The organism is Arthrobacter sp. TmT3-37 (genome assembly GCF_054510835.1).
On record NZ_JBTNDU010000002.1, the window covers coordinates 1 to 56,183 of the forward strand.

Consider the following 56,183-nt stretch of genomic DNA (forward strand, 5'->3'; position numbering starts at 1 on the left):
GGTGTGGGACACTCCCCCGAAGGAGGGGAAAAGAAAAAGGTACGTCCGTTGGGTTCGCCGCTTCTGCGTTCTGCTCCTGGAACGGGTCCTGGTCGCTATTTCCCGGAGCTGTACTGGTCCTCGGAGTCCGCTCCCTCGGCCGGATCCTCGGGGTGCACCCGGATGTCCTCCGGGTTCGCGTCCGTGTCGCCCTCGGCGGGGGCCTCGTTGTGGATGCGGTCGTCGTCGCTGGGATTCTCTGACATGCACTCGTCCTTTCGGTTCCAGGGAAGGTAAGTCCCCTTACTGTCAGTCTACGGATCGGGCGCCGCGAGCATAACCCCGGTACCCGGCACGTGACGCGGCGTCGTCAGCATGCTTACGATCGGGTGGTGCACGAAGAGAAGGGCAGCGCCCTCCGACCCCAGGACCGACCGAGGGCCATCGCCTGCTCGGCCCTGGCCGGCCTGCTCGCACTGGGTCTGGGCCTCGGCGCCCACCTGGTGTCCGGCGGCGCCATGCCGAGCGCGGCGATCCTCTGCGGGCTTGCAGCGCTCGCCGTGCTCGTCGCCGCCATCGCAGCGCAGGCGCGGCTGCCCGGATGGGCGGTGCTGCTGCTGCTCGGCGTGACCCAGCAACTCCTGCACTGGCTCCTCGGCGGGCTCGCGGGCGCCGTGGACACCTCGGGGGTACCCGCGCCCGGGCAGGGCCCGCACCACGACGGGAACGCGCCGGTAGGGGTGGAAGGCGCACCGGGGCACTCGCCCGAGGTCATGCTGATGCTCCATGCGCACCTCGCGGCCGCGCTGCTGGTGGGCTGGGCCGTGGCCCGATACCCGCGCAGGGCGGAGTCCGTGGCGCGCCGGCGACGGCAGGGATCCGCTACGGAAGAAGGCGCCCCCGTCGCCTGACGGGAGCGCCTTCCGGCGGTGCTGGTGGTCAGTTGGCGTCGGCGGAACCGTCGTAGAACGGGTAGTCCGTGTAACCCTCGGCGCCGGTGGAGTAGAACGTCGCGGGATCCGGTTCGTTCTCCGGCAGGTTCTCCTGCCAGCGGCGAGCGAGATCGGGGTTCGCGATGGCGGGACGGCCGACGACGACCGCGTCCCCCACCCCGTCCTCGAGGATGGCGATGGCCTCCTCGCGGTTGGTGATGACGCCGAAGCCGCTGTTGATCAGGACGGGGCCACCGAAACGCGAGCGGAGGTCCTGGATGAGAGCACCCGTGGGCTCGGCGTGCAGGACGCTGAGGTAGGCGAGTCCGAGCGGCGCGAGGGCGTCGACGAGTGCCCCGTAGGTCGCATGGACATCGGCGGCCTCGGTCTCGAGGGCGTCCTGGATGTTGTGGGCGGGCGAGATCCGCAGGCCCACCTTCTCCGCGCCGACCTCCGCCGCGACGGCGGTGACGAGTTCGATCACGAACTGTGCCCGCTTCTCGGCGGACCCGCCGTAGGCGTCCTCGCGCCGGTTCGACTCGGGGGAGAGGAACTCGTGCAGCAGGTAGCCGTTGGCTCCGTGCAGTTCGACGCCGTCGAACCCGGCGACGTCGATCGCCTTCCGTGAGGCCGTGACGAATTCCCCGATGATGCCCGGGAGTTCCTCGGTGGTGAGTGCATGCGGCACGGGGTAGGGCTGCTTCCCCGTGCTGGTCCGGGTCGTCCCCTCGATGGCGATGGCGCTCGGAGCCACGACCTCGTAGCCGCCGTTCGTGTCGGGGTGCGTCACGCGCCCCGCGTGCATCACCTGTGCCACGATGCGGCCGCCGTCGGCGTGCACCGCGTCCGTCACGCGCTTCCAGCCGGCGAGCTGCTCGGCCCCGACCAGGCCGGGCTGACCGGGGAAGCCCTGCCCGGCATGGCTGGGGTAGGTCCCCTCACTGACGATGAGTCCGAGGGACGCGCGCTGCCGGTAGTGCTCCACGACGAGGTCGCCGGGGATGCCGGCGTTCCCCGAACGGACGCGCGTGAGCGGCGCCATCACCACGCGGTTGGGGAGTTCCAGCGTGCCGAGCGTGAGGGGGGAGAACAGTTTCATGTGTTCCTACTTTCCGGTTCGGGATCCTACTGTTCGGTAACCCGGGACTCCCGGGGGCTATTCCGTCTGTGGTCGGCGTCACCACCCGGCGGACGGGCGATGGCGCAGACCCGGCGACGGTGCCACACTGTGCGTGGTCCCGCGGCACGGCGGGGCGTGGACGGGCGGTGGTGCATGAGCGGGATCCGGATGGGTACGTCGTCGGGGCGCTGGGTCCTGTCCGCCACCGTCCTGGGTTCCGGGATTGTCGGGATCGACGCGACCGTCGTCAATGTGGCACTGCCGACCATCGGGCGGGACCTCGGTACGGATTTCGCGGCCCTGCAGTGGATCGTCACGGGCTACACCCTGACGCTCGCCTCCTTCATCCTGCTCGGCGGCTCGCTGGGTGACCGATTCGGGCGGCGGCGCGTCTTCCTCGTCGGTGTCGCCTGGTTCGCCGCCGCGTCGCTGCTGTGCGGGCTCGCTCCGGATGCCGGCCTGCTCGTCGCGGCGCGGGCGCTCCAGGGGATCGGCGGTGCCCTGCTGACGCCGGGCAGCCTCGCCATCCTCCAGGCGACGTTCTCGGGGGAGGACCGCGCGAGGGCCATCGGTGCCTGGTCCGGGCTGGGCGGTGTCGCCACCGCCATCGGGCCCTTCCTCGGGGGCTGGCTGGTGGAGGCCGTCTCGTGGCGGTGGGTCTTCCTCATCAATGTCCCGGTCGCCGTCGTCGTCGCCTGGATCACCCTGAAGCACGTCCCGGAGTCGCACGACACCGACGTCGAAGGGCGGCTCGACGTCGCGGGCGCGGTCCTCGGAGCGACCGCGCTCGCCGGGACCACCTATGCGCTGATCGAGGCGCCCGCGCAGGGCATGGGCGCGCCCGCCGTCCTCGGGGCAGGCGTCGTCGGGCTGGCCGCGGCCGGGGCCTTCCTCCTGGTCGAAGCACGCATCAGCCATCCGATGCTTCCGCCGGCCATCTTCGGGAACCGGCAGTTCAGCGCCGCCAACGCCGTGACGTTCCTGATCTATGCGGTGTTCGGCGGCGTCTTCTTCCTGCTCGTCGTCCATCTCCAGGTCGTGGCGGGTTTCAGTCCCCTCGCATCCGGTACGGCGATGCTCCCCATCACGGCGCTCATGCTCGTGCTGTCCCCGCGCGCGGGAGCCTTGGGGGCGCGGATCGGTCCGAGGATCCCGATGGCGCTCGGGCCGCTCATCTGCGCCGGATCGCTCCTCCTCATGCTGCGGATCGGCCCGCAGGCGTCCTACGTCGCCGACGTGCTGCCACCGGTGATCGTGCTCGGTCTCGGGCTGTCGCTGCTTGTCGCGCCCCTGACGTCGACGGCCCTGTCCGCCGTCCCGGAACGCCAGGCGGGGCTGGCCTCCGGTGTCAACAATGCGGTGGCCCGCGCTGCGGGGCTCCTCGCGATCGCCGTCCTGCCGTCCGCTGCGGGCCTGACCGGGGACGCCTACAACGATCCCGAGGCCTTCTCCGCCGGGTTCGGCACAGCATGCGCCATCGGTGCCGTGGTGCTCGTGCTCGGTGGCGTCCTGGCGGCGGTCACCATCAGGAATCCGGCCGTGCCGGAGGCCGACCACCCCTCACACTGTGCGGTCGACGGCACACCGGCCGCTCCGGGCGCCCTGCACCAGGCGTACGACGGGAAGGGCGGCCGGACCCGGACATGACGAAGCCCCGGGTGGCAGCCCGGGGCCCATCAGGAGGCGCTACTTGACGTCCTGCTCGTCCATGGCGCTCAGGGGCGAGCCGCCCCGGTTCGCGGGGTCGTCGCTCGCGTCGACGTCGTCGTCCTCCATCATGCCGAAGTCGACGTCCGCCGCTGCCTCGCCGAGCATGGGCTCCTCGGGCGGATACTGCTCCTCACCGTGCTCGTACCGGGCCTCGGCCGTCTCCTCGCGGAGCGTCTGGTCGCTGAGGTAGCCCTCCTCACCGATCGCGGAGACGCCGTTCTCGTCGAAGTCGTTCTCGTCGTCGCCGCTCTCGGTCGTGCCGGGCTCGTCCTGCAGGAGGGGGTCCTCCTGCCAGCGGTCGGGGTTGTTCTCCGCCGCACCCTCGTAGTCGTCCGGCTGTCCCTCGAGGACCGGGTCGAAGGCCTCGGGAGCGAGCGAATCGTTCGGCGTCTCGGGCTCCTCGCCCACGATGGTCAGTTCCTCATCGGGAAGGTTCTCGGTCATCTTCTCTGCCTTTCGTCGGTGCTGCGCATCCTTCGATCATCAGCCTACTGATTATCCGGTCCGGGCGACAGTCGGCTCCGCCGCCCGGACCCGATGCGGTGTCCCGCTAGACTCCGTCGCGCCAGCTGTGCCGGGGTTCGAAGCCCAGAACGCGGCGGGCCTTGTCGATCGACAGCAGCGTCCCGTGACCGCCGACCTCCCGCAGCACCTCGACGCCGGGGAACACCTCCGCCGCCAGATCGGCGCTCGTCCTGTCCATGACGGTGTCCGCGGCAGCGATGATGAAGCGGTCGAAGCCCGGCGCCGCGTGCTCCAGCGCCCTCAGCACCGCCTGGGCGCCGTCGCGGCCGTCGATGTACCCCCACAGGTTCCACTTGCGGGCCGTGGGGTCCGCGTCGAAGGACGGGAATTCGGCATAGTCCTCCGGGTCCATCACGTTCGAGAACCGGAGGGCCGTGATGCTCAGGTGCGGGTCCCAGCGGGCCAGCTCCGTGGCCAGTTGCTCCTCGAGGTGCTTGACCAGCGAATAGGTGCTCTCCGGCCGCGCCGGATACTCCTCGTCCACGGGGAGATACGGGGGAGGCGTGTCGAAGGGCAGCCCGAGCACGGTCTCACTGGACGCGTAGACGATCCGCTTGATGCCGGCCCGTCGGCACGCCTGGAAGACGTTGTACGTGGCGGTCATGTTGTTGTGGAACGTCTCGGCGTCCGCCTGAAGCCCCGGCGCCGGGATGGCCCCGAGGTGCACGACGGCGTCGAATCCGGAGTGCCGGTCCTCCACCCCGAGGAGCGCGTCGACCACCTGCCCGTAGTCCCGCAGGTCGATCCGCAGGAACCCGGGGCCGTGCTCGCCGTGCTGGTCCAGTTCCAGGACGCTGTGGCCCGCGTCGCGGAGGCCCCGCACCACGCTCCGGCCGAGCTTGCCGCTCGAGCCGGTGACCGCGACGTTCAGCGACGTCGTCGTCTCCGCCATCAGACCGGCCGGGTCTCGGGGGAGACGGTCTTGGCGACGTCGGTCTCCGCGAGGCCGCCGATCGCGTCGTCGATCGCTTTCAGGACGTCGTCCTCGAGCTTCACCCCGGCGGCGACGGCGTTCGATTCCACCTGCTCCGGGCGGGACGCCCCGATGATCGCCGAGGCCACGTTCGGATTCTGCAGCACCCACGCGATCGCGAGCTGCGCCATCGTGAGGCCCACGCCGTCGGCGATGGGTGCGAGCTTCTGCACGCCGGTCAGGACGTCGTCGCTCATCCAGCGCTTGATCATGTCGGCGCCGCCCTTGTCGTCCGAGGCGCGGGTGCCCTGCTCGGGCTGCTGGCCGGGCTTGTACTTGCCCGTCAGTACGCCCTGGGCCACGGGGGACCAGACGATCTGCGAGAGCCCCAGTTCCTCCGACGTGGGGACGACCTCGCCCTCGATGACCCGCCAGAGCATGGAGTACTGCGGCTGGTTGGAGATCAGCTGGAAGCCGAGCTCCTTCGCGAGGGCGGAACCGTCGCGGATCTGCTGGGCCGTCCACTCGCTGACGCCGATGTAGAGGGCCTTGCCCTGCCGGACGATGTCGGCGAACGCCTGCATCGTCTCCTCGAGGGGCGTCTCGTGGTCGTAGCGATGTGCCTGGTAGAGGTCCACGTAGTCGGTCTGCAGGCGCTGGAGCGAGCCGTCGATCGACTCCATGATGTGCTTGCGCGACAGTCCGACGTCGTTGTGCCCCTTGGGGCCCGTGGGCCCCCAGACCTTCGTGAAGATCTCGAGCGACTGGCGCCGCTCACCCTTCAAGGCTTCGCCGAGGACGGTCTCGGCGGCCGTGTTCGCGTACACGTCCGCCGTGTCGAAGGTGGTGATGCCGACGTCGAGTGCTGCCCGCACGCACTGCGTCGCGACGTCGTTCTCGATCTGCGAGCCGTGCGTGAGCCAGTTGCCGTAGGTGATTTCCGAGATCTTGAAGCCGCTGTTTCCGAGGTATCTGAAGTCCATATCGCGATGCTAGCCGGGCCGGGCGCTCCAGCGATAGGTCACCCAGGCAACGATCAAGGGGCTGGCGCTGCTGCTTTGGAGGGGATTCCGGCCCTGCCGTAGACTCGATCATCATGACCATTCGCTTCGCAACGCCCGACGAGATCGCCCGGTGGAACAGCATCATCAGCGAGAATCCGGACGGCGGGAACGTGATGCAGGGGCGGGAATTCGCCGAGCAGAAGCGAGCGACCGGATGGGCACCGGTGTACCTGGTGGCCGACGGCGTCGCGCTCACCGTGCTGCAGAAGACCGTCCTTCCCCTCGGCCGCTACTGGTACGTACCGAAGGGACCCGGGACCGGGGATGCTGCCGCGCTCGTCGCACTGCTCCCGGGGCTGAGGACCTTCGCCGCCGGCAAGGGGGTCTTCGGTGTCAAGGTCGACCCCGAGCTCCCCTCCGACCCCGCCGTGGCAGGGGCGCTCGAGGCCGCGGGGCTGGTCCGGGTCGCCGATGTCCAGCCCAACGTGTCGACGGTGGTCCTCGACATCTCGGGGGACCTGGAGGCCATCGAGGCGTCGTTCGGTTCGAAGACCCGCTACAACATCCGCGCGGCCCGCAAGGCCGGCGTCGAGACCCGCGTGGTGGAGGTCGACGACGAGAACTGCACGATCTTCTACCGGCTCCTCGCCGAGACGGCCGAGGGCAGTTTCTCCATCCGCAGCGAGGAGTACTACACCGGTTTCTGGCAGCGCCACGCACGCGCGCAGGCAGGAGCCTTCCTGTTCGCGTTCGTCGACGGCGAGGTGGTGTCGGCCGACTTCATCATGGTCCTCGGCGCCAAGGCCAGCCGCAAGGACGCCGCGAGCACCCGCAAGCGCACGGTCCGCGGTGCCAGCGCCCTCCTCGAGGTGGCCGCCATCGAATGGCTCAAGGCCCGGGGTGTCACGGAGTACGACCTCTGTGGAGCACCGCCGTCCAGCGAGGCGAAGAACAAGGACCACGAGCACTACGGCATCGGCATGTTCAAGACGGGGTTCAACCCGGCGATCACGGACTTCGTGGGGACGTTCGACCTGCCCGTGAAGCCACTGCAGCACAGGGCCTGGCTGAGGATCGGGGAGCGGGCCGCCCTGAAGGTCCACCGGATGCGACACCACGAAAGCTGGTACTGAGGATGGCGCCCTTCACGGCACGCGCAGCCACCGCCGACGAGGTGGCGCGCTGGGACGAGCTCGTCCCGGCCAACCCGCTCGGCGGTAACGTGCTCCAGTCCGGTCCCTTCAGCCGTGTGAAGGTGCGCCAGGGCTGGCAGCCTATCCACCTCGCCGTCGAATCGCAGGACTACACGAGCTACGTGATCGCCTACCAGCGCAGCATCCCCGTGCTCGGCGCGCTGTGGTACCTCATCAAGGGCCCCGACACGGCCCGTCCGGAGGATGTCCCCCCGTTCGTCGACGCCGTCGTCGCCCACGCGAGGCGCCGGCCGGGGCGGGTCTTCGCCGTGAAGATCGAGCCCGACTTCCCCGACACCGAGGAATTGCGCGCCCTCTTCGCCGGAGCGGGGCTCGTGAAGACCTTCAACATCCAGGCCAACGACAGCACGGCGATCCTCGACCTCACACCGGACGAGAACCAGCTCCTGAGGAACCTCTCCTCCCGGGGCCGCAACGCCGTCCGCCGTGCCATCCGCGACGGCGTCCGTGCCCAGCCCGTCGAGGCCGGCGAGGACACCTACCGGACCATGTACGCCCTCATGGGACAGGCTCAGCAGGGCCGGCTGTCCGCCGTTCCACGCCCCTACGAGTACTACCGGGGGTTCTGGCAGGAGTTCGTGGACGCCGGGATGGGCCGCTTCTACTTCGTGTACGAGGACGGCAAGCCGTCGGTGGGCGCCTTCGTGATCCTCTACGGCCGGAAGGCCACGTACAAGGACGGCGGCTCGCTGCCCAAGCGCAACCAGTACGGCGATTCGCACCTCGTCCAGTGGGAGGCGATCCTCGACATGAAGCGGCTCGGAGCCCGCGAATACGATTTCTGCGGCACTCCGCCGGCCGATCGGCTGAAGGACAAGGACCATCCGCAGTACGGCCTCGGGATGTTCAAGACGAGCTTCACGAAGACTGTGACGGACTTCGCAGGATGCTACGACGCCGTCGTCCGCCCCCGCACGTATCGTGTGTGGCATGCGGTGGGCGAGCGCGTGGCACGGCAGATCCATTGGCGCCGTCACCGGCAGCCCTTCTACTAGGCCTTCCCAGGCCACCGACCGTCCCGAGGGACGATTGTGAGGTTCCCCCCATGACTGACGGCTCGCGCGACGACCCCTGCGAGGGGTCATCGCCCGCCACCAACCCGTCGCCGGTCGCCGAGGCTCTCCCCGTCATCCGGCGGCCCTTCGACCCGAGCGACGACGAGAAGAACAAGCTCGCCGCCGGCAGGGGCAGTGGCAGGAAGCCGCCGAGGGGCGGCCCCACGCCGTCCAGGCGCCCCGCGGAACCGAGGCCCCAACGCCAGGGCCGCCAGCGGCAGCAGGTCACGAGGCCCGCGGACGCGCTGCCCACGACACCGCAGAGCGTGCCGCCGTCGGTCCGGTCCAATGCCGCCGCCCGGAGCATGCTCCGACGCTTGGTGCAGGGCGAGGCCCCGCCCACGCAGGCGATGAGCATCGTCGAGCGCCTGGCCGGCAGTCCCTACGCGAATCCGATGATCCAGGCGGGCGGCCCCGACGCCAGTGCCCGCAAGGCCCTCGACTTCGCGCTCAACCTGGCCGAGACCATGTTCCGCTACGGGGCGGGTGCCCTGGAGGTCGAGACGAGCATCATCGCGGTCACCGCGGCTTTCGGCCTCGACTCCATCGAGGTGGACATCACCAACCAGTCGGTGGTCATCAACTACTCGGCGCGGGACCAGACGCCGACGACGGTCCTGCGGGTGGTCCGCTCCTGGACGAACAACTACGCGGGCCTCACGGCCATCCACCGTCTCGTGTCCGACATCGCCGACGGTGGCGTCTCCCGGACGGAGGCCGCCCACCGACTCGACGAGATCACGCACCGGCCCAAGCCGTTCCCACGCTGGATGGTGACGGCGGCCTTCGGTATCTTCTCGGCGGCGATCGTGGCCTTCGTCGGCGGGACCCTGCTCGGATCGCTGATCGGCTTCATCAGCTGCATCCTCGTGGACCTGGTCAGCCGCAAGCTCGGCGAATGGCGCGTCCCGGAGTTCTTCGCCGTGGCAACCTCCGCCGCGCTGGTGACCCTGATCGCGATGCTGTTCTGGTGGCTCGAGGTGCCGATCGCCCCGGCGCTCGTGGTGGTGGGCGGGATCCTCCTGCTGCTGCCCACGGGCAGGCTCGTCTCCGCGACGCAGGACGCGATCAACGGCTTCCCGGTCACGGCCGCGGGCCGGTTCCTCTCGGCGATCCTCGTCTTCGCCGCGCTGGTGGCGGGCATCGCCGTCGCCCTCGTGGCGGGCACCGCGCTCGGCATCCCCGAGCTCGAGGTCCTCGACTCGTCGGGCAGCCAGTACCCGTGGCCCGTGGTCGCGGTGCTCACCTTCATCGCGGTGGCCATGATCTGCATCGCCGAGCAGACCGACGTGAAGCTCGTGATACCGACGTCGCTCGTCGCCGTCGCGGGGTATCTCCTGATGATCAGCGCGATGACCGCCGGCGTGGGCTACCGCCTCGCACCGGCCCTCGCCGCCATCCTGATCGGGGCCCTCTCCCGCGTCGTCGCGCTCCGCCTGGGCGCCCCGCAGCTCGTCGTCGCCGTACCCGCCGTCCTCTTCCTGTACCCGGGGCTGACCATCTTCCGCTCCATGTACATGCTGACCATCGACTCCGAGGTGGTATCCGACGGCGCCCTCGGACTCTTCAACGCGCTGACCGTCGTGCTGGCGATCGCCGCGGGTGTCGTCCTCGGCGACAACCTGGCCAGGCCCTTCACCCGCAAGCTCAGCTCGAACGAGCGCCAGCGGAACCGGCGGCGCTAGCCGTCCACTCCCGGTGTGGGCGCATCCCGATCCGACCCGCCGCTGGCCGCGGTCCGGGACCACTCGATCGGCGCGGCGCCCTGCTGGGCGAGGAGCTCGTTGACGCGGCTGAACGGCCGTGAGCCGAAGAACCCCCGGGACGCCGACAGCGGGCTGGGGTGCGCGGACTCCACCGTGGGCGTCGGCCCGAGCAGCGGCTTCAGGCGGAGCGCGTCCTTGCCCCAGAGGATGGCCACGAGCGGATCGCCGCGGGCCACGAGCGCCCGTATCGCCGCGTCCGTCACGTGCTCCCAGCCGAGCCCCCGGTGCGAGGCGGTCTCGCCGGCACGCACCGTCAGCACCCGGTTGAGGAGCAGGACGCCCTGCTCGGCCCACCCCGACAGGTCACCGGTCGCAGGCGGAGCGGTGCCGGTGTCCGAGGCCAGTTCACGGTAGATGTTCGCGAGGCTGCGGGGGATGGGACGCGTCGCGGGATCGACGGCGAAGCTCAGGCCCACGGCGTGGCCGACGGTCGGGTACGGGTCCTGCCCGACGATGACGACGCGCACGCTGTCCAGCGGCGTGGAGAACGCCCGGAGGATGGAGGGCGCATCGGGCAGCACGCGCAGCCCGCGGTCGAGGTCCGCCGCAAGGGCTTCGGCCAGCCGGTGGAGGACCGGTTCGACGGGCGCGAGCGCTGACGCCCAATCGGCCGGCACGAGGTCCGCGATGCCGGCGGGCGCCGCGAACGGGAAGACCGATGCGTTCGGCGACGGTCCTGGGTTACCGGAGCCCGCCGCGCGGGACGGCCCCGCATCGGAAGGAGCGTCGGGCAGGTCGAAGAGCGCGTCGTCGTCGTGCGTCATGGACCCATTCTCGCCCGGCTCTCCGGGACGCACTCCCCGAATGACACACGTGTAATTCCCTACTACCATGGAAAGACAGTCGTGCGAGGGAACGGAAGGTGGTAGTGGACATGGCGGAGCCGATGCGGCAGCCGGACGACTCCCCCTCCGGGCAGGAGGCCAGGCTGGCCCTGGGGGACCGCGAGCAGCGCATGCTGGCGCTCGAGCGCGAGTGGTGGAAGTACTCCGGCGCGAAGGAGCAGGCCATCCGCGACCTGTTCAACCTGTCCGCCACGCACTACTACCAGGCGCTCAACGCCCTGATCGACACGGAGGCCGCGCTCGCGCACGACCCCATGCTCGTGAAGCGGTTGCGTCGACTGCGGTCCACTCGCCAGAAGGCACGGTCCGCGCGCCGCCTCGGCGCGGACATCTAGTACTGCCCGCGACACTCGACGAGCGAAGGACCCTCCTCTTCCATGACTGACCACCCGCGGGACGAGTTCGACGCCGTCCCCGAGGCTTCCGCGCGCCAGGGTGTCCACCGGGAGAGGTTGGTGCCGGCCCGCTCGAGCGGGCTGGCCCTCAAGATCACCGTGGGGGTCCTGGCGCTGCTGATCGGTCTCGGCGCTTATTTCATCCTTCCCCGGCTCGGCTTCCCGGGGGGATCGGACGCGGCGTCGGGTCCGGCGCCGGCCACGAGCGGGGCTGCCGACGCAACGGCGGCGCCGACGGGGAGCGCCTCGGACGATCCCGAGGACGGGGCGACGGACGAACCGGACGCGGGCGCGTCCCCGGATGCGGAAGCGACCGACGGGACCAACCGGGCGCAGACGGTGAACGTGCTCAACGCCACGGGGGCTCCGGGACTCGCTTCCGTGGCGGCAGGGAGGCTCGCCGCCGAGGGCTGGACCTCGGCGATCCCGGGGAACTGGGCGGGAGCCCCGGTCGACTCCTCGGTGGTCTTCTACAACGGTGAGGCCCAACGGTCCGACGCCGAGGCGGTGGCCGCGGACCTCGGGATCACCGACCTGGTCGACACCCCGTCGGTCTCGCCCGACATCTCCGTGGTCCTCGGACCCGAATTCCAGTGATCCGCTGCAGGGCCGGAGCCATCAGTCCTTGAGGGGGATACCCTGCGCGTCCCGCCGGAACTGCCCGGATCCGACGAGGATCAGGATGCCCTCGACGAGGCCCCAGATGCCCGCCGCGATGGCGCTCAGCCCGAAGGTGAAGACCGCCCCGACGGTCGACATGAGGACCAGGACGACGCCGATCGTCGTGTAGCCGAGATAGAACCTGTGGACGCCGAGCGACCCGAGCAGGATCCCCAGGACCCCGGCGATCACCCGTGACTTCTGCGGACCGTACGGCTGTCCGTAGGGTCCCTGGCCGTAGCCGCCCTGCAGGTAGCCGCCCTGCGCGTAGGGCCCCTGGGACGGACCGTGCCCGTCGTAGCCACCGGAAGTGTAAGGGTCCTGTCCCGGGCCTGGCCCGCCGTAGCCGCTGGAAGGAGGGCCCGCCTGGGGGTACGGCGCCTGGGCGTACGGGTCCTGCGCGTACTGGTTCGGACCGGAGGGCCCTTGCGCATACGTTCCCGGCTGGTAGGGGTCCTGGCCGGACGGCCGCTGCGGGAAGGGTGCCTGCCCCTCCGGGAACGGCTGCGCGTCGTCGCGCACCCGGTGGGGCGCCGGATCAGGGCCGAGGGGGCCGCCGCCGTCGAGGTTCGGGATGCCGCGCTCGTCGGGCTTCCCGGAGTCAGGACCGCTTGCTGGCGTGGACACTGTGCCTCCCGTTGGTTGGTGTGCGCCCAATCTATGCCCTCGGCGGAATCCGCGCTACGGCGTGCGGCGGCACCGTGCTCCTGCCGTCCTGCAAGGGGGTGCGGAGGGCTCGGACAGGTTGCACTCGCACGGTGGGAGTGCTAATTATTGAGTTAGCACTCGCGCGCGCAGACTGCTAAGACTGCGCGTGGTGGGTGAAGCAGGCAAACCTCTGTGGTGGGGGTGGGGCTTCGAGCGTGAAAGAGATCGTTCAGGCGCTGCCCGGCCGTCGCGGGCACCACACGCAGGCAAGCATTCATGTGCTGAAATGCAACCGTCCCGAAAGGACCTAAGCCGTTATGGCCAAGATCATTTCTTTTGATGAAGAGGCCCGCCGCGGCCTCGAGCGGGGTCTGAACATCCTCGCTGACGCCGTCAAGGTGACGCTCGGCCCCCGTGGCCGCAACGTCGTGCTCGAGAAGAAGTGGGGCGCCCCCACCATCACGAACGACGGCGTGTCCATCGCCAAGGAGATCGAGCTCGACGACCCGTTCGAGAAGATCGGCGCCGAACTCGTCAAGGAGGTCGCCAAGAAGACGGACGACGTCGCAGGCGACGGAACCACCACCGCCACCGTGCTCGCCCAGGCCCTCGTCAAGGAAGGCCTGCGCAACGTCGCGGCCGGCGCCGACCCCCTGAGCCTCAAGCGCGGCATCGAGAAGGCCGTCAAGGCCGTCACCGACGAGCTGCTCGCCTCCGCGAAGGAGATCGAGACCAAGGAGCAGATCGCTGCCACGGCCTCCATCTCCGCCGGGGACAAGCAGATCGGTGACCTGATCGCCGAGGCCCTCGACAAGGTGGGCAAGGAAGGCGTCATCACCGTCGAGGAGTCGAACACCTTCGGCCTCGAACTGGAACTCACCGAGGGTATGCGCTTCGACAAGGGCTACATCTCGGGCTACTTCGTCACCGACGCCGAGCGCCAGGAGACGGTCCTCGAGGATCCCTACATCCTGATCGTCAACTCGAAGATCAGCAACGTGAAGGACCTCGTCGCCGTCCTCGAGAAGGTCATGCAGTCCGGCAAGCCGCTGCTGATCATCGCCGAGGACATCGAAGGCGAAGCCCTCGCGACCCTCGTGGTCAACAAGATCCGCGGCACCTTCAAGTCCGTGGCCGTCAAGGCCCCCGGCTTCGGTGACCGCCGCAAGGCCCAGCTCGCCGACATCGCCATCCTCACCGGTGGCCAGGTCATCGCCGAGGAGGTCGGCCTCAAGCTCGAGACCGCCACCCTCGACCTGCTGGGTACCGCCCGCAAGGTCGTCGTGACCAAGGACGAGACCACGATCGTCGAGGGAGCCGGCGACGCCGACGCCATCGCCGGTCGCGTGGCCCAGATCCGCGCCGAGATCGAGAACTCCGATTCCGACTACGACCGCGAGAAGCTGCAGGAGCGCCTGGCCAAGCTGGCCGGTGGCGTTGCAGTCATCAAGGCCGGTGCCGCCACGGAGGTCGAGCTCAAGGAGCGCAAGCACCGCATCGAGGACGCCGTCCGCAACGCGAAGGCAGCCGTCGAGGAAGGCATCGTCGCCGGTGGTGGCGTGGCCCTCATCCAGGCCGGAGCCAAGGCGTTCGCCAACCTGGAACTCTCGGGTGACGAGGCGACGGGCGCGAACATCGTCCGCGTCGCGATCGACGCACCGCTCAAGCAGATCGCCTTCAATGCCGGCCTCGAGCCCGGCGTCGTCGTCGACAAGGTCCGCGGACTGCCCGCCGGCCACGGCCTGAACGCTGCTACCGGCGTGTACGAGGACCTCCTCGCCGCAGGTGTCAACGACCCCGTGAAGGTCACGCGCTCGGCCCTGCAGAACGCAGCGTCGATCGCCGGCCTGTTCCTCACCACCGAGGCCGTCGTGGCCGACAAGCCGGAGAAGGCAGCTCCTGCCGGCGGCGGCGACGACATGGGTGGCATGGGCGGCATGGGCGGCTTCTAGCCCCCGCCGGCGCTCCACCGCGCACGCCCGAACGAGAAGGGTGGCACTCCCGAGGGGGGTGCCACCCTTTCGTCGTCCGAGGCACGGACGGATGCCCCGGACAGCCGTGGTGGCCCGGCGCAGGCGGCGAGGCGTCAGCCCAGGAACATGCGGGCGTTGTCCTGCTCGGCATCGGCGTACTGCCGGGTCGCGAGGGAGAGCGCCGCGTTGATGCCGGCCAGGGATTCCTCGACCTGCTGCTGGGTCGCACGCCACTGCAGGACGAGCTGCTGGAAATTGCTGGCCGCCTGGCCTGTCCAGATCCCCTCGAGATCGCGCAGCCCCGCCTGCATCGAGTTCACCTCCGCCTGCAGCCTCGAGATGGTGCCCTGCACCTGGCTGCTCTTCGCCGCCAGGCCGTCGGTGTCCACGTTGAAGAAAGGCATGGTGTGCTCCCGTGTGCTCGCGTTCCGTTGACGATCCGACGCTAGGGCACGGTACGGGGTGGTCAGCCGGCGTCGCCGCTCTTGTGGACAACCGGCCTGGTCGAGGGGGCCCGTGGAGGGATGATGCCGTTCGAGTAGGCGTGTTCCTGGCCGGACCCCGGGGAGTCCTCCTCGGGCGCTGCGTCCTCCGACCCGTCGTCCGCCGGGAGGTGCGGGAGCCGGATGGACAGGGTGGCACCACCGCCGGGCGTCTCCTCCAGCCGGACGGTGCCGTCGTGCTGCGCGACGAGCGCGGCGACGATGGCGAGGCCGAGCCCCGTGCCGCCGGTCTCCCGGTGCCGGGAGCTGTCCGCCCGGTAGAAACGCTCGAAGACCTTGGCGGCGTCCTCCTCGGAGATGCCGGGCCCGTGGTCGCGCACCTCCAGGACGGAGTCACTGTGCCCGTGCAGGACCGGCGCGACGCCGACGGCGAGCTCGATCGGGGATCCCTCCGGCGTGTAGCGGAGCGCGTTGGTCATCAGGTTGGCGACCACCTGGCGCAGGCGTGCCTCGTCACCCCTCGAGGGCGCGGAGCGTGGCGCCCCGCCGTCGAGCCCGATCACCGTGACTGACCGGTCGGGGGCGGTCGCCCGTGCGTCGAAGGCGGCATCGTGCGCGAGCACCATGAGGTCCACGGGTCTCACCTCGAGGGGGCGCTGCTCGTCGATCCGGGCGAGCGTGAGGAGATCCTCGACGAGCTGGCCCATGCGGATGGCCTCGCTCTCGATCCGGCCCATCGCCGCGGCCACGTCCTCGTCCTTCTGGAGTGCTCCGTGCCGATAGAGCTCCGAGTAGCCACGGATGGTCACGAGCGGCGTGCGGAGCTCATGGGAGGCGTCCGCCACGAAACGGCGCATCTTCGTCTCCGACGCGGTCCTCGCCGCGAAGGCGCGCTCGATGTGCGCGAGCATGGCGTTGAGCGATCGCGACAGCCGGCCGATCTCGGTGGCGGGACGTTCGACGGCGACGCGGCGGGAGAGGTCGCCGGCTGCGATGGCGGCGGCGGTCCGCTCGACCCTGGCCAGCGGTGCGAACTGCCGGGTGACCGTGACGAAGGCGATGAGGGACGCGAGGGCGGTGGTCACCAGTCCCGACGTGAAGATGATCTCGGTCGATTCCTGCAGGGATTCGTTGACCGTGTTGAGCCGTGAGGCGATGGCCAGGTAGCCCTCGCCGTTGGTGAACGGGAAGACGCGGACACGCCACCCCTGGCTCGCCGGGTCCGTCCCCGGCACGTCGAGGCCCGATCCTTCGAGGTCCGCGATCCGCTCGGGCGTGAGGTCCCCGAGGTCGGGCACGTCCGCCGCGTCGGAGGACTGGTTCTCGGCGAGGATGGTGGAGTCCCGGTCGAGGATCGCCGCGTAGTACCGCAGGACGGTCCCGTCATCGGCGGGTACCTCGGAATAGATGGTCTCCGAGACGACCTTCGCGTTGGCCAGGATGTCGGCGTCGACCCGGTCCACGAGTCCTTCGCGCAGGAGGGACACGGTCGCCAGGCCCGTGATGCCCACCGTGACGATCATGAGGAGCATGATGATCGCGACGAGCTGCGAGCGGAGGGACGCCGCACTCCAACGCTTGACCAAGGGGGCGGCGCTACCGCTTGTCGGCGGTCCGGAGCAGGTAGCCCACGCCGCGCTTGGTCTGGATCAGGGCCACGGCATCCGGGTTCCTGTCGATCTTGCGGCGCAGGTACGAGATGTAGGACTCGACGATGGACGCGTCCCCGTTGAAGTCGTACTCCCACACGTGGTCGAGGATCTGTGCCTTCGACAGGACGCGGTTCGGGTTCATCATGAGGTAGCGCAGCAGCTTGAACTCGGTGGGGGAGAGGTCGATGACCTCGCCGCCGCGCCGGACCTCGTGCGCGTCGTCGTCGAGCTCGAGGTCGTCGACGCGGATCACGGCGTCGTCGTCCTCGAGCGGGTGGGTGCGTCGCAGGACGGCGCGGATGCGCGCGACCACCTCGTCGAGGCTGAACGGTTTGGTGACGTAGTCGTCCCCGCCGACCGTCAGGCCGGTGACCTTGTCATCCGTGTCGTCCCGCGCCGTCAGGAAGACGACGGGGAAGTGCCGGCCGGCGGCGCGCAGCCGGCGGGTGACGGTGAATCCGTCCATGTCGGGGAGCATGACGTCCAGGACGGCGAGATCCGGGTTGTGCGTCTCGGCCGCCGCGAGGGCGTCGCGTCCGTTGCCGGCGGCGACGACGTCGAAGCCGGCGAACCGCAACGATGTCGACAGGAGTTCGCGGATGTTCGGTTCGTCGTCGACGACCAGCAGTTTCGCTTCGGGGCCCGTTTTCTTCACGGCACCAGTATCCGCGCGTTGTCTGTGAGTTGTCTGTGCCGTTCCGGTGAGAACGCTCGTCAGTCTCTGGGCTCCTTGTCCCCGATCGAGGAGGCGTCGAGGATCCGGTACGCGTAGCCCTGCTCCGCCAGGAAGCGCTGCCTCTTGGCCGCGAAGTCCTGGTCCAGGGTGTCCCGCGCGACGACCGTGTAGAAACGCGCAGCGCGGCCGTCGGTCTTCGGCCGGAGCAACCGGCCCAGGCGCTGGGCCTCCTCCTGCCGTGAACCGAAGGACCCGGAGACCTGGATCGCCACGGAGGCCTCCGGCAGGTCGATCGAGAAGTTCGCGACCTTCGAGACCACGAGCACGTGGATCTCGCCCGCACGGAAGGCGTCGAACAGGCGCTGGCGTTCCTTCACGGAGGTCTCCCCCTTGATCACGGGGGCGTCGAGCCTCGCCGCGAGGTCGTCGAGCTGATCGATGTACTGGCCGATCACCAGAAGCTGCTCGCCCCTGTGCCCGGCGACCAGCTTCTCCACCACGTCCGACTTCGTGTCGGACGTCGCACACAGCCGGTACTTGTCGGCGTCGTCGGCCATGGCGTAGGCGACCCGCTCGTCCCGCGGCAGGTCCACGCGGACCTCCACGCAGTCGGCCGGGGCGATGTAGCCCTGTGCCTCGATGTCCTTCCACGGGGCGTCGTACCGCTTCGGTCCGATGAGCGAGAACACCTCGCCCTCCCGGCCGTCCTCACGGACGAGGGTGGCCGTGAGGCCGAGCCGGCGGCGCGCCTGGAGGTCGGCCGTCATCTTGAAGATCGGCGCGGGGAGCAGATGGACCTCGTCGTACACGATGAGGCCCCAGTCGTTCGCGTCGAGCAGTTCGAGGTGCGGGTACAGCCCACCGCGCCTGGTGGTGAGGACCTGATAGGTCGCGATCGTCACCGGACGCACCTCCTTGACGGCGCCGGAGTACTCGCCGATCTCCTCCTCCGTCAGGGACGTGCGCTTGAGCAGCTCGTCCTTCCACTGCCGGGCGGAGACCGTATTGGTCACGAGGATCAGCGTGGTGGTCTGGCTCGTGGCCATGGCCGCAGCGCCCACGAGGGTCTTCCCTGCGCCGCAGGGCAGGACGACGACTCCCGAGCCGCCCGACCAGAAGTTCTCGACGGCGAGCTGCTGGTAGGGCCGCAGGGTCCAGCCGTCCTCGTCGAGCACGATCGGGTGCGGTGTCCCGTCGACGTAGCCCGCGAAGTCCTCGGCGGGCCAGCCGAGCTTGAGCAGCAGCTGCTTGAGCTGTCCCCGCTGCGACGAGTGGACGACGACGGTCTCGCCGTCGATCCTCGGTCCGAGCAGGGGTTGGATCTTCTTGGCGTGCAGGACCTCCTCGAGCACCGGGTAGTCGGTGGTCCGCAGGACGAGGCCGTGCTGCGGGTCCTTCTCGAGGCGGAGCCGTCCGTAGCGCGACATCGTGTCCTCGATGTCGATCAGGAGGGCGTGCGGCACCGGGAAGCGCGAGTACTTCAGCAGCGTGTCGAGGACCCGTTCGGCGTCGAGCCCGGCCGCGCGCGCGTTCCAGAGCCCGAGGGGCGTCAGCCGGTAGCTGTGCACGTGCTCCGGCGCCCGCTCGAGCTCGGCGAAGGCGGCGATGGCATGGCGCGCCTCGGTGGCCTGCTCGTGGTCGACCTCGAGCAGGATGGTCTTGTCACTCTGGACGATCAGCGGCCCGTCAACCATCTGCGGGACTCCCTTCGAGGATTTCCACGTCCATCACGCGATGCACGGACACGACTTTCTCCACCTGGTGCTCGGGGTCGAACACCCGCAGGCGGCCTCCCGATACCGAGAGGGGAACAAGGACCTGGCGCACATGATTCCCCTCGCTGTCCGCGGTGCCGAGGCGGATCCTGCTCCGGGACCGGATGGCTGCGCGGAGGGTCTCGAGTCCCAGGAGGGTCTCGCTGTCGGTACCGGTGGCGACATCGGCAGGGCCCGGGCGCGCGGAGCGCAGGACGGCGAGCTGGGCGTCGAGCTCCTCCTCCGCGACCGACCACGGATTGAGCCGTGACCTCAGCTGGTCCGGCGGGACGCGCGCGGGCGCCGCCGGTCCGGCGGGAGGCGTCCTGCCCGCGGCGGCCACGGCGTCCGACGCCGGCGAGAAGCCGAGGTCCCGCAGGAGCGCGGCCAGTTCGTGGGGGGAAGCGGGGGAGACCAGGACGGTCGGCGCCACCTGGACGACGCCGAGCACGGCGGCCCGCGGATCGGCCAGCACCGTCGCGACCACGGCGTCGTCGTCCGTGCTCACGTAGCTGCCGGCCCGTCCGACCCGGAGGCTGCCGTACCGCGACGCGGTGTCCTCGACGAGGTAGGAGAGCGCCTGCGGGATCTCGGTGGCGGAGTGCTCGTGTAGAAAGGCGAGGATCGAGGAGGCGTCCTCGCCGGAGTCGAGGGCGGAACGGATCGACTCCGCGGAGAAGCGGTAGGTGGTGGCCGGCCCCTGTCCCTCGGGGGTGGACATGCGCAGGAGCCCGCGCGCCACTTCGGGCTGCAGGTAGCCGGGAGCGACGGCGGTGAGGTCCGCCTGCAGGACGACGCGGGACACCGGATCGGGCAGGGCCTCGCGGATGACCCGGCCGGCGTCCTCGAAGCGGCCGGCAGCGACGAGCCCGCCCACGTCCGTCAGGGCTCCGCCGCCGGTCAGTCCCAGCGCTCCCGCCTCGATCAGCATGCCCGGCAGCAGGCGGGCGAACCGCCGCTGCAGGCGCGGCTGGTACCAGGTCGCGAGCCCGATGACGGACTGCTCGGTGAGGACCGGTACGGTGCGCGGCCTGCCGTCCTCCGCTGCCGGAGCTGCGCCCTGACCGGCGCCGGACAGCTCCGTCGCCACGGCCAGCAACCGCTGCCGCACCATCGGAGCGTCCGGTCGGGACGCCTCGGCGGCCAGGGCGTTGACGGATGTCCCGTCCGGCAGCCTGGACCCGATCAGGGCCGGTGCCCTGTCGACGGCCAGCCATCCCTCGACGAGGAGGAGCCACTGGGCGTCGCGGTCCAGCGCCTCCCACGCCTCCAGGCGGGAGGTCTTCCAGCGCGAGTCGTCGGGGTCGAGGGTCAGGAGCCCGACGGCGGACGCCAGTTCCAGCAGCCACGCCGCCTCGCGGTCCTCGACGCGCAGCACCTCCCGGACGCGCCGCAACTCCCGCACGCCCACCCCGCCCGAGCGAAGGGTCGCGACCGGCGTCGAGGCGACGGACCAGAGGAGGGCGGTGATCAGCCGGAGGGTCTCGGCGACGGCGCCGAACGCCGCGTTGTCCCGGAGGCTCGCGCGGGTGCTGCGGTCGGTCCCCGTGGGCGGGGCGAGCTCGAGGGAGGGGAAGACGGCCTGACCGCGGAGGGCCATGCCGACACCGCGTGGCAGCTCGACATGGAGGGCGTCCAGGGGTGCCAGCAGGCACCGGTCGAGCAGCCAGCGCACCGCGGGCGAGGCGCCGCCGTCGCCGCCTGTCACCGTCGAGCCGACCGGGACGTCCCGCAGGCGTGCGAGCAGGGTGGCGGCACCGTCGGGAGCGTCGGCCAGGACCCGACGCCAGAGCACCGGATCCGCCGTCACCTCCTGCAGTGCCTGCGCCGCGGCCGCGGAGGTCATCGCCCCGGTGTCCGCCGCGGCGTCCAGGAGCTGCACCGCGTGGACCAGCGCCGGTCCGTAGCGCGGGATGGAGCGGGCGAGGACGCGGAAGGGCCGGCCGAGGCCGGCGGGGTAGGGGCCGAGCGCATCGGCCAGCGCGCCGACCGGCAGGAAGCCCTCCGCCGGGGAACCCGTGACGAGGGCCTGCTCGAGGAGATCGGCGATGATGATGTCGAGATCGTCCGCCGCGCCGTCCGCGAAGGCGGCCGCGAGGCGCTCGCGTGGAACCACGCAGCCGTCGTCCTCGCTGAGCACCACGATCGCCTCGAGGACCTGGAGCCCGGGGCGCGCGATATTGTCCAGGGCGCGCTGCAGGCTCACGCGGGTGGAGGCCCTCGCCGCGAGCGCGGCGAAATCAGGCACCGGGGGAAGGATGAGGTCGGGCCGGACGGCAAGCAGGCGGCGCAGTTCGTCATCGCTCCGAAGGGCCAGCTGGTCGGCCAGTGCTCGGATCGCGGACATCCCCTCAAGATTACCCGGCCCCTCCGACACGGATCGCTCGTCCTGAGGACGACGGGCGGGCGGGAGCCGTCGGCGGGCGAGCTCCGTGCGGGCGGATCAGGAGCGCCGGCGTGCGACGACCGACCCCGCGACGAGCGAGACCATCAGCAGGAAGGCGATCGGGAGGCAGAAGTACGTCGCCAGCACGAAGCCCGGCCACACCGTGCCCTGGAGGAGCGCGGTGACGAGGATGGCGGCGAGCGACAGCAGCCCGATACCGGCGAACGCGACCGCGAGGACCAGGACCCCGAACCGTCCGCGGGACGATCGGCCGGTGTCGCCGCCCGGGACGGGGCCCTGCAGGGGATGGGGGGCAGGGCGGCTCGGCGGGGTCTGGTCAGGGATCATAGCCGTCCCAGACTACAAGAACCACGGCGGGGAAGCCGTGGGAAAAGCTATATCCTAGGAGACACAGACTTCCCCGGCGGTGGCAGTGCGCCTGGGCACCAGGCGGTGCTTCCCGCACCCGGGACCAGACCCCGGGCGCACCCCGCCCGGTACAGCTAAGAAGAGGTAGACGACGTGCCCATCGGCAAAGTGAAGTGGTTCGACGCGGACAAGGGATTCGGGTTCCTGTCCACCGACGACGGCAAGGAGGTGTTCCTGCACGCCTCGGCGCTTCCCGCCGGCGTGAGCGAGGTCAAGGTGGGCACCAAGCTCGAGTTCGGCGTCGCGGACGGCCGTCGCGGTCTCCAGGCCCTCTCCGCGCGCATCCTGGAGCAGGCACCGTCCGTCGCCAAGGCGACGCGCAAGAGCGCCGATGACATGGCGGTCATCACGGAAGACCTCATCAAGCTGCTCGACGGGGTGTCCAACGGACTCCGCAAGGGGCGCTACCCCGAGAAGGCGCACGCCTCGAAGGTCGCGGCCGTCCTGAGGGCGGTTGCGGACGACCTCGACGCGTAGGCTTCGATCATGACCTCGACCAACCTGGACACTGCCGACAGCGCAGCCCTGACCGGCAGCGGGACGCCGACCGACGATGCCCCCGCGCCGGTCGAGGTGCCCCGGAAGCCGCGGGCCTCGCGCCGGATCCCGAAATCGGATGCCGTGCTGGAAGCGGCCGTCGAGCGGGCCCGCAGCGGCGTGCTCGAGATCGCTTCCGAGGCCCAGGTGGGTCGCCACGTGTCCGCCACCATCGAGGGTGAGCGGCTCGTGACGCATCGCTTCGAGGCGTTCGTCCCCGGGTACGGCGGCTGGCAGTGGTACGCGAGCGTCGCCCGCATCGCCCGGAGCAAGGACGTCACGGTGTGCGAGGTCGGTCTGCTGCCCTCTGCGACCGCGCTGCTGGCGCCCGAGTGGTTGCCGTGGTCGGAGCGGGTGCGTCCCGAGGACTCGCAGCCGGACGAAGCCGATGCCGACAAGCCCGGCGACGTGCCCGCCGAGCCGGTGCCCGATGTCCCGCAGGATCCCTCCGACGACACGCAGGAACGGGAGCCCCAGGCCCCGGCGGAAGCATCCGACGCGTCGGACGAGGCCGTGGACCAGCCTGACGCCCTGGACCAGCCCGACGCCGAGTGACGCAGCAGTGGCGCCGGAACGGAAGGGGAGTGCTCTGAGCACCTTCCGATCGCTCGGGATCCACAACTACCGGCTCTGGTTCATCGGGGCCCTCATCTCCAACATCGGCACGTGGATGCAGCGGACCGCCCAGGACTGGCTGGTCTACGACATCCTCACCCCCCAGAACGCGTCCGCGCTGGGCATCGTGATGGCCCTCCAGCTCGGACCGCAGCTCGTGATCGCGCCCTGGGCCGGGCTCATCGCCGACACCGTGGACCGGCGCAAGCTGCTTGCCACGACACAGATCGGCATGGCGCTCCTCGGCGTGGGGCTCGGACTGATGGTCCTCCTCGACGTCGCGCTCCTGTGGCACGTCTACGCCTTCGCGCTCGCACTCGGGGTCGTCTCGGCCTTCGACGCCCCCGCCCGCCAGGCCTTCGTCTCCGAACTCGTGCGCGACGACTACCTCCCCAACGCCGTCGCGCTCAACAGCGCCTCGTTCAACGGCGCCCGGCTGGTCGGCCCGGCCATCGCCGGACTGCTGACCGCGGGTGTGGGGCCCGGCTGGGTCTTCCTGATCAACGCCCTGACCTTCGGTGCGATGGTCTACGTGCTGCTCGCGATGCGGAGCGCCGAACTGAACAGGCAGCCCCGCTCCGCCCCGGGCAAGGGACGGATCCGGGCGGGCTTCCGCTACGTACAGCAGCGCCCGGACCTGATGATGGTGATGCTCGCGATCTTCATCGTGGGGACGTTCGGGCTGAACTTCGCCGTGTTCATCGCCGCGATGGCGCGCACGGAGTTCGGGCAGGATGCCGGTGTCTTCGGCGTGCTGTCCTCGGTGATGGCGGTCGGATCGGTCGCGGGCGCGCTCCTGTCCGCGCGCAGGGAACGGCCGCGCCTGCGATTCATCTTCGGCGCGTCGGCCGCCTTCGGGATCGCGTGCGTCCTGGCGGCCCTCGCACCGAACCTCTGGCTGTTCGGGCTCGCACTCGTGCCGGTGGGTCTCTTCGCGCTGACGCTGATGACCAGCGCCAACGCCTACGTGCAGACGACGACGGACCCCGCCATGCGCGGCCGGGTCATGGCCCTCTACTTCGCCATCTTCCTCGGCGGGACGCCGCTGGGCGCCCCCGTGGTGGGATGGGTCTCCGACATGTTCGGTCCGCGGTGGAGCCTGGGCGTGGCCGCCGCCTCCGGCATCATCGCCGCGGCCGCCGGCATCTTCTGGGCGTGGAGGTACCACGACGTCCGGTTGCGGTACGACCGCTCGGCACCCCGGCGGCTCCGCCTCGACCACGAGGCCGGCGCCGCGGACGGCAGCACCTGACCTGCTAGAGGAGGTGCTCGACCACGTGGTCGATGCAGGCGATGAGAGCCGAGACGTCGTCGGGCTCGATCGCCACGAAGGTGGCGACGCGCAGCTGGTTGCGCCCGAGCTTGCGGTACGGCTCGACGTCGACGATCCCGTTGGCCCGCAGGATCGCGGCGATCCGCGCGGCATCCACCGCATCGTCGAAGTCCACCGTCACGATGACGTTCGAGCGGTCCTCGGGACGGGTCACGTAGGGGCTCGCCACGGGGGAGGCGTCCGCCCAGGAGTACAGGCGTCCCGCTGAGTCCGCCGTGCGGGCGGCGGCGAAGGGCAGCCCGCCCTGGGCGTTGAGCCACTCCACCTGCGCGTCGAGCGTGACCAGGGTGGACAGCGACGGGGTGTTGTACGTCTGGTTCAGGCGCGAGTTGTCGATCGCCGTCTGGAGGTTGAGGAAGTCGGGGATCCAGCGGTCGCCGGCATCGATCCGGGCCGCCCGCTCCAGCGCTGCGGGGGAGAAGAGGCCCAGCCACAATCCGCCGTCGGAGGCGAAGTTCTTCTGCGGGGCGAAGTAGTAGACATCGGCCTCGGAGACGTCCACGTCGAGGCCGCCGGCCGCGGAGGTCGCGTCCACGAGGACCAGGGCGCCGTCGTCCGCGCCCTCGACCCGTCGAACGGGAGCCGCGACACCCGTCGACGTCTCGTTCTGCGGCCAGGCGTAGGTGTCCACGCCGGCTGCGGCCGCCGGATCGGGGCGCGTACCCGGCGGGGCCGTGATGATGTCCGATGCCTCGAGGAACGGCGCCCTGGTGGTGGCCGAGGCGAACTTGGAGCCGAACTCGCCGAAGGAGAGGTGCTGCGCCCTGTGCTCCACGAGTCCGAAGGTGGCGACATCCCAGAAGGCCGTCGAGCCGCCCACCCCGAGGACCACCTCGTATCCCTCGGGTGCGCCGAAGAAGGTGCTCAGACCGTCCCGCACGCGCCCGACGAGATCGCGCACGGGAGCCTGGCGGTGGGACGTGCCCAGCAGGACCCGTCCCGCGGACACGAGGGCGTCGATCTGTCCGCTCCGGACCTTGGACGGACCGGCGCCGAACCGGCCGTCCGACGGCAGGAGGTGCTCGGGGATGCGGGGCAGTTCGGTCATGGGTGCTCCAGCTGTTTCGGCGGCGGGTATCGCCCTCATTCTGCCCGAGGAGCCGGTGGCGCTCCATTTGTTAACGCCGCAGGCGGAGGATGCGGCGGGGACGCCGTCGCCGTCCCCGTCGATTGCCGGGGGAATCGCACCATGGGTTAACCTTGGGAGGCGTGGGGCGGAACAGGTCGTGGCGGCCGTGGACCCCCACCGGCGTGAGGCATCCCAGCCGCGCACCCGCACCGCACCAAGGAGCTGACCCGCATGACGGACCTCATCGACACCACCGAGATGTACCTGCGGACCATCCTTGAACTCGAGGAAGAGAACATCGTCGCCCTGCGGGCGCGCATCGCCGAACGGCTGCGCCACTCGGGACCCACGGTCTCCCAGACCATCGGCCGCATGGAGCGTGACGGACTGGTGGTCGTCTCGGGTGACCGGCACCTCGAGCTCACCGAGCTGGGACGGCACCGGGCCACCGGGGTCATGAGGAAGCACCGCCTCGCGGAACGCCTCCTGAGCGACGTCATCGGGCTCGACTGGGCCTACGTGCACGACGAGGCCTGCCGCTGGGAGCACGTGATGAGCGAACGCGTCGAGCGCAGGCTCTACGAACTCCTGGGCAAGCCCTCCGAATCGCCCTACGGGAATCCCATTCCCGGCCTCGAGGCCATCGGCGGCGTCCAGTCCGAACTCTTCACCGACGGCGTGGTCACCCTGCTCTCCGCCATGGGCACCTACTCGACCGAGAAGCCGGTCACGCTGGTGCGCCTGGCCGAGCCGATCCAGGTCGACCCGGAACTCCTGACCCAGCTCGACGAGGGCGGCCTGCGGCCGGGTGCACGCCTCAGCCTGGAGTCGGTGGGCGGGTACGTCTCCGTCCGCGTCCCCGGGGTGGAAGGTGCGCTCGAGCTGCCTCCGGAGGTCGCCTCGCACGTGTTCGTCTCCGTCGCATCCTGAGTCCGGCACGGCTCCGTCATCAATAACACACCATTCCGTGACCGTAACGTGACATACCGCGATATCTGAGGTAGCCTCCATCTTGTGCCAAATTCGCTCTAGATCCGGCACCCTCCTGCAAATCGCCTAGCTCTGCCATTGCCGGAGGTCCGTCCGCACCATCGCATGGCAGAGGCGGGGGAACCAATTTTCGGGTTTCTGTTCCAGAAATCCTTGGGGTTAAGTCGCTGTTTCCGCAGCGGCCGGGTGACTCCCATCCGAATCCGACAGCTCACCTCGCAGGCGTTGGGAGAGGCAATCCAACGTGTCCAAAAGCTCTTCGCCGGGCCGCCACCGCGCGCCCCGGGACGTCAGTCCGCTGACGGCCCTGTCCACAGCAGCAGCATCCAATGCCGGATCGGTCGGCCGCCAGGCAGCCGTCATCGTCGCGGCGTCGGGCCTGGTCCTGACCGCGGGACTGCCCGCCCAGGGTGCAACCGCCCCCGAGCGTGAAGTCCAGTCCTCCGCAGCGTTGACCGTGAGCCGCGTCGTGTCGGCCGAGGTCACCGTGCCGGCCACCGCGACGGTCTCCTTCGACCGCGTGGCCGTCGAGGTCACTCCTGCTCCCGAGGTCGTCGAGCCGCCGGCTCCCGTCGTCGAGGCCGAGCCCGCCGTCGTCGTCGAGGCTCCCGCCGTGGTCGTGGCGCCCGCTGCTCCCGTCGAGGTCGCTGCTGTCGAGGCCGCTCCCGCCGCGGCCGCTCCTGTCGAGGCCGCTCCCGTCGCACCCGCCGCCGTGGCGCCCGCACCGGTCGCCGTCGCCGAGCCAGTCGTCGCACCGGCACCCGCGCCTGTCCAGTCCTCCGGTGTCGCTGCCGGACTGGTCGCCTCTGCCTACGGCCAGATCGGCGTCGCCCAGGACTGCACCGCGATGGTCGAGACCGCCCTGCGCTCCGTCGGCAAGTCCGTCGGCGATCTCGCACCCGGCCAGTTCTTCCAGTTCGGCGACGTCGTCGGATCCCCCGCTGCGGGTGACCTGGTCATCACGGCGGGCCACGTCGCGATCTACGTCGGTAACGGCCAGGTCATCAGCGGTGGCCTCAACGGCATGAACACCGGCCTCCACAACCTCTCAGACCTTCCCGGCGCCGGCTTCGTCCGCGTCCGCTAGAACCCCTTCGGAGAAACCACCATGTCTTCACGCGCCATCATCGCCCGCCACCGCAGCGAAACCCAGGACACCGCCGGCCTCTCGGCCCTCGCCAAGGCCGTCACCACCGGCGGCATGGGCCGCCAGGCCGCCGTCATCGCCGCGGCCTCCGGCCTCGTCCTGACGAGCGGGGTCGCAGCCAACGCCGCGGACCTGCAGCCGCAGCGTGACGCCGCAGCGTCCAGCGTCACGGTCACCTCGGCCCGCGCGGCCGTCGTCGCCTCGTCCGAGATCGCCGTCGCCTTCAACATGACCCCGGTCAAGGTCACCGCCAAGCCGGTCGTCGTCGAGGCACCCGTCGCCGAGCCCGCCCCGGTCGTCGAGGCACCCGTCGCCGAGGCTCCGGCACCCGTCGTCGTCGAGGCACCCGTCGCCGACGCTCCGGCACCCGTCGTCGTCGAGGCGCCGGTCGCACCGGCTCCCGTCGCCGCGGCCGTCGCGGCCCCCGTCGCACAGGCCGCCCCGGTCGCCGTGGCTGCTCCCGCCCCGGCTCCTGCTCCCGCCCCGGCTCCTGCTCCCGCCCCGGCCGCCTCCTCCGGAGTCGCGGCGACCATCGCCGCCGCGGCCCAGGGCCAGCTCGGCGTCATGCAGGACTGCACGCGCCTGGTCAGCAACTCGCTCGCCGCCGCGGGCATCAACTTCCACGGCTGGCCGGCAGGCTACCTCTCCCTCGGCCGCACGGTGGGCGCAGGCGAGGCCATCCCGGGTGACCTCATCTACTACGCCGACGGCGGCATGGGCATGGCCCACATCGCTGTCTACATCGGTGGCGGCCAGGCCGTCCACGGCGGCTTCAACGGCAACACCACGGTGATCGCACCGGCAGAGCTCGGCTCGGGCGGCGTCTACATCCGCGTCGGCGGCTGATCACCCCAGCGACTCACGATCGAGGAACCGGCACGGACGTGCCGGTTCCTCCGTCGTTGGGCGGCGGTAGCCCGACGCCGTGCGGCGCGTCAACCCGTCCCCGCACCGGTTCGCCGCACGCCGGTCTCCGGCTTACCCTTGCAGTGTCAATCCGAAGCTCTTCTCCCGTACCCCGGGATGGCAACCGGTTGCGGGGAACAGGTCAGCAATGAGGCCACCGTATGCGCACTCTTGTTCTGAATGCAGGGTATGAACCACTGGCGGTCGTCACGTTCCGCCGGGCACTCGTGCTTGTCCTCACCGGCAAGGCCAGCGTCATCGCGGAGGACGACGAGCCGGTCGTCGGACCCACCGAGATCCTCGGACGGCCGTCCGTGATCCTGCTCAACAGATACGTCAGGGTCCCCTACCGGCACGACGTCACGGCCACGAGACGCGGGGTCCTGCGGCGGGACAACCACCTGTGCGCCTACTGCGGCAAGACGGCCTCGACCATCGACCACGTCCTGCCGAGATCGAGGGGTGGGGGCGACACGTGGGAGAACCTCGTGGCCTGCTGCCTGAAGTGCAACAACGCCAAGGGGGACAAGACGCTCGCCAGCCTCGGCTGGAAGCTGCGCGTCGTCCCGCTGCCCCCGCGGGGGCCCCAGTGGCAGATCCGCGAGCTCGAGAAGCCTGCCCCGCAGTGGAGCGAGTTCCTCACGGAGACCGCCGCGTGATCCCCGACGCCCCCCGATTCGATGCGATCGTCCTGGCGGGCGGCCGCTCCACGAGGCTCGGCGGTGTGCCGAAGGCGGGACTCGTCCTCGACGGAGCGACGCTGCTGCAGCGCACGTGTGCTGCCCTCGCCGATGCGGAGCGGCTGACGATCGTGGGACCGGAACCGGACGGCGGCGCCCGGCCCTCCGGGGAGGGGCCGCCGTCGTTCGTGCGGGAACACCCGCCCTTCGCCGGACCGGCCGCCGCCGTCGTCGCCGGATTCCGGGCCGGGACCGGTGGGAGGGCGCCGTGGTGTGCCGTGGTGGCCTGCGACATGCCGCGCGTGGCCGTGCTCGTACGCGTGCTTCTCGCCGAGGCGGCGCTCGGCGGGACGACCTCGCTGGTCGCGGTCGACGGCGGCCGCGACCAGCCGCTGGCCGCCCTCTACCGGAGCGACGCGCTCGGAGGCGCCATCGACGAGGTCCTCGCCCGGGGTTCGGCCGACAACCTGTCGATGCGCAGCCTCCTTGCTAGTGTGAGGAGCAGACCGGTCCCGGTTCCCCCGGGCACAACGCACGACGTCGACACCTGGAGTGATGCACGAGCGCTGGGAGTCGACGTCCCCTAGTACTGCCCGGAGGGCCCATGGACGACCGCCAGAAGCTGCTGCACGACTGGACCGAGAAACTGCTCGCCGCCTACGAGATCGACGGGACGCGCGTCGACGTCGACGCCGTCCTCGGCCTCGCCGGGAAGGCCGCCCACGGCGTCGTCCGCCCGGCGGCACCCCTCACGACCTTCGTCGTCGGGTACGCCGCGGGCCTCGCGGTCGGCAGCGGGCAGGCCGACGAGGACCTGGCCATGCGCTCGGCCATGGCGGTGGCCGATGCGCTCTGCGCCGAGGCCGCGGCGGACGGAGACCCCGCATGAGCGAGGCCGCCGCAGCGCACAACGTCGACTGGATGGCCGCGCGCGCACTCGCCCACGGCGCGGGGCGCCCGCTGCCGTTCCAGACCGTCAACCTCGCCGACGCCCTCGGGCAGACGCTCGCCGAACCCGTCCACGCACTGCAGGCCATCCCGCACTACGCGTCGTCCGCCATGGACGGCTGGGCCGTGAACGGGGAGCCGCCCTGGACGCTCGTGAGGCACACGGAGCCCGAGGAGCACCCCCGAGGAAGACCGTCGCCGCACTCCGACTCCGGTGCGGTGTCCCTCGCCCCCGGCGAGGCGACCTTCATCCTCACCGGCGGCGTGGTGCCGCAGAACGCCGTCGGCATCCTGCGCACCGAGCACGGGTCGGTGCGCGGGGACGTGCTGGACCGCAACGACTCCGCCCGGCCCGACGAGCCATCCCCGCACGAGCACGTCCGCCCGGCAGGGGAGGAGGCCGAGGCAGGCTCCGAGGCCATCCCGGCCGGCGTCGTCCTGAACCCGGCGCAGATCGCCCTCGCCGCGGTGTGCGGCCACGACACCCTCGCCGTCCTGCGGGCACCGAGGGTGTCCCTGCTGATGACAGGGGACGAGGTGATCGACCACGGGCTCCCGCACCCCGGCCAGGTGCGTGACACCTTCGGCCCCCAGCTGCCCGGATTCGTCGCGATGCTGGGCGGCCACGTCGACGTCGCGGGGCGCGCGAAGGACGACCTCGACGACGTCGTGGCGGCCATCAGCGCCGAACCGACCGATGAGCTGTCCCTCGCGCGGGCCTCCGGCGACGTCCTCATCACGACCGGTGGAACGGGCAGCTCGTCCGCCGACCACATCCGCAGGGCGCTCACCGAACTCGGCGCCGAACTGATCATCGACGGCATCGCGATGCGGCCGGGACACCCGACGCTGCTGGCACGACTGCGCGACGGACGTTTCCTGGTGGGACTGCCCGGCAATCCGCTCGCCGCGATGATGGCGATGCTCACGGTGGCCGGCCCGCTGCTCGCGGGACTGCGCGGCTCACCGCTCGAGGAGCCGGGGACCGTGACGAGCGCGGACGCCTTCGAGCCGCTGCCGGGGCGGAGCCGGCTGGTGCCCTACCGGAGCGAATCGAAGCGCGCGGTGCCGAGCACGCACCAGCGGTCCGGGATGCTGCGCGGACTCGCAGCGGCCGACGGCGTGATGGTGGTCCCTGCCGAGGGCTGCGCCGCAGGTGACGCCGTGCCGTCCCTGGCGCTGCCGTGGCTGGCCGGCTGAGGACGTCCGGGCGGGGAGCGCCGCCACAGGAGTGGCCTCGTCAGGCGGCCTTCTCGAGCCGCACGACGACCGACTTCGACGTCGGCGTCCCGCTGACGTCCGCCGTCGAATCCAGGGGCACCAGGACGTTCGTCTCGGGGTAGTAGGCGGCCGCGCAGCCCTTCGGCGTCGAGTAGGCGACCGCCCGGAAGTCCTCGGCGCGGCGCTCGACGCCGTCCGCCCACTCCGAGACCAGGTGCACCATGTCGCCGTCGTCGATACCCGCCTCCGCCAGGTCCTGCGGATTGACGAACACCACACGGCGGCCGCCGGAGATCCCGCGGTAGCGGTCGTCCTTGCCGTAGATCGTGGTGTTGTACTGGTCGTGCGAACGGAGGGTCTGCAGGATCAGCCGGCCCTCGGGCACGTGCGGGTACTCGAGGGGATTGGCGGTGAAGTTCGCCTTGCCGGTCGCGGTGGTGAAGGTACGGCTGTCCCTGGGCCCGTTGGGCAGGACGAAGCCGCCGGGCCTGTCCAGGCGGGTCTCGAAGTCGCCGAAGCCGGGCACGACGGCGCTGATGTGCTCGCGGATCACGCGATAGTCCGCCTGCGCGGCGGTCCAGTCGAGCTGGGGTGCGTTGACGCCGTAGGGGCTGCCGTTGCGCGCGAACAGGCGGTCGGCGAGCTGGCAGACGATCTCGATCTCGGAACGCATCTGGTCGCTCGCGGGCTGCAGGCGTCCCGTGGAGGCGTGCACCGCGCTCATCGAGTCCTCGACCGTGACGCGCTGGTTCCCGCCGGCCTGGGTGTCGCGGTCGGTGCGCCCGAGCGCGGGGAGGATCAGGGCCCGGGCGCCCGTGACGAGGTGGGAGCGGTTCAGCTTGGTGGAGACCTGCACCGTCAGCCGGGTGGTGCACAGCGCCTGCTCGGTGACGTCGGTGTCCGGGGTGGCGCGGACGAAGTTGCCGCCCATGCCCATGAAGACGCGCGCCTTCCCGTCGCGCATCGCGCGGATGGCCGCGACGGTGTCCACGCCGTGCTTCCGCGGCGATGCGAAGCGGAAGCGCTGGTCGAGGGCGTCGTGGAACGCCTCGGGCATGCGTTCGAAGATGCCCATGGTGCGGTCGCCCTGCACGTTCGAGTGCCCCCGGACGGGACAGACCCCGGCATTGGGCTTCCCCACGTTGCCCTGGAGCAGGAGCACGTTGACGACGTCGCGCAGCGTGGCGACCGAGTGCTTGTGCTGTGTCAGCCCCATCGCCCAGCAGACGATCGTGCCGGGGGAGGCGATCATGCGGTCGCCCACCCTCGTGATCTCCGCCTTCGAGAGCCCGCTCGCCGTCGTGATCTCGTCCCAGCCGGTTCCGCGCAGGCCCGCGAGGTAGTCCTCGAGGCCCAGGGTGTGCTCGGCGATGAAGGCGGAATCGAACACGGTGCCGGTGGCCTCCTCGCGTTCGAGCAGGTGCTTGCCGAGGCCCTGGAACAGGGCCTGGTCGCCGCCGATGCGGATCTGCAGGAAATCGTCGGCCAGGGCGGTGCCGCCGCCGAAGCGGGCGCCGAGCAGGCCGCGGGCGTTCTGCGGGTTCTCGAACCGCATCAGGCCGGCCTCGGGCAGCGGATTGACGGCCACGATGGCCCCGCCGTTCTTCTTGGCCTTCTCCAGGGACGTGAGCATGCGGGGATGGTTGGTGCCGGGATTCTGGCCCGCGACGATGATCAGCGGCGCCGTGTCGAGGTCGAGCAGGGATACCGTCCCCTTGCCCACGCCGAGGGTCTCGTTGAGCGCCGAGCCCGAGGACTCGTGGCACATGTTGGAGCAGTCTGGCAGGTTGTTCGTGCCGATCCCGCGCACCATCAGCTGGTACAGGAAGGCCGCCTCGTTGGAGGTGCGCCCGGAGGTGTAGAAGATCGCCTCGTCCGGGCTGTCCAGGGCCGCCAGTTCGTCGACGACGACCTGGTACGCCTCGTCCCAGGACACGGGCCGGTAGTGCGTCCCGCCCTCGTCGAGCAGCATCGGGTGGGTCAGCCGGCCCTGCTGGCCGAGCCAGTAGTCGTCACGGTCCAGGAGGTCCCGGACGGCGTGTTCGGCGAAGAACGACGGCGGCACGGTCCGCCTCGTGGCCTCCTCGGCGACCGCCTTCGCCCCGTTCTCGCAGAACTCGGCGGTGTGGCGCTTGTCCCCTTCGGGCCATGCGCAGCCCATGCAGTCGAAACCCTTCACCTGGTTGACGGCGAGCAGTGTCTGCGCGCTCCGGACGGGTCCCATCTGGTCGATCGAGATCTTGAGCGAGTTGATGACGGCCGGGAGTCCCACGGCCGTCGTCTTCCGGGCGCCCACCGTCAGCCGGGTCTCGTCGATATTGTCCTTCGGTGCCTTCGTTGCCACGCTGTCCACATCCTCGTGTCGGAGTCGACGGGCCAGGGGATGTCCGGAGTCAACTAACCTCATCCTAGGGCCGAGGTAAGGAGTGCCGGATGAACCGGGTTACACAGCGACGTCGCATCACCAAATTTCGCATCGGGGCGCAGACGGGACGCCGTGAGGACGTCCTGGCGGGCGAGGAACCCCTGGAGATCCGGCTCGGGGGGAGCGCCTTCACCGTCACCATGCGGACACCGGGCGACGACTTCGACCTCGTGGCCGGGTTCCTCGTGTCGGAGGGTGTCGTCTGGGAACCGGGCCAGCTGCCCAGCCTCCGGTACTGCGCGGGCGTCGACGAGGACGGCCGGCAGACCTTCAACGTGGTCGAGGCGCAGCTGCGGCCCGGCGTCGAGCTCCCGGACACCGCGATGGAGCGCCACGTGTACACGTCGAGCTCGTGCGGCATCTGCGGCACGGCCTCGATCGACGCCGTCCGCAAGTCCTCACGGTTCGACCTCCGGGAGGACGCGGCGCGGATCGACCTCGGGGTCCTGGCCTCCCTGCCCGACCGGCTGCGGGAGAGCCAGAAGCTCTTCGACCGCACCGGAGGCGTCCACGCCGCCGGCCTGTTCACCGCGGAGGGGGAGCTCCTGTGCCTCCGGGAGGACGTGGGGCGGCACAATGCCGTGGACAAGGTGGTGGGCTGGGCACTGCGCGAGGGGATGCTGCCCCTGCGGGGGACCGTCCTCCAGGTCTCGGGGCGGGCGTCCTTCGAACTGGTGCAGAAGGCGCAGCTCGCCGGGATCCCCGTACTTGCCGCCGTCAGCGCGCCGTCGTCGCTGGCCGCCGACCTGGCGGACGACGCCGGGCTCACGCTGGTGGGCTTCAGCCGCGGGACCTCACTGAACTGCTACTCGCACCCGGACCGCATCGCGGCCTGAGCCCGCCCCCTGAGGCGGACCGGGTGCGGCGTCGTGCACGCGGTTCGGCGCAGGAGGGCGTGTCGACGCGCGACACGCCGATGTTCCGGCGACGCCGCCCCGAAAGCCGTGCACGACGCCCCAGGGTCAGAAGGGGTTGAGCAGGCGCTGGACGAAGCGGCGGGTCCGCTCCTCGCGGGGATTGCGCAGCACCTGGTCCGGATGGCCGTGCTCGACGACGACGCCGCCGTCCATGAAGACCACCTCGTCGGCGACCTCCCGGGCGAACGCGAGCTCGTGCGTCACGATCACCATGGTCCACTTCTCCTCGGCCAGCTCCTTGATCACCGTGAGGACCTCGCCCACCAGCTCCGGATCCAGCGCCGAGGTCGGCTCGTCGAACAGGAGGAGGTCGGGCTGGAGTGCCAGGGCACGGACGATACCGACCCGCTGCTGCTGCCCGCCCGAGAGGTTGAACGGGTAGTCGTCCCGCTTCGCGGCCAGGCCCACGCGTTCGAGCAGCCGTTCGGCATCCGCAACGGCATCCTTCCGGGGCCGCTTCTGAACCTGGACAGGACCCTCGATGATGTTCTCGAGCACCGTCCTGTGCGGGAACAGGTTGTAGTTCTGGAAGACCATGGCGCTGCGGTCGCGGAGGGCCAGCGCCTCCTTCTTCGTCACCCTCGCGCCGAAGTCCACCGACGGGCCGCCGCGGAAGGCGACCGTCCCGCCGTCGGGCGTCTCCAGGCCGTTGAGGCAGCGCAGCACCGTGGTCTTGCCGGACCCGGACGGGCCCACGAGCGCGACGACCTGGCCGCTGTCGATGTGGAGGTCGATCGAGGAGAGCACCCGGTTGGTCCCGAAGGACTTCTGCAGGGCCGTGACCTCCAGCAGGGGGCCCTCCGAAGTGTGCGGTCGCAGGGGATCAGTGGGCGACATAGCGGTCCAACCTCTTCTCGAGCGCGGACTGGCCGCTGGACAGGACCAGGCAGATCACCCAGTAGATCGCGGCGGCCTCGACGTAGACCAGCATGAATTCCTGCGAGAAGGCAGCGATCTGCTGGGCCTCCCGGAACAGCTCCGTGACGAGGATGACCGACGCGAGGGACGTGTCCTTGACGAGGCTGATGAAGGTGTTCGACAGCGGTGGCACGGATACGCGTGCCGCCTGCGGCAGGATGACCCGGCGCAGGGCGACCGCGCGGGACATGCCGATGGTGTGGCACGCCTCCCACTGGCCCTTCGGGACGGACAGGATCGCGGCCCGCAGGATCTCCGCCGCGTACCCACCGACGTTGAGGGAGAACGCGATGATCGCGCTCGGCCACGGGTCGATGGTGAGCCCGATCGAGGGCAGCCCGTAGAAGATCACGAACAGCTGCACCAGCAGGGGAGTGCCCCGGATGACGGAGACGTAGAAGCGGGCGATCCCCGCGAGGACGGGCTGTCCGCTGATGCGCAGCAGTGCGACGACGAGCGCCAGTGCGAGGCCGATGGCGAAGGACGCGAGCGAGAGCGGGATGGTTCCCACCACGCTGCCGGAGACCATGGGCCAGAACGAGGTGCGCGCCAGCTCCCAGTCCATCAGTCAGCTCCTCCGGGCCGGGCGCCGGGCGTGCACGGGCGCGGTCCGCCCCCTGCTGCCGGCATCACTCGCTGACGTCGGAGCCGAAGTACTTCTCCGAGATCTCCGCGAGGGTGCCGTCCGCGCGCAGTTCCCCGAGCGCCGTGTTGATGGCGTCCACGAGGTCGGTGCTGCCCTTGCGCACCGCGACGGCGCTCTCCGAGGTCTCGTCGGTGGTGACCGCGATCTTGATGCCTGCGTTGTTGCTGGTCTTCTGGTAGTCGAGGTAGGTCAGCTCGTCGTTGATGGTCGCGTCGACGCGGCCCTGCTCGAGGAGCGTGACGGACTGTGCCCAGCCCTCGACGGGCTCGACGTCGGCACCGGCCTCCTGCGCCAGCTCGTACCAGTTGCTGGTCAGCGACTGCGCGGTGGTCTTGCCGGAGAGGTCCTCGAAGGAGGTGATGTCGGTGTTGTCCGCCGTCGTGACGATCACGCCCGAACTCACGGTGTACGGGTCGGAGAAGTCGTAGGTCTCCTTGCGCTCGTCCGTGATCGAGACCTGGTTCGCGATGACGTCGAAGCGCCCCGCCTCGAGGCCCGCGAAGATCGCGTCCCACTGCGTCTCCTCGAACTCGGCCTCCACGCCCAGCTTCTCGGCGACCGCGGTGATGACCTCGACGTCGTACCCGGTCAGGTCGCCACTGCCGCCCTCGTGGTAGCTGAAGGGCTTGTACGTGCCCTCGGTCCCGACGGTGAGCACGCCCGCGTCCTGGATCTCCTGGAGCGACGTCGGGGCCGCGGACTCGGATGCTCCACCGTTCCCTGCGGGCGTCGAGGATGAACCGCAGCCGGCGAGCGCCAGGGTGAGGGCTGCGGCGGCACCGAGGAGGGACAGGCGGTGGGTCATGGGACTTCCTTTGGTCTCGAGTGGACGGGCTCGGCGGGCGGGGAAATAGAAGGAGCCATGGTTGGCTTGAACCCTACGTACCTCCGCCCCGACCGGGACCGGAGTAGAACACTACTGAGGTGAACACCGGAGCATCCACTTATTGTTCCGAAGTATTGCGGCGGGGGTCCAGAAACCCGGGACCCGAGCCGGGACTGGCATCCGTGGAAGGAATCGCTATGAGCATGGAAGGCGCGGCCTGGAGCTCGCTGTACAAGATCTCGACGGCGAAGAACGGTGCGCACGGCTTCTCCCGGGAGTCGGTGCGCCGCATCCTCACGTTCGCCGTGCCGTACCGGTCGAAGCTGCTGCTGTTCATCCTGCTGTCCGTGGCCGGGGCGTTCCTCGCGGTCGCGACGCCGGTCCTGGCCGGGCAGGTCGTCGACGTGATCGTCGCCCGCGGCGAGGTGCGCACCGTCGTGTGGCTCGCCGTCGTCATCGCGCTCGTGGCCGTCGCGGATGCGGCGGTGTCCCTCGTGACGCGGTGGTACTCGGCGCGCATCGGTGAGGGCGTCATCCTCGACCTGCGGACCGCCGTGTTCAACCACGTGCAGAAGATGCCCATCGCCTTCTTCACGCGCACCCGCACCGGCGCGCTGGTGAGCCGCCTGAACAACGACGTGATCGGCGCCCAGCAGGCCTTCAGCGGCACGCTCTCCGGAGTGGTCACCAACCTCGTGGCGCTGGTCCTCACCCTCGCGGTCATGCTCAGCACCTCGTGGCTGGTCACGGTGCTCGCCGTCGTCATGCTGCCCGTCTTCCTGGTCCCGGCGCGCCGCATGGGGAGCCGCCTCGCGGCCCTCCGCCGCGAGGCGGCCGACCACAACTCGGCCATGAGCACCCAGATGACCGAGCGGTTCTCGGCACCCGGTGCCACCCTGGTGAAGCTCTTCGGGCGGCCCGACGAGGAGGCCGAGGAATTCCGTGTCCGCGCGGCGCGCGTGCGGGACATCGGGGTGCGGACCGCGATGCTGCAGTTCGTGTTCTTCACGGCGCTGATGCTCGTCTCGGCGCTGGCACTGGCACTGGTGTACGGGCTCGGCGGTTTCCTCGCGCTCGCGGGACAGCTGGACACCGGCGAGGTGGTGACGCTCGCACTCCTGCTCACGCGCCTCTACGCACCCCTGACGAGCCTGGCTAACGCGAGGGTCGAGATCATGAGCGCGATCGTCAGCTTCGAGCGCGTGTTCGAGGTGCTCGACCTCGAGCCGCTCATCCAGGAGAAGCCCGACGCCGGGAGCGTGCCGGCGGGCCCGGTGGCCGTGGAGTTCGACGACGTCCGCTTTGCCTACCCGTCCGCGGACAAGGTCTCGCTCGCCTCGCTCGAGGAGGTCTCGACGCTGGACACCCGGGGCGGCGAGGAGGTGCTGCACGGGGTGTCCTTCCGGATCGAGCCCGGGCAGACGGTCGCACTGGTGGGCACCTCGGGTGCCGGGAAGTCGACCATCGCACAGCTCCTCGCGCGCCTGTACGACGTCGACAGCGGTGCGGTGCGGCTGTCCGGTGCGGACGTCCGCGACGTGACCTTCGCGTCGATGCGGCAGACACTGGGCATGGTGACGCAGGACGGCCACCTGTTCCACGAGACGATCCTCTCCAACCTGCGGCTCGCGCGGCCGGAGGCAACGGAGGACGAGGTGTGGGACGCCGTCCGGCGGGCGCGGCTCGAGCCGCTCGTGCGGTCGCTGCCGGACCAGCTGGACACGATGGTCGGTGAACGCGGCTACCGGCTGTCGGGTGGCGAACGCCAGCGCATGACGATCGCGCGCCTGCTGCTCGCGCATCCGCGGGTGGTCATCCTGGACGAGGCGACGGCGGCGCTCGACTCGACGTCGGAGGCGGCCGTGCAGGCCGCGCTGAGCGAGGCGCTCGAGGGCCGGACGGCGATGGTCATCGCGCACCGCCTGTCCACCATCCGCAGCGCCGACCTGATCCTCGTCGTCGAGGACGGGTCGATCGTGGAGCGGGGGACGCACGACGAACTGCTGGCGGTGGGGGGCCGCTACGAGGAGCTGCACCGCACGCAGTTCGCGGTGCAGAAGAACGTCGCGGTGGACGAGGAGCCCGAGGCGCTCACCGGCGTCTGACGTTCAGCCGCGCAGCGACAGCAGGGCGGGGATCACGTAGCCGGTCAGCAGCGGAGCGAGATCCGCGCGGTGCTGCGGCCCGTCGAGGGGGAGCCAGTCGATCTCCTCGATCTCGGCCGCAGGACGGGGCTCGGCGGTCAGCGGGCACAGGAAGACGGTGGCGACCAGGCGGGTGTCCGCCTCGTTCGCCGCCGGCCCCTCCCAGGTGCCCAGCAGGGTCAGGTCCTGCGGTGCGACGGTGAGGCCCAGCTCCTCGGACACCTCCCGGGCGCCGGCCTGCGCCGGCGACTCGCCCGGCTCCGGCTTGCCGCCGGGCTGCATGAACAGCGTCGTCCCGCGCTTGCGTACCAGCAGCAGGCGGCCGCGGTCGTCGATCAGGCACAGGGCGGTGACGGTGATCGTCGCCCGGTCGGTCATTCGGCTCGTCCGTTCCGGCATGGCGTCCAACCTACCGCCGGACGACGAAGGAGGATGGGCGCGGCTGCCCATCCTCCTTCGATGCCGTGTGCCCCTGGCCGGAATCGAACCGACGACCTTCCCTTTAGGAGAGGGACGCTCTATCCTACTGAGCTACAGAGGCTCGGATCCGTGGTGCTCCCGATCCGGCGGTCCTAGCTTACCCGTTCTTCGTCCCGGGGTCCGCGCTCCTGCGCAGGTCCGCGCAGGCGCCGCGGCAGGAACACGGCCACCGCTCCTGCGAGGAGGCTGACGGCGAGCAGCACCCAGCGCAGGACCGTCAGCGCCGAGGCGAGTGCCACCGTGCCGGGATCGGCGCCCGCGAGCGCCGTGTCGATCGCGATGTTCTCCCACAGGTCGGCGACGACGAAGAGGATCACCGGCGACCACAGCAGCCGGCGCAGCCAGCGGCGTCCGGCGTTGAGCTGGACCAGCAGGAGCCAGGCGAACGCGAAGATCAGCGGGAACAGCGTGCCGGCGGTCCGGTGCAGGTAGCTCAACTGGCCGCGGGCGTCGTCGTCCATCGTCTCGCGCAGGCGCTGGACGTACCCGGCGTCGTATCCGCCGATCATCAGGTCCGGCATGGTCAGTCCTCCGGACAGCTGCGTCATCTGCCCCAGTGTCAGCAGGTGGAAGTACCAGAAGAGGAACAGGGCGGCGACGGCGGCCGCGATCAGGACGAGGTTGCCGTTGCCCGTCCGGCTCCCCGCCGAGGGCGGCGTGGAGGGTGCGGAGGGTGTCGCCGCCGGTACGCCGGCTGAATGCTTGCGTGCTATCTGCGCCCTCGTCTTCGCCACCCCTCCAGTATGGGCGACGCGGCGGCGGTCCCGGCATCGCCCCGACGGCGGCGCGCGGCGGGTGAGTGTCGGGGGTACCGCCTAGAATTGGAGCACCATGGACATGCTCTTCGATCCCTACGTCTCCCCGCCCACGCCCGCCGAGAAGAAGCGCGCGCGCGAGGCGGCGATGGCGGCGGAGCACTCCGATCCCGCCGCCGGACACGTGCCGTCGCGCGTCGGCGTGGACGAGCACAGGGCGCAGGAACTGCTGGTGGGACTGAACCCCCAGCAGGAGGAAGCCGTGAAGCACGGTGGGTCGCCCCTGCTGATCGTCGCCGGCGCGGGATCCGGCAAGACCCGTGTGCTCAGTCACCGCATCGCGTACCTGCTGGCCACCGGTCGTTCCCACCCCGGGCAGATCCTGGCCATCACGTTCACCAACAAGGCCGCCGCCGAGATGCGCGAGCGCATCGAGGGCCTCATCGGCGACGTCGCCAAGCGCATGTGGATCTCCACCTTCCACTCGTCCTGCGTGCGGATCCTCCGCCGCGAGGCGGCCTCCGTCGGGCTCAACTCGAACTTCTCCATCTACGACTCCGCCGACACGCTGCGCCTCATCACGCTCGTCGCCAAGGGCCTGGACCTCGATCCGAAGAAGTTCGCTCCCAAGGCGATCCAGCACAAGATCTCCGCGCTCAAGAACGAACTGATCGACGAGGAGACCTTCGCCTCGGAGGCAGGCCTCTCCGATCCCTTCGAGCAGGCCGTCGCCGAGGTGTACACGGGGTACGCGCAGCGCATGCGCCAGGCCAACGCCATGGACTTCGACGACCTGATCGCGCAGACCGTGTTCATGTTCCGGGCCTTCCCCGGCGTGGCCGACTACTACCGGCGCCGGTTCCGCCACGTCCTCGTCGACGAGTACCAGGACACCAACCACGCGCAGTACGCCCTCGTCCGGGAGATCGTCGGCGTCCCGGGTGAGTCCTCCGAGGACCCGGCGGAGCTGACCGTCGTCGGCGACTCCGACCAGTCCATCTACGCGTTCCGCGGCGCCGATGTCCGCAACATCGTCGAGTTCGAGAACGACTACCCGAGCGCGCGGACCATCCTGCTCGAACAGAACTACCGCTCCACCCAGAACATCCTCAGTGCCGCGAACGCCGTGATCTCCCGCAACCCGAACCGGCCGGAGAAGCGGCTGTGGACCGCCGAGGGCAGCGGCGAGAAGATCGTCGGCTATGTGGGTGAGAACGAGCACGAGGAGGCCCGTTTCATCGCCGAGGAGATCGACCGGCTCCAGGACGAGGAGAACCTCCGCCCGGGTGATGTCGCCGTCTTCTACCGCACCAACGCCCAGTCACGGTCCATCGAGGAGATCCTGCTGCGCGTGGGCCTGCCCTACAAGGTGGTCGGCGGCACCAGGTTCTACGAGCGCAAGGAGATCAAGGACGCGCTCGCGTACCTGCGCGTCCTGGTGAACTCCGACGACGTCGTCAACCTGCGCCGTGTCCTCAACGAACCCAAGCGCGGCATCGGCGACCGTGCCGAGTACGCGATCGCGGCGCTCAGCGAGCGTGAGCGGATCAGCTTCATGCAGGCCCTCCGGCGGGCGGACCAGGCACCCGGGATGGCCACGCGCTCGGTCAACGCCGTGGCCGGATTCGTGAAGCTGATCGACGATCTCGCGGAGGTCGCCAGCGGGTCCGGCGCGTCCGCCGCCCTCGAGGCCGTGCTGGAGCAGACCGGCTACCTCGAGCAGCTGCGGACCAGCAACGATCCCCAGGACGAATCCCGCGTGGAGAACCTGGCCGAGCTCGTCGCCGTCGTCCGCGAATTCGAGCGCGACAACCCGGAGGGCACGCTCGGGGACTTCCTCGAGCAGGTGTCCCTCGTCGCGGACGCCGACTCCATCCCCGACGCCCCCGACGGCTCGGCGGCGGACGTGCAGCGCGCCGTCGAGGAGGCACGCCGCCAGGGCGTCGTGACCCTCATGACCCTGCACACCGCCAAGGGCCTCGAGTTCCCCGTGGTGTTCCTGACCGGCATGGAGCAGGGGATCTTCCCGCACCAGCGTTCGGCCACCGATCCGAAGGAGCTCGCCGAGGAACGGCGCCTGGCCTACGTGGGCCTGACCCGTGCCCGCCGGCGCCTCTACGTCACCCGGTCCGAGGTCCGCAGCATGTGGGGCCAGAGCCAGTACAACCCCGCCAGCCAGTTCGTCAGCGAGATCCCCGAGGAGCTGATCTCCTGGAAGCGCGAGGGTGCGGCGAAGCCGGCGTGGACGTCCGGCGGGAGCATCAGCGGGCCGCGGTTCAGCGGGTCCTACTGGGGTGCGAGCGGTGGCGGCTTCACCGGGAGCGCCGCGGCTCCCTCGAAGAGCGTGGGACGCGTGCAGCCGCAGAAGGAAGTGGTGTCCGTCGCGGTCGGGGACCACGTCAACCACGCGAGCTTCGGCAACGGCACCGTCCTGTCCGTCGAGGGCGCCGGCGACAAGACCGTGGCCAAGGTGCGGTTCGACGTCGGCGAGAAGCGGCTGCTGCTGCGCTACGCACCCCTGACGAAGGTGGCCTGACGCCGTTCGCGGCATCATACCGGGAGGAAAAACGTCAACGATCCCGGGCCGGATTTCTACACCGGATAGAACTGTGGCCTTACTCACTAAATCGATAGTCTGGGAAAGGCCTCCGGCCCGAGGGGCTAAAGTCCCTTGTGTAAACCTACTTCGACGTAGAAGGACTCTAGCCCGTGGACCTGTTTGAATATCAGGCGCGCGATCTCTTTGAGGCACACGGAGTTCCCGTGCTCGCCGGCATCGTGGCGCACACCCCAGAAGAAGCAAAGGCAGCAGCCGAGAAGATCGGCGGCGTCGTCGTCGTCAAGGCCCAGGTCAAGGTGGGCGGTCGTGGCAAGGCCGGCGGCGTGAAGGTCGCCAAGACCCCCGACGAGGCCTTCTCCTATGCTTCGGACATCCTCGGGATGGACATCAAGGGGCACACGGTCCACACGGTGATGATCGCGCAGGGCGCCGACATCGCCGAGGAGTACTACTTCTCCGTCCTGCTCGACCGGTCCAACCGCAACTACCTGGCCATGTGCTCGGTGGAGGGCGGCATGGAGATCGAGCAGCTCGCCGTCGAACGCCCCGAGGCGCTGGCACGCATCTCGGTGGACGCCGGCACCGGCATCGACCAGGCCAAGGCCGAGGAGATCGTCGACGCCGCGGGGTTCGCCCCCGAACTGCGCCAGGGTGTCGTCGCCACCATCCTCAAGCTGTGGGACGTCTTCGTGAAGGAGGACGCCACGCTCGTGGAGGTCAACCCCCTCGTGAAGACCGGTGCCGGTGACATCGTCGCCCTCGACGGCAAGGTCACCATCGACGAGAACGCCGGGTTCCGCCACGCGGACCACGCCGCCCTCGAGGACAAGGACGCGGCCGATCCGCTCGAGGCCAAGGCCAAGGAGAACGACCTCAACTACGTCAAGCTCGACGGCGAGGTCGGGATCATCGGCAACGGCGCCGGACTGGTCATGTCGACCCTCGACGTCGTCGCCTACGCCGGCGAGGCGCACGGCAACGTGAAGCCCGCCAACTTCCTCGACATCGGCGGTGGAGCGTCCGCCGAGGTCATGGCGGCAGGCCTCGACGTCATCCTCAACGACGCCCAGGTCAAGAGTGTCTTCGTGAACGTCTTCGGTGGCATCACCGCGTGCGACGCCGTGGCCAACGGCATCGTGAGCGCCCTCGAGATCCTCGGCGACGAGGCCAACAAGCCCCTCGTGGTGCGCCTGGACGGCAACAACGTCGAAGAGGGCCGCCGTATCCTCGCCGAGGCCAACCACCCGCTGGTGACCATCGCCGACACCATGGACGAAGGCGCCGACAAGGCCGCCGCGCTGGCCTACGGAAAGTAAAGGGTTCCCCACATGTCTATCTACCTCAACAAGGACTCGAAGGTCATCGTCCAGGGCATCACGGGCGGCGAGGGCACCAAGCACACCGCCCTCATGCTGAAGGCCGGGACCCAGGTCGTCGGCGGCGTCAACGCCCGCAAGGCCGGCACCACCGTGACCCACGGCGACGTCACGCTCCCCGTGTACGGCACCGTCCAGGAAGCCATGACGGAGACCGGCGCCGACGTGTCGATCGTCTTCGTCCCGCCGGCCTTCACCAAGGACGCCGTCGTGGAGGCGATCGAGGCCGGGATCGGCCTCGTCGTCGTCATCACCGAGGGTGTCCCCGTCCAGGACTCGGCCGAATTCTGGGCCCTCGCCCAGTCGAAGGTCGACGCCGACGGCAAGCAGGTCACCCGGATCATCGGCCCGAACTGCCCCGGCATCATCACGCCCGGCGAGTCGCTCGTGGGCATCACCCCCGCGAACATCACCGGCAAGGGCGGCGTGGGCCTCGTCTCGAAGTCCGGCACGCTGACCTACCAGATGATGTTCGAACTGCGCGACCTCGGCTTCTCCACGGCCATCGGCATCGGCGGCGACCCCGTCATCGGCACCACGCACATCGACGCCCTCGCGGCCTTCGAGGCGGACCCCGAGACCAAGGCCATCGTGATGATCGGCGAGATCGGCGGCGACGCGGAAGAGCGCGCTGCGGAGTTCATCAAGGCGAACGTCACCAAGCCGGTCGTCGGCTACGTGGCAGGCTTCACGGCGCCCGAGGGCAAGACCATGGGACATGCCGGCGCCATCGTCTCCGGCTCGGCGGGAACCGCGCAGGCCAAGAAGGAGGCCCTCGAGGCCGCCGGGGTCAAGGTCGGCAAGACGCCCTCCGAGACCGCCAAGCTCCTCCGCGAGGTCTACGCGACCCTCTAGGCCGCGACGCACTCCACCGGACAGCCTCCTCCGCACGCTGCGGGGGAGGCTGTTCGCGTCGGTGGGCCCGGTGCACCGACGGCCCGTGTCCACCGGGGTCGGGGTGGGATCGCGCGCGGGACGCGGGCCCGGGAACGTAGCGTGGCAGGGACGGGAAGGAACGGACGAGCAGGAACGGACGGGGCATGAGCAGCGGAACGGGGAACAGCACGACCGGCCCGAGGGGCGACGACGGCGACCGGCGGCAGCGCAGGTACCTGCGCCGGGCGACGTGGGTGGCGACCCTCGGCGGCCTGCTGTTCGGCTTCGACACCGGCGTCATCAACGGCGCCCTGCCGTTCATGGTGGAGGACCTGCGTCTCACCGCCATCACCGAGGGACTCGTCGCGAGCTCGCTGGTCTTCGGGGCGGCCTTCGGCGCCCTCACCGGGGGCAGGCTCGCCGACGCCCACGGCCGGAAGAGGATGATCCTCGTGCTCGCGGTGGTCTTCCTGGCCGGGACCCTGGGGACGTCCCTGGCCCCCGATGTGACCGTGATGGTCGTCTCGCGCCTCGTCCTGGGACTGGCCGTGGGCGGCGCGTCCGTGATGGTGCCGATCTTCCTCGCCGAGCTGTCGCCGGCCGCCCGGCGCGGCCAGGTTGTGACACGCAATGAACTGATGATCGTGACAGGGCAGCTGATCGCCTTCAGCACCAGCGCCTTCCTGGGCACCGTGTTCGGGGACAGCTCCGGGATCTGGCGGTGGATGCTCGTCCTGGCGACCCTCCCGGCCATCGGCCTGTGGATCGGGATGCACTTCGTGCCGGAGAGCCCCCGCTGGCTCGCGGCCCACGGCGCCTTCGGCGTCGCGCTGCGCGTCCTGCAGCGGCTGCGGCCGGAGGAGGTCGCGCGCCAGGAGTACGAGGAGGTCAGGTCGACGGCCATCGAGGACCGCGGGCGCGAGACCGCGGGCCTCCGTGACCTGCGGACGCCCTGGCTCCGCAGGGTCTTCTTCGTGGGCCTCGGGCTGGCCGTCATCCAGCAGATCACCGGCGTCAACTCGATCATGTACTACGGGACGCAGATCCTCGTCGTCGCGGGGTTCGGCACGCAGGCCGCCCTGACCGCGAACATCGCGAACGGCATCATCTCGGTCGCGGCCACGTTCGTGGGGATCTGGCTGCTGGGCAGGGTGGGCCGCCGGCCCATGCTGCTGGTGGGCCAGATCGGGACGACGTCGGCCCTGCTCGCCATCGGGCTCGTCTCGCTGCTCGTGCCGGAGGGCACCGCGCGCGGGTTCCTCGTCCTCGCCCTGACCGTCACGTTCCTGGCCTTCCAGCAGGGTGCCATCTCGCCGGTGACCTGGCTGATGCTCTCCGAGATCTTCCCCATGCGCCTGCGCGGACTCGGGATGGGGGCGGCCGTCTTCGTCCTCTGGATGGTCAACTTCGCCGTGAGCCTCAGCTTCCCGATCCTGATGGCCGCGATCACGATCTCCACCACGTTCTTCGTGTTCGTGGTCCTCGGCGTCGCAGCGATCCTCTTCGCGCGCCGCTACGTCCCGGAGACGAGGGGGAGGAGTCTCGAGGAACTCGAGCACGAGTTCAAGTCGGCCGCCGGCGGTCCTGTCCGGTAGGGCGACGGGCGCCTGCGCTTGTAGGGTGGCGAAGGGGACCATCGATCGCGTCCCGCGAGATTCTAGGAGATTCCATGCGCGCCACCATCATCCACGGACCAGGCGATATCCGCGTCGAGGACCGGGACTATCCGAGCATCGTCCGTCCCACGGACGCCGTCGTGCGGGTCACCGCCTCGTGCGTCTGCGGGTCGGACCTGTGGCCGTACCGCGGTGTCCGCCCGACCAAGGAGCCCAAGGCGATCGGCCACGAGTTCGTGGGCGTCGTCGAGTCCGTCGGCGACGACGTCCGGGACCTCGCGGTCGGCGATTTCGTGATCGCCCCCTTCGTGGACAGCTGCGGGACCTGCCCGCCGTGCCGGGACGGTGTCACGGTCGCCTGCGAGCATCTTGCGGGCTGGGGCAGCACGGACGAGCACGGGGACTTCGTGCAGGGCGGGCAGGGCGAGGCCGTGCGCGTCCCCCAGGCCGACGGGACGCTCCGCAAGGTCGAGGGCGTGTCGGAGCCCGATGCCGCCCTGACGGCGAGCCTCCTGACGCTCTCCGACGTCATGTCGACAGGCCACCACGCGGCCGTGTCCGCGAACGTCGGCCCGGGCAGCACCGTCGTCGTCGTGGGCGACGGCGCCGTGGGCCTCTGCGGTGTCCTCGCCGCCCGTCGCCTGGGTGCGGAGCGCATCATCGCGATGTCCCGCCACGAGGACCGCCAGGCGCTCGCACGCGAATTCGGCGCGACCGACATCGTCGCGGAGCGCGGCGACGCGGGCGTCGAGAAGGTGCGGGAGCTGCTCGGGGGAGTCCTCGCGGACTCGGTCCTCGAGTGCGTCGGCACCAAGGAGTCCATGGACCAGGCGCTGCGCAGCACCCGGCCGGGCGGACACCTCGGATTCGTCGGGGTCCCCGCGGGCGGACCCGAGCTGCCGATCAGCTACCTGTTCGCGAAGAACATCACGGTGGGCGGAGGCATGGCCCCCGCGCACACCTACATCCCCGAACTCCTGAAGGACGTCCTCGACGGGACGATCGACCCGGGCCGGGTGTTCGACGTCGAGATGCCGCTGGAGGACGTCGCCGAGGCGTACAAGGCGATGGACGAGCGCCGCGCCATCAAGGTGCTGCTCAAGCCCTGACCGCTCCACCACGACGCAGGGCCCCTCCCACCGGAGGGGCCCTGCGTCGTCGTGCCACCGATGCGGCCGCCGGCGGGCAGAATGGAGGGCATGACGACCCCCGGCACGGACTCCGCCTACCTCATCACCCGCGAGCGGCTCATCGCGGCTCCCGCCGAGACCATCTTCGAGGTCCTCGCACGGCCCTCCCTCCACAGCGTGATCGACGGGTCCGGGACCGTGCGGGGCGAGCAGCCCCACGGTCCCGCGCGCCTGTCACCGGGAGCGCGGTTCGGCATGGAGATGAGGATCGGGGCCCCCTACAAGATCCTCAACCGCGTGGTGGAGTTCGAGGAGGGCCGCCGGATCGCCTGGCGCCACTTCTCGGCCCACGTCTGGCGCTACACGCTCGAACCCCGCGGGGAGTCCACGCTCGTACGCGAGCAGTGGGACGGCCGGGCCGTGCCGTGGCGGATCGTCTTCCGGCTCGCCGGGTTCACCCGCCGCCACCCGGCCAGCATCGAGGCGACGCTGGCCAAGCTCGAGGACTACGTGCTGCGGGTCCGCGGAGCCTAGGCCACCGAGGTGCCGAAGAGCAGCCCCAGGAGGTAGGTCGCGGCCGCAGCGCCGAGTCCGATCGCCAGTTGCCGCAGCGCCAGCCGCAGGGGGGATGCGCCGGACAGGAGGCCGACGACGGCGCCGGTCGCCAGCAGGGCGAGTCCCACCAGGACACAGGCGACGACGACGGCGGTGACGCCGTCGAGGCCTACCAGGTACGGGAGCACCGGGATGATCGCGCCGGAGGCGAAGAAACAGAAGCTCGAGGCGGCGGCGCCCAGCCCGGTCCCGACGGTCTCGTGCTCGTCGACGGCGTCGTCCTCGTCGGGCTGGAGGGAGAAGCTCGGATCGCAGTCGCAGCTGTACAGGCCCAGCCGCTCGCCCGCGCGGTGTTCCGCGGCCGCCGGCGTCATGCCCCTCGCCCGGTAGACCAGCACCAGCTCGTTCGCGGCGATATCCAGTTCCTTCGCCGCGGTCAGGGTGATCTGCGTGGGGCGCGTCGCGGACAGCAGCTCCCGCTGCGACCGCACGGAGACGTACTCGCCCGCGCCCATCGACAGGGCGCCGGCCAGCAGCCCGGCCAGTCCGCTGAACAGGATGAAGGACGTGGAGACGCCGGTGGCACCGATACCCATGATCAGTGCGAGGTTGCTGACCAGGCCGTCGTTCGCCCCGAACACCGCCGCCCGGAAGTTCCCGGACAACCGGTTGCGGCCGCGGGTCGCCAGGCCGCGCACCACCTCCTCGTGGATCTGCTCGTCGGCCACCATGGCGCTCGTCGCGGAGGGATCCGAGGCGTAGGGGGAGCGGCCTTCGGCACGCTGCGCGAGCGCGAGGACGAAGACGGATCCGAAGCGGCGCGCGAGCACCCCGAGGATCCGGTTGCGCACGGACGGGCGGAGGGGCCGTCCGACGTCGTTGCCGAGCAGGGCGAGCCAGTGCGCCTCGTGGCGGCCCTCGGCCTCGGCGAGGCCGAGGAGGATCTCACGCTCCTCGCCGGTCCGTCGGCGCGCCAGGTCGCGGTAGGTCGCGGCCTCGCCGCGCTCGTCGGCGAGATACTGGCGCCAGCGCTTGATGTCGTTCCGGGAAGGGGTCTGTTCAGGGGATGTCACGGGATGCTCCGGTTGGTCAGGTGCACGCGCTCTCCAGCCGAAGCGGGGGCTCCGGCCGGGGGTCGCGAATGCGTCGTTTCGGCCGAAGGTCTCGCTCGCCGGTCGGACCGGTGGATTGCCGGGCACCATCGGTGCCAGTATGTCGACAGGCCGCGCGTCCACGGACGCGGAGCTACTCCCCTTCGACCCACCATGCTACCGGACCCGCACCTGCACCCCGGAGCGGTGCGCCGGGAGCGGAGCCGGGTGCCGGAACCCTCCGGCCCGCGATACAGTCGAACGGATAACAGGAAGCAGGCTTATGGATCTGGCAGCCCGCCCATGGGTCGCGAGCTACGCGCCCGACGTGCCCCGCTCCTTCGACGTGCCCGACGGCACGCTCTCCGACCTGCTCGACACCTCGGTGCGCACCTACCGCAGGGCGCCGGCCCTGGAGTTCTTCGGGGCCGCGACGACGTACGGCGGGCTGGGCGATGCCGTGGCGCGCGCGGCGGAGGGACTGCGCTCGCTCGGTGTCGCCGCGGGTGACCGCGTGGCGCTCGTCCTGCCGAACTGCCCCCAGCACATCATCGCGTTCTACGCCGTCCTGCGTCTCCGCGCGATCGTCGTCGAACACAACCCGCTCTACACCGACCGCGAACTGCGGCACCAGTTCGAGGACCATGGGGCGACGGTGGCCATCGTGTGGGACCGCGTGGTGCCGCGCGTCCAGCGGCTGCCCGCGGACATCCCGGTCGCCGCGATCGTGTCCGTGGACCTCGTCGCCGCGATGCCGGCATCGCGGCGGCTGGCCCTGAAGCTCCCCGTGCGACGTGCCCGGGAGGCGAAAGGGGCGCTCACGACGACGGAGAAGCTCACGGGTCCGCGGAAGCTCGTGCCGTGGCAGGCCCTGCTCCGCCACCGTCCCCTGCCCGCGATGCATCCGCGCCCCGCCGCGGAGGACAGGGCCGTCCTCCAGTACACCAGCGGGACCACCGGAGTGCCCAAGGGCGCCATCCTCTCGCACCGCAACCTGCTGGCCAATGCCGCGCAGGGCCGGGCCTGGGTGCCGGGCCTGCAGGCGGGACGGGAGACCGTCTATGCCGTCCTGCCCATGTTCCATGCCTACGGGCTGACCCTGTGCCTGACCTTCGCCATGAGCATCGGCGCGAGGCTCGTGCTCTTCCCCCGGTTCGACGTCGGCCTGGTGCTCGATGCCGCGCGGAGGAGCCCGCCCACCTTCCTGCCTGCCGTGCCGCCCATCTACGAGCGGCTGGCGGCCGGAGCGGCGGAGCGCGGGGCGGACCTCCGCAGTATCCGGTTCGCGATCTCCGGCGCCATGAACCTCCCGCAGTCCACGGTGGAGACCTGGGAAGCGGCGACGGGTGGTTACCTCATCGAGGGCTACGGGCTGACGGAGACGTCCCCGGTGGCGGCGGGCAACCCGATCGGTCCCACCCGGCGTCCCGGGACCGTCGGTGTGCCGTTCCCCGGTACCGACGTGCGGATCGTGGATCCGGAGGCCCCCGGCCGGGACCGCGCGCAGGGGGACGCCGGGGAGCTGCTCATCCGTGGACCGCAGGTGTTCCAGGGCTACTGGCGCAGGCCCGACGAGACCGGGGCGGTGCTGCTCGACGGCGGATGGTTCCGGACCGGGGACATCGTGCGGATGGACGACGACGGCTTCCTGACGATCGTCGACCGGATCAAGGAACTCATCATCACCGGCGGGTTCAACGTGGCGCCCTCCGAGGTGGAGGACGCCCTCCGTGCGCATCCGGGCGTGGCCGACGCGGCCGTCGTCGGGCTGCCCCGGGCGGGAGGCGGCGAGGACGTCGCGGCCGTCGTCGTCCTGGCCCCCGGTACACGCCTCGACGTCGAGGCCCTCCGCTCGCACTGCCGCGGCGCGCTCGCCGCCTACAAGGTCCCCCGCATCATCGTGCAGGCGGAGGACCTGCCCCGATCCCTGATCGGCAAGGTCCTCCGGCGCGAGGTGCGCACCCAACTGCTCAACGATGGCCTCCGTGCCGAAGGAAAAGGTGACAGCCGATGACATCCTCCCCATCAGCGCGGGCGGGAACACCCGCCCCGAACGGCCCCTGGCGTGACAGCCTCGGGAACGCCAGCATCCGTGCGGCGCAGGTGCTCCTGCTCCTGGTGCTGGCCGTGGTGGCCGTCTACGCACTGGTCCAGGTCCGCCTCGTGGTGATCCCGATGCTGCTGGCACTCATCCTGGCAGCCGCGATCGGTCCCTTCGTGAACTGGCTGCGGCGGAAGGGCTGGGGACCGACGGTCGCCACCACGGTCTCCTTCCTCCTGCTCCTGCTCGTCTTCGGCGGACTCATCACGGGCATCGTGTTCGCCGTGGTGGGACAGGCGGGCGAGCTCGCCTCCAGTGCCACCGAGGGATTCGACAAGCTCTATGAATTCGCGCAGAACGGTCCCATCCCGATCGACGACGGGCAGATCCAGCAGGCACGGGACTGGGCGGTCGACTTCGCGACGAGCAGCACCGTGGGCGCGGGCGCCATCTCCGGCCTCAGTGCGGCGGGCAACTTCACCGCCGGGGCGCTGCTCATGGTGGTCATCCTGTTCTTCTTCCTCAAGGACGGCGAGAAGATCTGGGCGTTTATGCTGCGCGCGTTCAAGGGCAAGCGCCTCGTGAAGGCCCGCCGCGTCGGCTACAGCAGCATGGCCGTCCTGGGTGGCTACGTCCGCGGAACCGCGATCGTGGCCCTGGTCGACTCGGTCTTCATCGGTCTCGCCCTGTTCATCCTCGGCGTCCCGCTCGCCCTGCCGCTGGCGGCGATCGTCTTCATCGGCGCGTTCATCCCGTTGGTCGGGGCGACGCTCGCCGGTGTCCTCGCCGCCCTGATCGCCCTCGTGGCCAACGGCCCGTTCGTGGCACTGATGGTCATCATCGTCGTGATCGTGGTGAACCAGCTCGAGGGGAACTTCCTGCAGCCCGTGGTCATGGGCCGCACCCTGCAGGTCCACGCCCTCGTCATCCTGATCGCGCTGACGGCCGGCACCATCCTCGCCGGCATCATCGGCGCCATCCTGTCCGTTCCCGTGGCCGCCGTGGGGTGGGCGGCGATCAAGGCCTGGAACCAGGAGAAGGACGACGAGATCACGGAGGCCGAGGTCGACGCGGCCGAGAAGCAGACGGCGCTCGACGAGACGGGCCACGGCCTGAGCAGCACGCCCAAGGAGGAGCAGGGGGCCAAGGTGGCTGCCGCGGGCGTCGCCGCGGAGGAGGCCGAGGACCGGCCGGGCACGCAGGAGCGCAAGGTCGACCCGTCCGCGGGCGGTTCGGCCGGTGGCTCCGACGGGGGCCGGGGCGGGTCCTCGACGGCGGGTCGCTGACCGCCCGTCCCCGTATCCCCCGGGGACGGTTGCGGCGCAGTCGTCCCCGGCACCCGCGCCTCCACGGAGGACGGCCGCACGACGCAGGAGGGCTCCCGGCAGATGCCGGGAGCCCTCCTGCGTTCCGGTCGCGGGGCGTCGCCCGCGTCACCGCGTCCGTGTGTCGCCCGGTCAGTGGGCGACGCCGACGGGGGCGTCGTCGGGCACCTGTCCGGCGACCCGGCGGTCCCAGGCCTCCATCACCTCGGGTGCGGTGGGGCGGGTGAGGAACGAGACGACGACGTACACCAGCGCCGACGCGGCCAGGCCGAAGTAGATCGGCTCGTTGGCGTAGATGCCGTCGTACTGGTTCTCGGCCGTGATCTCGAGGTAGGCCATGACGCCGAGGGTCACGAGGGTCCCCGCCGCCATGGAGGCGCCGGCCCCGATCCCGTTGCCCCGACGCCAGACGAGGCCGCCCAGGATCGCGACGAGGAGTCCGCCGACGAGGATGTCGTACGCGATCGTCAGCGCCGCCACCACGTCCTGCACGATCACGGCCAGCGCGATCGTGACGATGCCGAGGCCGAGGACCCACCAGCGGCTCGAGCGGACATCGTGGTCCGACGTCGCACGCTCCGCGGTGTCCCTGCCGAACCACCCGGCGACGAACGGCACGACGTCGGTCCGGGCGACGGTGGCGGCCGCGATCAGCGCACCGGACGCCGTCGACATCATGGCGGCGACGGCAGCGGCGAGGACGAGTCCGCCGATGCCGACGGGCAGGACGTTCAGGGCGATGTCCGCGTAGACGTCGTCACGCGACTCGATCGCCGGCAGGATGACACTGGCACTCATGCCGATCACGGCTCCTGCGACGCCGTAGAGGATGCAGTAGACCCCTGCGGCGGAGCCGCCCCAGCGGGCGATCTCCGGCGTCCGCGACGTGAAGACGCGCTGCCAGATGTCCTGGCCGATCAGCAGTCCGAGGGTGTAGACCACGAAGTACGTGATGATGCTCTGGGCGCCGATGCCGGTGATGCTGAAGAACTCGTCCCCGGCGCGCTCGGCGATCCCGGAGAACCCGCCGGCAGCGGCCAGCGAGAAGGGCAGCATCAGGGCGAAGACGCCGATCGTCTTGATGATGAACTGTGCCATGTCGGCCAGGGTGATCGACCACATGCCGCCGATCGTCGAGTAGATCAGCACGATCACGCCGCCGACGGCGATGGAGAGCGCCCGGTCCCACCCGAAGAGCACCACGAAGATGGTGGCGTAGGCGCCGGTCGACGTGGCACAGAGCATGAGGGTGTAGGCGAGCATCACGATGCCCGAGACCCGCGTGGCGCGGTGCCCGTAGCGCAGCGTGAGCATCTGCGAGACCGTGTAGATCTTCAGCTTCTGGATGGTGGGGGCGAACAGCAGGCTGAGCAGCAGGACCCCGGTGCCGATGGCCACCACGAGCCACATCCCGGAGATGCCGTACTGGTAGCCGAGACCCACGCCTCCGACGGTGGATGCCCCGCCGAGCACCACGGCGGCCATGGTCCCGGTGTAGAGGAACGGTCCGAGGCGGCGTCCGGCCACGAGGTAGTCGCTCGCGTCGCGGGTGCGGGACTTCCCCCACCAGCCGAAGCCGAGCATCGCGACGAGGTAGGCCACCACGATGCCGATATTGAGTGCCTGCATGGGAAGTCCTTCGGTTGAGGTCCTGAGCGATGCCCTCTGGGCAACTATTGTTGACCTGTAAGCTACTCGTGACGGGTGTCACGGGTCAATCATGGCAAGCTCGTGGAACGTCCGGATTTCCGTACTGGATCGGACGGGTTTCCCTGATCGTCGGAGGAGAGGACGAGCATGAAGGCACTGCCTGTTGAGCCGACCAATGCGCCGGTCGCCATCGGCTCCCGCATCCGTGCAGCCCGCCAGGCGCAGCGCATGACGATCGAGCAGGTGGCGGCGTCCACCGGCCTGACCAAGGGATTCCTCAGCAGGGTCGAGCGGGACCTCACGTCGCCGTCCGTCGCATCGCTGGTCACGCTGTGCCAGGTGCTGTCCATCTCGATCGGCGACCTGTTCCTGGTCCCCGAGACGCACCTGACGCGGCTGGAGGAAGCGCCGCGGATCAGCCTCGGCGGGCAGGGCATCAACGAGCGCCTGCTGACGGCCCGCTCCGAGCGGAGGCTGCAGATGATCCGTGCCGTCGTCGAACCGCACGGCCGGGGCGAGGACGAGCTCTACTCCGTGGACTGCGAGGTCGAGACGCTGCACGTGGTGGAGGGCCGCTTCGTCCTGATCTTCCCGAACGACCGGTACGACCTGGAGGCGGGGGACACCGTCACCTTCCCCGGCCGCGAGCCGCACACCTGGCTCAATCCCGACGGCCGTGAGGCCGTGGTGCTGTGGACGCTCGTGCCCGCGGCGTCGGGGAAGTAGCCGGCCTCAGCCGACATGCACCCACGGGCGCCTCGTCACGTCCGGCTCCGCTGCACGCAGCACCTCGCGCGTCACGGGTGCGATCTCGCCCTCGCCCGTGACGAGGAACTTGAAGAGGTTCGCCACGGGATCGCCCTCCGTCCAGCGGAAGTACACGTGCGGCATGAGGCCCGTGATGTCGCGGATGTGCAGCATGACGGCGGCGATGGTGTTCGGCACGTTCGAGCTGTGCACCTCGAGGATGCGGTACCCGTGGCGGACCACGCCGCGCACGCGCAGTTCCGTCTCGAAGTCCGACGAGTCGTCGACCGTCACCTCGATGAAGAGGGGCTTCGCGGTGCTCGGGAAGTGGGAGACGGCGCACGCATGCTGGAGCTTGTGCCGGTAGGCGGAGCCGCTGAGCCGCTTGGGTTCGTGGGCGATCAGCAGGATGTCGCCGTCGTCCTGCGAGCCGACGAAGGACACCGCGGCCTCGTCCATCCGGATGCTCGTGGCCCGGAGCTCGAATGCGCGGCGCGACCGTGAGACGAACGAGATGACGATGATCCCGAGGATGAAGAACAGGGCGATCTTCAGGCCGTCGGGCCGCTCGATCATGTTG

Annotated in this window: 52 protein-coding genes, 1 tRNA gene and 1 riboswitch (1 of these 54 running past the window's edge); of the genes, 29 read left to right on the forward strand and 24 right to left on the reverse strand. The window is 70.3% G+C overall.

Annotated elements, in window-relative coordinates; all coding sequences use genetic code 11:
• Positions 1–95: 95 nt before the first annotated feature.
• Positions 96–245, reverse strand: coding sequence for a hypothetical protein (locus ACX80U_RS02860; RefSeq protein ID WP_208740118.1), 150 nt, complete (start codon positions 243–245; stop codon positions 96–98).
• Between the two features lie 126 nt (positions 246–371).
• Between ACX80U_RS02860 and ACX80U_RS02865 the strand changes: the two genes are divergently transcribed.
• A complete protein-coding gene (locus ACX80U_RS02865) occupies positions 372–890 on the forward strand; it encodes a hypothetical protein (protein ID WP_133083145.1) in 519 nt (172 codons plus the stop codon).
• A 28-nt stretch (positions 891–918) separates the two neighbouring features.
• Here ACX80U_RS02865 and ACX80U_RS02870 read toward each other — a convergent pair whose 3' ends face one another.
• Positions 919–2,010, reverse strand: coding sequence for an alkene reductase (locus ACX80U_RS02870; RefSeq protein WP_459267350.1), 1,092 nt, complete (start codon positions 2,008–2,010; stop codon positions 919–921).
• Positions 2,011–2,184: 174 nt separating this feature from the next.
• Between ACX80U_RS02870 and ACX80U_RS02875 the strand changes: the two genes are divergently transcribed.
• Positions 2,185–3,678 (forward strand): MFS transporter, encoded by a 1,494-nt coding sequence (locus ACX80U_RS02875; RefSeq protein WP_459267351.1) that lies wholly within the window; start codon positions 2,185–2,187, stop codon positions 3,676–3,678.
• Between the two features lie 39 nt (positions 3,679–3,717).
• Here the strand turns inward: ACX80U_RS02875 and ACX80U_RS02880 are convergent, their stop codons facing one another.
• From ACX80U_RS02880 to ACX80U_RS02890, 3 genes are all read right to left on the reverse strand, one after another.
• Complete coding sequence (locus ACX80U_RS02880) at positions 3,718–4,185, reverse strand: hypothetical protein (protein ID WP_133083148.1); 468 nt, start codon at positions 4,183–4,185, stop codon at positions 3,718–3,720.
• A 106-nt stretch (positions 4,186–4,291) separates the two neighbouring features.
• The gene (locus ACX80U_RS02885; protein WP_459267624.1) at positions 4,292–5,137 is read right to left on the reverse strand and encodes an NAD-dependent epimerase/dehydratase family protein; all 846 of its coding nucleotides are present in this window, start codon (positions 5,135–5,137) and stop codon (positions 4,292–4,294) included.
• A gap of 20 nt (positions 5,138–5,157) precedes the next feature.
• Positions 5,158–6,162, reverse strand: coding sequence for an aldo/keto reductase (locus tag ACX80U_RS02890; RefSeq protein WP_133083149.1), 1,005 nt, complete (start codon positions 6,160–6,162; stop codon positions 5,158–5,160).
• A gap of 113 nt (positions 6,163–6,275) precedes the next feature.
• Here ACX80U_RS02890 and ACX80U_RS02895 point away from each other — a divergent pair, with 113 nt between their 5' ends.
• Genes ACX80U_RS02895 through ACX80U_RS02905 form a run of 3 tightly spaced genes read left to right on the forward strand, consistent with a single transcriptional unit; the run spans position 6,276 to position 10,137 of the window.
• Complete coding sequence (locus ACX80U_RS02895) at positions 6,276–7,316, forward strand: lipid II:glycine glycyltransferase FemX (RefSeq protein WP_208739905.1); 1,041 nt, start codon at positions 6,276–6,278, stop codon at positions 7,314–7,316.
• Positions 7,317–7,318: 2 nt separating this feature from the next.
• The gene (locus ACX80U_RS02900) at positions 7,319–8,392 is read left to right on the forward strand and encodes a lipid II:glycine glycyltransferase FemX (RefSeq protein ID WP_208739906.1); all 1,074 of its coding nucleotides are present in this window, start codon (positions 7,319–7,321) and stop codon (positions 8,390–8,392) included.
• Positions 8,393–8,442: 50 nt separating this feature from the next.
• Entirely contained in the window at positions 8,443–10,137 is a 1,695-nt protein-coding gene (locus ACX80U_RS02905; RefSeq protein ID WP_459267352.1) for a threonine/serine exporter family protein, read from the forward strand.
• Here the strand turns inward: ACX80U_RS02905 and ACX80U_RS02910 are convergent.
• On the reverse strand, positions 10,134–10,982 hold the full coding sequence (locus tag ACX80U_RS02910) for a uracil-DNA glycosylase (protein ID WP_459267353.1): 849 nt from the start codon (positions 10,980–10,982) through the stop codon (positions 10,134–10,136). The two genes, ACX80U_RS02905 and ACX80U_RS02910, sit on opposite strands and share 4 nt — an antisense overlap.
• A 122-nt stretch (positions 10,983–11,104) precedes the next feature.
• Between ACX80U_RS02910 and ACX80U_RS02915 the strand changes: the two genes are divergently transcribed.
• Together ACX80U_RS02915 and ACX80U_RS02920 are read left to right on the forward strand one after the other, a co-directional pair.
• Positions 11,105–11,398, forward strand: a complete 294-nt coding sequence (locus tag ACX80U_RS02915; protein WP_244186284.1) for a DUF3263 domain-containing protein — start codon at positions 11,105–11,107, stop codon at positions 11,396–11,398.
• A 42-nt stretch (positions 11,399–11,440) separates the two neighbouring features.
• A complete protein-coding gene (locus tag ACX80U_RS02920; protein WP_459267354.1) occupies positions 11,441–12,055 on the forward strand; it encodes a LytR C-terminal domain-containing protein in 615 nt (204 codons plus the stop codon).
• A gap of 21 nt (positions 12,056–12,076) precedes the next feature.
• Here ACX80U_RS02920 and ACX80U_RS02925 read toward each other — a convergent pair whose 3' ends face one another.
• Positions 12,077–12,745: a TM2 domain-containing protein gene (locus ACX80U_RS02925; protein WP_459267355.1), complete on the reverse strand. Its 669-nt coding sequence runs from the start codon at positions 12,743–12,745 to the stop codon at positions 12,077–12,079.
• Between the two features lie 338 nt (positions 12,746–13,083).
• Here ACX80U_RS02925 and groL point away from each other — a divergent pair, with 338 nt between their 5' ends.
• Positions 13,084–14,718, forward strand: coding sequence for a chaperonin GroEL (gene groL / locus ACX80U_RS02930; protein WP_133083157.1), 1,635 nt, complete (start codon positions 13,084–13,086; stop codon positions 14,716–14,718).
• Positions 14,719–14,852: 134 nt separating this feature from the next.
• Here groL and ACX80U_RS02935 read toward each other — a convergent pair whose 3' ends face one another.
• The 6 genes from ACX80U_RS02935 to ACX80U_RS02960 all read right to left on the reverse strand — a co-directional run bounded on the left by ACX80U_RS02935 (position 14,853) and on the right by ACX80U_RS02960 (position 21,998).
• Positions 14,853–15,143 (reverse strand): WXG100 family type VII secretion target, encoded by a 291-nt coding sequence (locus ACX80U_RS02935; protein ID WP_208740558.1) that lies wholly within the window; start codon positions 15,141–15,143, stop codon positions 14,853–14,855.
• Positions 15,144–15,205: 62 nt separating this feature from the next.
• On the reverse strand, positions 15,206–16,768 hold the full coding sequence (locus ACX80U_RS02940; RefSeq protein ID WP_459267356.1) for a sensor histidine kinase: 1,563 nt from the start codon (positions 16,766–16,768) through the stop codon (positions 15,206–15,208).
• Between the two features lie 10 nt (positions 16,769–16,778).
• Entirely contained in the window at positions 16,779–17,489 is a 711-nt protein-coding gene (locus tag ACX80U_RS02945; protein ID WP_133083159.1) for a response regulator transcription factor, read from the reverse strand.
• Between the two features lie 59 nt (positions 17,490–17,548).
• On the reverse strand, positions 17,549–19,204 hold the full coding sequence (locus ACX80U_RS02950; protein WP_208740559.1) for a DNA repair helicase XPB: 1,656 nt from the start codon (positions 19,202–19,204) through the stop codon (positions 17,549–17,551).
• Positions 19,197–21,611 carry a helicase-associated domain-containing protein gene (locus tag ACX80U_RS02955; RefSeq protein ID WP_459267357.1) on the reverse strand — a complete coding sequence of 805 codons (2,415 nt, stop codon included), beginning with the start codon at positions 21,609–21,611 and terminating at the stop codon, positions 19,197–19,199. Before ACX80U_RS02955 ends, ACX80U_RS02950 begins: the two co-directional genes overlap by 8 nt.
• 96 nt (positions 21,612–21,707) lie before the next feature.
• Complete coding sequence (locus tag ACX80U_RS02960; protein WP_459267358.1) at positions 21,708–21,998, reverse strand: hypothetical protein; 291 nt, start codon at positions 21,996–21,998, stop codon at positions 21,708–21,710.
• Between the two features lie 174 nt (positions 21,999–22,172).
• Here ACX80U_RS02960 and ACX80U_RS02965 point away from each other — a divergent pair, with 174 nt between their 5' ends.
• From ACX80U_RS02965 to ACX80U_RS02975, 3 genes are read left to right on the forward strand one after another with little or no spacing between them, the layout of a single operon-like run.
• A complete protein-coding gene (locus ACX80U_RS02965) occupies positions 22,173–22,556 on the forward strand; it encodes a cold-shock protein (protein ID WP_133083163.1) in 384 nt (127 codons plus the stop codon).
• 9 nt (positions 22,557–22,565) lie between these two features.
• Positions 22,566–23,171, forward strand: coding sequence for a DUF3027 domain-containing protein (locus ACX80U_RS02970; RefSeq protein WP_459267359.1), 606 nt, complete (start codon positions 22,566–22,568; stop codon positions 23,169–23,171).
• A 34-nt stretch (positions 23,172–23,205) separates the two neighbouring features.
• Positions 23,206–24,483 (forward strand): MFS transporter, encoded by a 1,278-nt coding sequence (locus tag ACX80U_RS02975; RefSeq protein ID WP_459267625.1) that lies wholly within the window; start codon positions 23,206–23,208, stop codon positions 24,481–24,483.
• A gap of 4 nt (positions 24,484–24,487) precedes the next feature.
• Here the strand turns inward: ACX80U_RS02975 and serC are convergent, their stop codons facing one another.
• Positions 24,488–25,612 (reverse strand): phosphoserine transaminase, encoded by a 1,125-nt coding sequence (gene serC / locus ACX80U_RS02980; protein ID WP_459267360.1) that lies wholly within the window; start codon positions 25,610–25,612, stop codon positions 24,488–24,490.
• A gap of 252 nt (positions 25,613–25,864) precedes the next feature.
• Between serC and ACX80U_RS02985 the strand changes: the two genes are divergently transcribed.
• The 7 genes from ACX80U_RS02985 to ACX80U_RS03015 all read left to right on the forward strand — a co-directional run bounded on the left by ACX80U_RS02985 (position 25,865) and on the right by ACX80U_RS03015 (position 31,504).
• A complete protein-coding gene (locus ACX80U_RS02985) occupies positions 25,865–26,563 on the forward strand; it encodes a metal-dependent transcriptional regulator (RefSeq protein ID WP_459267361.1) in 699 nt (232 codons plus the stop codon).
• Positions 26,564–26,692: 129 nt separating this feature from the next.
• A riboswitch (cyclic di-AMP (ydaO/yuaA leader) is annotated at positions 26,693–26,862 on the forward strand.
• 5 nt (positions 26,863–26,867) lie between these two features.
• Positions 26,868–27,710: an NlpC/P60 family protein gene (locus ACX80U_RS02990; RefSeq protein WP_459267362.1), complete on the forward strand. Its 843-nt coding sequence runs from the start codon at positions 26,868–26,870 to the stop codon at positions 27,708–27,710.
• Between the two features lie 21 nt (positions 27,711–27,731).
• Positions 27,732–28,616 (forward strand): NlpC/P60 family protein, encoded by an 885-nt coding sequence (locus ACX80U_RS02995; RefSeq protein ID WP_459267363.1) that lies wholly within the window; start codon positions 27,732–27,734, stop codon positions 28,614–28,616.
• 221 nt (positions 28,617–28,837) lie between these two features.
• Positions 28,838–29,335 (forward strand): HNH endonuclease, encoded by a 498-nt coding sequence (locus ACX80U_RS03000; RefSeq protein ID WP_133083169.1) that lies wholly within the window; start codon positions 28,838–28,840, stop codon positions 29,333–29,335.
• Entirely contained in the window at positions 29,332–29,943 is a 612-nt protein-coding gene (mobA, locus tag ACX80U_RS03005) for a molybdenum cofactor guanylyltransferase (RefSeq protein WP_459267364.1), read from the forward strand. The genes ACX80U_RS03000 and mobA overlap by 4 nt, the downstream gene beginning before the upstream one ends.
• A 17-nt stretch (positions 29,944–29,960) precedes the next feature.
• Entirely contained in the window at positions 29,961–30,245 is a 285-nt protein-coding gene (locus ACX80U_RS03010; RefSeq protein WP_133083170.1) for a DUF6457 domain-containing protein, read from the forward strand.
• Positions 30,242–31,504 (forward strand): molybdopterin molybdotransferase MoeA, encoded by a 1,263-nt coding sequence (locus ACX80U_RS03015; protein ID WP_133083171.1) that lies wholly within the window; start codon positions 30,242–30,244, stop codon positions 31,502–31,504. Before ACX80U_RS03010 ends, ACX80U_RS03015 begins: the two co-directional genes overlap by 4 nt.
• Before the next feature lie 40 nt (positions 31,505–31,544).
• Here ACX80U_RS03015 and ACX80U_RS03020 read toward each other — a convergent pair whose 3' ends face one another.
• On the reverse strand, positions 31,545–33,869 hold the full coding sequence (locus ACX80U_RS03020) for an FdhF/YdeP family oxidoreductase (RefSeq protein ID WP_459267365.1): 2,325 nt from the start codon (positions 33,867–33,869) through the stop codon (positions 31,545–31,547).
• Positions 33,870–33,958: 89 nt separating this feature from the next.
• Between ACX80U_RS03020 and fdhD the strand changes: the two genes are divergently transcribed.
• Positions 33,959–34,786 (forward strand): formate dehydrogenase accessory sulfurtransferase FdhD, encoded by an 828-nt coding sequence (gene fdhD / locus ACX80U_RS03025; RefSeq protein WP_133083173.1) that lies wholly within the window; start codon positions 33,959–33,961, stop codon positions 34,784–34,786.
• A gap of 126 nt (positions 34,787–34,912) precedes the next feature.
• Here fdhD and ACX80U_RS03030 read toward each other — a convergent pair whose 3' ends face one another.
• The 3 genes from ACX80U_RS03030 to ACX80U_RS03040 all read right to left on the reverse strand — a co-directional run bounded on the left by ACX80U_RS03030 (position 34,913) and on the right by ACX80U_RS03040 (position 37,236).
• On the reverse strand, positions 34,913–35,704 hold the full coding sequence (locus ACX80U_RS03030) for an amino acid ABC transporter ATP-binding protein (RefSeq protein WP_279628590.1): 792 nt from the start codon (positions 35,702–35,704) through the stop codon (positions 34,913–34,915).
• Entirely contained in the window at positions 35,691–36,350 is a 660-nt protein-coding gene (locus tag ACX80U_RS03035; protein WP_133083175.1) for an amino acid ABC transporter permease, read from the reverse strand. Before ACX80U_RS03035 ends, ACX80U_RS03030 begins: the two co-directional genes overlap by 14 nt.
• 64 nt (positions 36,351–36,414) lie before the next feature.
• Complete coding sequence (locus ACX80U_RS03040; RefSeq protein WP_133083176.1) at positions 36,415–37,236, reverse strand: amino acid ABC transporter substrate-binding protein; 822 nt, start codon at positions 37,234–37,236, stop codon at positions 36,415–36,417.
• A 218-nt stretch (positions 37,237–37,454) separates the two neighbouring features.
• Between ACX80U_RS03040 and ACX80U_RS03045 the strand changes: the two genes are divergently transcribed.
• The gene (locus tag ACX80U_RS03045) at positions 37,455–39,362 is read left to right on the forward strand and encodes an ABC transporter ATP-binding protein (RefSeq protein ID WP_208740573.1); all 1,908 of its coding nucleotides are present in this window, start codon (positions 37,455–37,457) and stop codon (positions 39,360–39,362) included.
• A gap of 3 nt (positions 39,363–39,365) precedes the next feature.
• Here the strand turns inward: ACX80U_RS03045 and ACX80U_RS03050 are convergent, their stop codons facing one another.
• The 3 genes from ACX80U_RS03050 to ACX80U_RS03060 all read right to left on the reverse strand — a co-directional run bounded on the left by ACX80U_RS03050 (position 39,366) and on the right by ACX80U_RS03060 (position 40,615).
• Positions 39,366–39,800: an NUDIX hydrolase gene (locus ACX80U_RS03050; RefSeq protein ID WP_459267366.1), complete on the reverse strand. Its 435-nt coding sequence runs from the start codon at positions 39,798–39,800 to the stop codon at positions 39,366–39,368.
• Positions 39,801–39,868: 68 nt separating this feature from the next.
• Positions 39,869–39,942, reverse strand: a tRNA-Arg gene (locus tag ACX80U_RS03055).
• Positions 39,943–39,973: 31 nt separating this feature from the next.
• On the reverse strand, positions 39,974–40,615 hold the full coding sequence (locus ACX80U_RS03060) for a hypothetical protein (RefSeq protein ID WP_459267367.1): 642 nt from the start codon (positions 40,613–40,615) through the stop codon (positions 39,974–39,976).
• A gap of 97 nt (positions 40,616–40,712) precedes the next feature.
• Here ACX80U_RS03060 and pcrA point away from each other — a divergent pair, with 97 nt between their 5' ends.
• From pcrA to ACX80U_RS03090, 6 genes are all read left to right on the forward strand, one after another.
• The gene (gene pcrA / locus ACX80U_RS03065) at positions 40,713–43,172 is read left to right on the forward strand and encodes a DNA helicase PcrA (RefSeq protein WP_459267368.1); all 2,460 of its coding nucleotides are present in this window, start codon (positions 40,713–40,715) and stop codon (positions 43,170–43,172) included.
• A gap of 173 nt (positions 43,173–43,345) precedes the next feature.
• Entirely contained in the window at positions 43,346–44,512 is a 1,167-nt protein-coding gene (sucC, locus tag ACX80U_RS03070; RefSeq protein WP_459267369.1) for an ADP-forming succinate--CoA ligase subunit beta, read from the forward strand.
• A 12-nt stretch (positions 44,513–44,524) separates the two neighbouring features.
• The gene (sucD, locus tag ACX80U_RS03075; protein ID WP_133083182.1) at positions 44,525–45,427 is read left to right on the forward strand and encodes a succinate--CoA ligase subunit alpha; all 903 of its coding nucleotides are present in this window, start codon (positions 44,525–44,527) and stop codon (positions 45,425–45,427) included.
• A 185-nt stretch (positions 45,428–45,612) separates the two neighbouring features.
• On the forward strand, positions 45,613–47,043 hold the full coding sequence (locus ACX80U_RS03080) for a sugar porter family MFS transporter (protein WP_459267370.1): 1,431 nt from the start codon (positions 45,613–45,615) through the stop codon (positions 47,041–47,043).
• Between the two features lie 74 nt (positions 47,044–47,117).
• Positions 47,118–48,173: a zinc-dependent alcohol dehydrogenase family protein gene (locus tag ACX80U_RS03085; RefSeq protein WP_208740580.1), complete on the forward strand. Its 1,056-nt coding sequence runs from the start codon at positions 47,118–47,120 to the stop codon at positions 48,171–48,173.
• Positions 48,174–48,263: 90 nt separating this feature from the next.
• Positions 48,264–48,728: an SRPBCC family protein gene (locus ACX80U_RS03090; RefSeq protein ID WP_133083185.1), complete on the forward strand. Its 465-nt coding sequence runs from the start codon at positions 48,264–48,266 to the stop codon at positions 48,726–48,728.
• On the opposite strand, the gene ACX80U_RS03095 is transcribed toward ACX80U_RS03090, so the two are convergent.
• The gene (locus ACX80U_RS03095) at positions 48,725–49,822 is read right to left on the reverse strand and encodes a VIT1/CCC1 transporter family protein (RefSeq protein ID WP_244186159.1); all 1,098 of its coding nucleotides are present in this window, start codon (positions 49,820–49,822) and stop codon (positions 48,725–48,727) included. The genes ACX80U_RS03090 and ACX80U_RS03095 overlap by 4 nt on opposite strands.
• Positions 49,823–50,123: 301 nt before the next feature.
• Here ACX80U_RS03095 and ACX80U_RS03100 point away from each other — a divergent pair, with 301 nt between their 5' ends.
• A complete protein-coding gene (locus ACX80U_RS03100) occupies positions 50,124–51,854 on the forward strand; it encodes a long-chain-fatty-acid--CoA ligase (protein WP_459267371.1) in 1,731 nt (576 codons plus the stop codon).
• Positions 51,851–53,167, forward strand: a complete 1,317-nt coding sequence (locus tag ACX80U_RS03105) for an AI-2E family transporter (protein WP_459267372.1) — start codon at positions 51,851–51,853, stop codon at positions 53,165–53,167. Before ACX80U_RS03100 ends, ACX80U_RS03105 begins: the two co-directional genes overlap by 4 nt.
• A gap of 171 nt (positions 53,168–53,338) precedes the next feature.
• Here ACX80U_RS03105 and ACX80U_RS03110 read toward each other — a convergent pair whose 3' ends face one another.
• A complete protein-coding gene (locus tag ACX80U_RS03110; RefSeq protein WP_459267373.1) occupies positions 53,339–54,835 on the reverse strand; it encodes a sodium:solute symporter family protein in 1,497 nt (498 codons plus the stop codon).
• Positions 54,836–55,003: 168 nt separating this feature from the next.
• Between ACX80U_RS03110 and ACX80U_RS03115 the strand changes: the two genes are divergently transcribed.
• Entirely contained in the window at positions 55,004–55,582 is a 579-nt protein-coding gene (locus ACX80U_RS03115) for a helix-turn-helix domain-containing protein (protein ID WP_133083190.1), read from the forward strand.
• 6 nt (positions 55,583–55,588) lie between these two features.
• On the opposite strand, the gene ACX80U_RS03120 is transcribed toward ACX80U_RS03115, so the two are convergent.
• A protein-coding gene (locus ACX80U_RS03120; protein ID WP_459267626.1) for an APC family permease crosses the window boundary here: on the reverse strand, positions 55,589–56,183 show its 3' end. Its footprint extends 1,214 nt past the window's final position; the window shows 595 of its 1,809 coding nt (coding positions 1,215–1,809); its start codon lies beyond the right edge, outside the window; its stop codon occupies positions 55,589–55,591.

Excerpts from the sequence above, each read along its gene's own strand:
- ACX80U_RS02860 (WP_208740118.1), bottom strand. The coding sequence starts at position 245 with ATGTCAGAGAATCCCAGCGACGACGACCGCATCCACAACGAGGCCCCC.
- ACX80U_RS02870 (WP_459267350.1), bottom strand. The coding sequence starts at position 2,010 with ATGAAACTGTTCTCCCCCCTCACGCTCGGCACGCTGGAACTCCCCAAC.
- ACX80U_RS02875 (WP_459267351.1), top strand. The coding sequence starts at position 2,185 with ATGAGCGGGATCCGGATGGGTACGTCGTCGGGGCGCTGGGTCCTGTCC.
- ACX80U_RS02880 (WP_133083148.1), bottom strand. The coding sequence starts at position 4,185 with ATGACCGAGAACCTTCCCGATGAGGAACTGACCATCGTGGGCGAGGAG.
- ACX80U_RS02890 (WP_133083149.1), bottom strand. The coding sequence starts at position 6,162 with ATGGACTTCAGATACCTCGGAAACAGCGGCTTCAAGATCTCGGAAATC.
- ACX80U_RS02895 (WP_208739905.1), top strand. The coding sequence starts at position 6,276 with ATGACCATTCGCTTCGCAACGCCCGACGAGATCGCCCGGTGGAACAGC.
- ACX80U_RS02900 (WP_208739906.1), top strand. The coding sequence starts at position 7,319 with ATGGCGCCCTTCACGGCACGCGCAGCCACCGCCGACGAGGTGGCGCGC.
- ACX80U_RS02905 (WP_459267352.1), top strand. The coding sequence starts at position 8,443 with ATGACTGACGGCTCGCGCGACGACCCCTGCGAGGGGTCATCGCCCGCC.
- ACX80U_RS02910 (WP_459267353.1), bottom strand. The coding sequence starts at position 10,982 with ATGACGCACGACGACGACGCGCTCTTCGACCTGCCCGACGCTCCTTCC.
- ACX80U_RS02915 (WP_244186284.1), top strand. The coding sequence starts at position 11,105 with ATGCGGCAGCCGGACGACTCCCCCTCCGGGCAGGAGGCCAGGCTGGCC.
- ACX80U_RS02920 (WP_459267354.1), top strand. The coding sequence starts at position 11,441 with ATGACTGACCACCCGCGGGACGAGTTCGACGCCGTCCCCGAGGCTTCC.
- groL (WP_133083157.1), top strand. The coding sequence starts at position 13,084 with ATGGCCAAGATCATTTCTTTTGATGAAGAGGCCCGCCGCGGCCTCGAG.
- ACX80U_RS02935 (WP_208740558.1), bottom strand. The coding sequence starts at position 15,143 with ATGCCTTTCTTCAACGTGGACACCGACGGCCTGGCGGCGAAGAGCAGC.
- ACX80U_RS02950 (WP_208740559.1), bottom strand. The coding sequence starts at position 19,204 with ATGGTTGACGGGCCGCTGATCGTCCAGAGTGACAAGACCATCCTGCTC.
- ACX80U_RS02955 (WP_459267357.1), bottom strand. The coding sequence starts at position 21,611 with ATGTCCGCGATCCGAGCACTGGCCGACCAGCTGGCCCTTCGGAGCGAT.
- ACX80U_RS02960 (WP_459267358.1), bottom strand. The coding sequence starts at position 21,998 with ATGATCCCTGACCAGACCCCGCCGAGCCGCCCTGCCCCCCATCCCCTG.
- ACX80U_RS02970 (WP_459267359.1), top strand. The coding sequence starts at position 22,566 with ATGACCTCGACCAACCTGGACACTGCCGACAGCGCAGCCCTGACCGGC.
- serC (WP_459267360.1), bottom strand. The coding sequence starts at position 25,612 with ATGACCGAACTGCCCCGCATCCCCGAGCACCTCCTGCCGTCGGACGGC.
- ACX80U_RS02985 (WP_459267361.1), top strand. The coding sequence starts at position 25,865 with ATGACGGACCTCATCGACACCACCGAGATGTACCTGCGGACCATCCTT.
- ACX80U_RS02995 (WP_459267363.1), top strand. The coding sequence starts at position 27,732 with ATGTCTTCACGCGCCATCATCGCCCGCCACCGCAGCGAAACCCAGGAC.
- ACX80U_RS03000 (WP_133083169.1), top strand. The coding sequence starts at position 28,838 with ATGCGCACTCTTGTTCTGAATGCAGGGTATGAACCACTGGCGGTCGTC.
- ACX80U_RS03010 (WP_133083170.1), top strand. The coding sequence starts at position 29,961 with ATGGACGACCGCCAGAAGCTGCTGCACGACTGGACCGAGAAACTGCTC.
- ACX80U_RS03015 (WP_133083171.1), top strand. The coding sequence starts at position 30,242 with ATGAGCGAGGCCGCCGCAGCGCACAACGTCGACTGGATGGCCGCGCGC.
- fdhD (WP_133083173.1), top strand. The coding sequence starts at position 33,959 with ATGAACCGGGTTACACAGCGACGTCGCATCACCAAATTTCGCATCGGG.
- ACX80U_RS03030 (WP_279628590.1), bottom strand. The coding sequence starts at position 35,704 with ATGTCGCCCACTGATCCCCTGCGACCGCACACTTCGGAGGGCCCCCTG.
- ACX80U_RS03035 (WP_133083175.1), bottom strand. The coding sequence starts at position 36,350 with ATGGACTGGGAGCTGGCGCGCACCTCGTTCTGGCCCATGGTCTCCGGC.
- ACX80U_RS03040 (WP_133083176.1), bottom strand. The coding sequence starts at position 37,236 with ATGACCCACCGCCTGTCCCTCCTCGGTGCCGCCGCAGCCCTCACCCTG.
- ACX80U_RS03045 (WP_208740573.1), top strand. The coding sequence starts at position 37,455 with ATGAGCATGGAAGGCGCGGCCTGGAGCTCGCTGTACAAGATCTCGACG.
- ACX80U_RS03050 (WP_459267366.1), bottom strand. The coding sequence starts at position 39,800 with ATGCCGGAACGGACGAGCCGAATGACCGACCGGGCGACGATCACCGTC.
- pcrA (WP_459267368.1), top strand. The coding sequence starts at position 40,713 with ATGGACATGCTCTTCGATCCCTACGTCTCCCCGCCCACGCCCGCCGAG.
- sucD (WP_133083182.1), top strand. The coding sequence starts at position 44,525 with ATGTCTATCTACCTCAACAAGGACTCGAAGGTCATCGTCCAGGGCATC.
- ACX80U_RS03080 (WP_459267370.1), top strand. The coding sequence starts at position 45,613 with ATGAGCAGCGGAACGGGGAACAGCACGACCGGCCCGAGGGGCGACGAC.
- ACX80U_RS03085 (WP_208740580.1), top strand. The coding sequence starts at position 47,118 with ATGCGCGCCACCATCATCCACGGACCAGGCGATATCCGCGTCGAGGAC.
- ACX80U_RS03090 (WP_133083185.1), top strand. The coding sequence starts at position 48,264 with ATGACGACCCCCGGCACGGACTCCGCCTACCTCATCACCCGCGAGCGG.
- ACX80U_RS03100 (WP_459267371.1), top strand. The coding sequence starts at position 50,124 with ATGGATCTGGCAGCCCGCCCATGGGTCGCGAGCTACGCGCCCGACGTG.
- ACX80U_RS03105 (WP_459267372.1), top strand. The coding sequence starts at position 51,851 with ATGACATCCTCCCCATCAGCGCGGGCGGGAACACCCGCCCCGAACGGC.
- ACX80U_RS03110 (WP_459267373.1), bottom strand. The coding sequence starts at position 54,835 with ATGCAGGCACTCAATATCGGCATCGTGGTGGCCTACCTCGTCGCGATG.
- ACX80U_RS03115 (WP_133083190.1), top strand. The coding sequence starts at position 55,004 with ATGAAGGCACTGCCTGTTGAGCCGACCAATGCGCCGGTCGCCATCGGC.